Genomic DNA, 54431 nt, shown 5'->3' with positions numbered 1-54431 from the left:
ACATGGAACAGGCCCTGGGCGCGGTCGTAGCCATAGCTGTACTGCAGCTTGCGGCCATCGGCCCAGCGGACTTCCTTGACGCTGTCCTTCTTGCCCAGCACGTAGGTGGTGCGCTGGCCCAAGGGGTCGGTGTAGCCGGCCAGGCCGTTGCCGTCGTAGTGGTACTCCCAGCGCTGGCCAAGCACGTCGGTCACCGCGGCGAGGCGATCGCCGCTGTATTCGTATTTGACTTCGCGGCCGCTGTAGTCACGGATACCGCTGAGTTGGTCGCCAACGTACGTCAGGTCCAGCACACGCTCGCCGTGGTGATCCTCGACGCCGACGATCCGGCCCTGGGCATCGCGCACCAGGCGGGTCTGCAGTCCGTTGCGGTCCTGGTAGCCGGTCATGCGGCCCTGGGCGTCGTAGTCGATACGGTTGCCCTGCACGTCCTGCCAGCGGTAGCCGGCCAGGCCGCGTTGCAGGGCTGTCAGGGTGCGCCGGGGCAGGTTGTGGAAGCTCACGTCCTGGCCCTGCACCGTGCTGGTCGCGCGCAGGTAGCTCTGCCCACCACGGATCACCGCGTAGGGGCGGTCGGCATTGACCGGGTCGGCCGCGCCCTGCGGCGCGTCGGCCTTGGCCGGGCCGAGCACGGTAAGGTCCGCCCAGCGCTCGTTCCACTCCCAGCGGCCGTTCTTCCAGCTGCGCAGCAGGCGGATGGGCCCGCCCAGGGCCTGCACCTGCAGGTCCAGCACGTCCAGCTGCAACGCCTCGGTGTTGTAGTGCGGACCGCGGTACTGATGGTCCAGCCCCGGTGCCGCCTGTACCCAACCCGCCACCCAGGCGAGCAGGCCCACCCCCAGACTCCGGCCGATCCTGGCCACGACCTTGCGCTTCAATCCTTTCTCCTTGCTGGCTCACGCCCAAACGAAGGGCGCAGTCAAACAAGGCGCAGGGACCGAAAACGTTAACGCCTAGGCACTCTGGAACTCAGAAAAAAATCCCGCCAACTACAGGGAAATAACTGCTCGGGCCGCAAGATCTTTCAAGGAAATCCCTTCAGAAAAGGCAGCCACCCGGCATTTGGCGGGAAGGCCGGACGCTCGCCAAAAACTGGAGCGGGACCATCTGCCCAGGCCACTCGGGAGAAGGGAAGAAACGCCCGAGTAGCCTGAACCAACAGACGGATCAGACCAGCGCCGCCTTGCGCGCCGGCGCCTGCGCGGCGTCCTCGCCTTCACCCTTGCCGGCGTCGGTCAGCGTCAGGTACTTGGTCTCCGGCGCCCAGGCCATGGAGATCAGCGCGCCGAACAGGAGGATGCCGGCGAGGATGGCCATGGTCGGGTTGAGGCCGATGCCGGCCACGCTGACCGGCAGCAGGAAGGTGCTCAGCGCCGAGCCCAGGCGGCTGGCGGCGGTGGCCAGGCCGATGCCGCCGGCGCGCACTTCGGTGGGGAAGCTTTCCGCCGGGTAGACGCCGACCAGGTTGCTCACCGCCGAGAGCACCAGGGTGAACAGGCCGAAGGTCGCCACCATCAGCCAGGCCAGGCTGCCGGGCAGCAGCACCAGCAGGAAGAGCGCGGCGGAGAGGATCAGGAAGGAGCCGATGAGGAAGCCGCGGCGGGTGAATTTCACCGTGCACCAGATGCCCAGCAGTGCGCCCACCACCAGCAGCGCGTTGAGCAGCATCTCGGTGCCGAAGCCCTCGGCCAGGCCCATCTTCTGCAGGATCGACGGCAGGAAGGTGTAGATGGCGAAGTACGGCATGACGATGCAGATGAAGAACAGGCAGTTGAACGCGGTGCGCTTGCGGTACTGCGCGCTGAACAGCTGGCGGAAGCCACCCTTGTGCTCCTCGGCGATCTCGTCGTCGAGCACCACGTGCGCGCCCAGGTGCTTGCGCACTATGGCCCGCGCTTCTTCCACACGGCCCTTGTGCACCAGCCAGCGCGGCGATTCCGGGGTGCCGATGCGGGCGATCAGGATCATGGCCGCGGGGATCGCCGAGGATGCCAGCATCCAGCGCCAGGCGTCGTCGCCCAGGCCGAGCATGGCGGTGCCGACGAAGGTGGCGGCGACGTAGCCGAAGGTCCAGATCACGCTGAAGGAACCCAGCAGCACGCCGCGGTGCTTCTTCGGCGAGAACTCGGCGAGCATGGCGTGGCCGACGCTGAAGTCGCCGCCCAGACCGATGCCGATCAGCACCCGGCAGAGGAACAGTTGCAGCGCCGTCTCGGCGAAGAACTGCAGCAGCGAGGCCAGGGTGATCAGCACGAAGCTGATGAGGAAGATTTTCTGCCGCCCCAGGTGGTCGGAAATCCAGCCGAAGAACAGGCTGCCGAAGAACAGCCCGAGCAGCGCCGAGCTGCCGATCAGGCCCTGCCAGAAGGGGTCGAGGTTCAGTTGCGGGTTGATCAGGGTGAAGGCGATGCCGATCAGCCCGAGGATGTAGCCGTCGGTGAAGTGGGCGCCGAAGGTGAGGCCGGCGATCTTGATGTGGAACCTGCCGATGGGCAGGTCATCGATTCTGACTGTGTTACCCGACATGATCGTCTCCGAGTTTTTTTCTTGTTGTCTGAACGGAAGGATGACCGCCACACCGGTCGGGGCGGCGGCGGTTGGCGGAACTCCTTAGCGGCGTGGCCGCGGCTGCATGCGGGGCGGCGTCAGTCGGACAGGCCGCCGAGCAGCAGGTACTTGATCTCCAGGTAGTCGTCGAGGCCGTACTTGGAGCCCTCGCGGCCCAGGCCGGATTCCTTGATGCCGCCGAAGGGCGCCACCTCGGTGGAGATGATCCCTTCGTTGATGCCGACCATGCCCGCCTCCAGGCCCTCTGCCATGCGCCAGACGCGGCCGATGTCGCGGCTGTAGAAGTAGGCGGACAGGCCGTAGGGCGTGTCGTTGGCCAGGCGCAGCGCCTCGGCCTCGTCGCGGAAGCGGAAGCAGGCGGCCACCGGGCCGAAGGTTTCCTCGCCGGCGATCAGCATCCCGGCGTTCGCCTCGGCCAGCACCGTGGGCTCGTAGAAGGTGCCGCCCAGGGCGTGGCGCTGGCCGCCGCAGAGTAGCCGGGCGCCCTTCTCCAGGGCATCGCCGACGTGCTGCTCGACCTTGGCCAGGGCCGCTTCGTTGATCAGCGGGCCCTGCTCGGTGTCGCCTTCCAGGGCATTGCCCACGCGCAGCGCGCGCACCGCTTCGGCGAGCTTGGCGGTGAAGGCTTCGTACACCTCGTCCTGCACGTAGAAGCGGTTGACGCACACGCAGGTCTGCCCGGTGTTGCGGAACTTCGAGGCCATGGCGCCGCGCACCGCGGCGTCCAGGTCGGCGTCGGCGAAGACGATGAAGGGCGCGTTGCCGCCCAGTTCCAGGGAGACCTTCTTCAGGGTGTCCGCGGCCTGGCGCATCAGCAGCTTGCCGGTGCGGGTGGAGCCGGTGAACGACAGCTTGCGCACTACGCCGGAGGCCTGCAGCGCGCCGCCGATGGCCGGGGCATCGCCGGAGACGATGTTGAACACCCCGGCGGGAATGCCCGCCTGCTCGGCCAGCACGGCCAGGGCGAAGGCCGACAGCGGCGTCTCTTCCGAGGGCTTGAGGATCAGCGTGCAGCCCGCCGCCAGGGCCGGGCCGACCTTGCGGGTGACCATGGCCAGGGGGAAGTTCCACGGGGTGATGGCGGCCACCACGCCGATCGGCTGCTTGGTGACGACGATGCGCGCGTCGGTCTTGGGCGAGGGGATCACGTCGCCGTACACGCGCTTGGCTTCCTCGGCGAACCATTCGAGGAAGCTGGCGGCGTAGGCCACCTCGCCTTTCGCCTCGGCCAGGGGCTTGCCCTGTTCGCGGCTGAGCAGGCGCGCCAGTTCGTCCTGGCTGGCCAGCATCAGTTCGGCCCAGCGGCGCAGGCGCGCCGCGCGCTCCTTGGCCAGCAGCCCGCGCCAGGCCGGCAGGGCGCGCTCGGCGGCGGCGATGGCGGCGTTGGTTTCCTCGGCGCCGCCGCGCGGCACTTCGGCGACCACCTCGCCGGTGGCCGGGTTGCGTACCGCGTAGGTCGGGCCGCCGCTGTGCCACTGTCCGTCGATGTAGTGGCCGGCTTTCAGCAGTGCGCTCATGCCACGGCCTCCGTCAGCGAAAAGGTCTCGCGCATCGGCCGGGCCACGCGGAGGATGCGCTTGCCGGCGGTGTAGTCGTTGATGACGTCGCAAGGCGTGTAGTTGCGCTCCAGCTCGTAGAGTTCTTCCTCGTCCAGGCGCGTCTCCAGAGCGGCCAGGGCGCTGTCGAACTGCGCCGTGGTGTCGGCGCCGACCAGCATGCAGTCCACGCCGGGGTGGTTGAGCACCCAGGCCTGGGCGACCTGCGCGTTGCTCACGCCGCGGCGCCGGGCCACGCGCTGCACCGAGCGGGCGATCTCGAAGGAGGTCTCGTCGGCGTACATCTGCTGGGTGAAGAAATCGGTCTGGTTGCGCGTGGATTGCGCATCGCCGGTCAGCAGGCCGCGGGCCAGCGGGCTGAACACCGAGACACCGAGGCCCTGGTCGCGGCAGAAGGGGATCATCTCGCGCTCTTCCTCGCGGTAGGCGCAGTTGAGCTGCAGCTGCATGTTGATCGGCTTGACCCAGCCGTTGCGCTCGCAGGCCATGAGGATTTTCGCCAGTTGCCCGGTGAGCATGGTGGATACGCCTATATAGCGGGCCTTGCCGGCGCGGACGATGTCGTTCAGCGCGCCCATCGCCTCTTCCACGGGGGTGTTCACGTCATAGAAATGCAGCATGTAGATATCGACGTAGTCCATGCCCAGGCGGGCCAGGGAGGCGTCGATGCTGTCCATGATGTGCTTGCGCGAATGGCCGCTGGCGTTGATGCCCTGGCGGGTACCGTAGCCGACCTTGGTGGTGACCACGATGTCCTCGCGGCGCACCAGGCGCTTGAGGATGCGCCCCACCACTTCCTCGCCGACGCCGGCGGAGTAGAAGTCGGCCAGGTCGATGAAGTTGACCCCGGCGTCCAGTGCGTGCTTCACGATCGGTTCGCTGCGCTGTTCGTCGAAGATCCACGGCTTCCAGTCCGGGGTACCCATGTTCATGGTGCCCAGGCACAGCTTGGAGACCTGCAGGCCGGAGTTGCCGAGACGGATGTATTGCATGGCGGCGACCTCAGGCTTTGGGGGTGTAGAAGGGGTTGGCGATCTGCCCGACCACGTCGGCCAGCTGCGCGCGCTCGGGCTTGCAGGCCAGCGCCGCGCGGATGGCGGTGCGGCAGGCGTTGTAGTTGTTCAGGTAGACGGCATCCAGGTCGTCGCAGGCCGGGTTGACCCAGTTGGCGGTGACGATGGCCCACTCGTCCTCGGCTTCGGCCGGCAGGGTGCCGTCCAGCAGGGCCTCGGTGACGGCCTTGGCGATGCCGGCCTGGGACGCGCCCCAGGTGGCGTTGGCGTGCAGGTCGCCGCCGATCGGGGCCTTGTTCACGTAGAGGGTCATCGGCTTGACCGGGAGGTTCGGCTGGGCGATCACCATGAACGGGCAGTGGCCCTGGCTGGGCGAGGCCAGGCTGCCGGCGAAGGCCTGGCCGGCGGGGCCGTTGCGCGGGCCGAGCAGGATGTTGATGTGCGCGGCGTTGACGCCGGGGCCTTCGAAGCCTTCACCGATGTAGAGATCGAGCTGTTTCATGGGTACCTCGTGGGATCGTCAGGGCGAGCGGAAGCGCGGGCCGCGAAGGTCCGTGCGCAGGGCTGCGGGGCAGCCGGGTTCAGTGATCGGTTCGCGACGGGGTTGGAGGAGGAACGAGCGGGAAGCGGGAAAGCAGCGGGAGGAATGAAGGCATGGCGCAATCGCTCGTTGTTGTTGTCGGGAGCCGTTGCGCGATTTTTTAGCACCGGCCCGTTGCGGGCCGGTAAGCATAAAAACTCAAGGAGCTATGAGTTCAACTCATAACCTGGAGGGGTTCAGATGCCGACCTTGTCCAGGGCCTTGCCGACACCTTCCCAGAAGCGCCGTTGGCGCCGCACCTCGTAGCCGCTGGCGGCGATATGCGCCGGTTCCTGGACCAGGCGGGTGCTGGCGATCTCGGGCTCGGCCAGGCGCGCTTCGATCAGTTGCAGCGGGCCGTCGCCCTCGCTGTGACTGCGCTTGGCGGGCACGCGGTCCTCGTCGTAGCGCAGGTAGTAGACGCCGCCGGCCTTGGCTTCGAGCATGAAGCTGGAAATACGGGTGAAGTCCAGCGGGCCGTCGGCGAAGAAGGTCCAGAAGCTGCCGAACAGCGGCCGGCGCATTTCCAGCTTGAAGCTGCCCGGTTCGAACTCCAGGGCCAGGTAGCCGTTGCTCGGCAGGCTGCCGATCAGCTCGTTGTTGAGGAACAGGCCGGGGGCTTCCAGTTCCTCGTCGGCCCACTGGTTCTGCGGGCGGTAGAGGTAGACCAGGGCATGCTGCGCGTCGCCGGGTCGCAGCGGCGCGAAGGCCTGGCCGTCGGTGGCGCCGAAGAAGGCGCCGGGGGAACTGCAACCGGCCAGCAGCAGGAGAACCAGGCCCAGCAGCGATCGCAACATGCGTCAGTCCCTTCTTGTGGTCATGCCGCGAGCATAACCAGCGCCGGCCGCCTGGCCACCCGCCGAAAGTCCGGGTGGCGGCGCCTCAGGGCAGCGTGGCCGGGCGCCTCTGCGCCGCCTGCGGTAACAGGTGACGCACCAGCCACTTGCGAGTGGGTACCACCAAGCGCTCCTGGAACAGCACACAGCTGACCACCATGAACAGCAGGAACAGCGGGTACAGCCACAGCGACAGCTGCTGCTCGGTGGCCGCGGTGATGCAGTAGGCCCAGTCGGCCAGGCAGTCGCCCGGCGCGCGGATCAGCTTCTCGGCGCGGGAGAACAGGGTGAACAGCGGCACGTGCAGGGCGAACAGCGACAGCGAGGCCGCCCCCAGGCGCGGCGACCAGTGGCGGATCGCCGGGCTGTGCGGGTCGCGCGGCAAGGCGCTGATGTACACCAGCACCAGCTGCGCCGGCAGCAGCAGGCCGTTGTGCAGCAGGAAGTACCAGTGCCGCGCGCCCTGGGTGTAGAGGTAGTCGGCGGCGAGGAAGTTGGCCACCACGAAGCCGCCCAGCGCCAGCACCGCGCCGGTGCCGGGCAGGCGGCCGCTGTCCTTGTGCTCGCGGAACAGGCCGTAGGCGAGGATGCCGCCGAGGAATTCCGGCAGGCGCAGGATGGGGTTGCGGTGCAACAGGCCAGTCCAGGGCATGCCGTACTGCTGGTGCAGCGCCAGCAGCAGCGGCGGCACCAGATACAGCAGCCAGAGCGCCAGCAGCGCCCGCCGCTTGTTGCCGATGCGCATCAGCCGCGGCGCCAGCGCCGGGAAGCAGAGGTAGAAGAAGAACAGCGTGGACAGCGACCAGAGCGGCGCGTTGAAGGTCAGGTACAGCGGGTTCCAGGCCTGCAGCATGGTCAGCTGGAGGATGCTGTTGAGCAGCAGCTCGCGGTCGCTCATCCAGTGGCGGAACAGCTCCGGGTGGCTCTGGCCGAGGCGCTCGTGGGTGTCGTAGACCACGAAGCGCGGGGTGGCCTGGTCCAGGTCCGGGCCGATGCCCAGCTGGCTGATCAGCAGCAGCACGCCGATGGTCAGCAGGATCGAGAAGATGTGGATCGGATAGAGGTTGGAGAAGCGCTTGGTGAGGAAGCTGCGTGGGCTCTCGCGCAACTGGCCGTCGGTGACGTAGACGTGGGCCAGGAGGAAGCCGGAGAGCACGAAGAAGGTGCTGGTGGCGAAGAAGCCCAGGCTGGTCAGCTCGTCCAGCCCGCGAAACTTCTGCTCCGCCGGGTAGGCATGGAGGGTGTGGTAGACCACCACGTATATCCCGAGCAGGAAGCGCAACCACTCCAGCCCGATGAACCTTTCCTTGCCGATCTTGTTCACGACCTTGCTCCCGTTCTCCCCGGGGTGCCTGCCCCGGCGGACTGCTCAACGGCGGCGGTCGAGGAAGTTGACCACCACCCGGTCGAGCCAGCCCCACAACCGCTGGTGCAGGCGCATCCAAAGGGAGCGGCCGTGCCACAGCGTGAAATCGATCTCCCGGCTGGCGGCGAAGTCGGCGATCAGGCAATCGGCCACCGCCGCCGTGAAGTCGGCGTCCAGTATCTCGATATTGGCATCCAGATTGAACCGCAAGTTCCAATGATCGAAGTTGCATGAGCCGACGCTCGCCCAATCGTCCACCAGCACCACCTTCATGTGCAGGAAGCGCGGCTGGTACTCGAAGATGCGGATGCCGGCGCGCAGCAGGCGCGGGTAATAGCGCTGCCCAGCATAGCGCACGGGGGCGTGGTCGGTGAGCCGGCCGGTCAGCAGCAGGCGCACTTCCACCCCGCGCCGCGCGGCCTTGCGCAGCGCCCGGCGGACCTTCCAGGTGGGCAGGAAATACGGCGTGGCCAGCCAGATGCGCTGCTGCGCGCCGTTCAGGCTGCGCACCAGCGACTGCAGGATGTCGCGGTGCTGGCGGGCGTCGGCGTAGGCCACCCGGCCCAGGCCGCTGCCGCCCACGGGCGTGGGCGGCAGGCGCGCCGGCGGCAGCATCTGCTGCGGGCGCCAGGCCTTGGCCTGCAGGCAGGCGTGCCACTGGCGCTCGAACAGCACCAGCCAGTCGGCCAGCACCGGGCCCTGCATTTCCACCATCACCTCGTGCCAGGCGCTGGCGTTCTCCGGCACCGACCAGAACTCGTCGGTGGCGCCGGCGCCGCCGACGTAGCCCAGGTCCTGGTCCACCAGCAGCAGCTTGCGGTGGTCGCGGAACAGGTTGCGCCAGCCGCCGCGCCAGCGCAGCGGGTTGTACAGGCGCAGCTCGCCGCCGGCCTCGCGCAGGCGGCGGCCCCAGGCGCTGCCCAGGCGCAGGGCGCCGAAGCCGTCGAACAGGCAGCGCACCGCCACGCCGCGGCGCAGGGCGTCGATCAGGGTTTCCAGCAGCAGTTCGGAACAGGTGCCGCCCTCCACCAGGTACAGCTCCAGGTCCACCTGGCGCTGCGCCCGGGCGATGGCCGTGAGCATGCTCGGGAAGAAGTCCTCCCCGTCCACCAGCAGGGCGAAGCGGTTGCCGCTGCGCCAGGGGAAGACCGGCCCGCTCACCGCTGGGCGAAGATCAGCACGGCGCCCACCGGCACCGCCAGGTTGATGGTCTGCAGGCCGGCGAGCTTGCGCAGTTTCTCCACCCCCGGCGCCAGGCCGAAGTCGGCGGCGTCGAGGATCAGCGGCGACAGCGTCACCACCTGGAAGCGCCGTTCGTCCAGGCGCGTCACCAGCACCTCGGCGCGGTAGGCGCGGCTGGCGCCGTGCAGGTCCAGGCGCAGCGGTAGTGGCATCTCCAGCTGCGCGCCGTTGGCCAGGCCGAGGATCGGCCCCAGGTCCAGCTGCGCGTCCACGCTGGCCTCGGGGTAGCGTTCGGTCTCGAACAGCAGCTCGCGGATGCGCTCGTCGCGCAGCGGCACGCCGCTAAGCACCGAGTCCAGCTCGATGCGCAGGCTGGCCTTGCCGTGGTCGTCGACGCTGCCGTGCATGACCAGGAAGCGGTTGTTGTCGGCGCCGGCGGCGCCGCGGCCGGTGACGAAGTTCAGCCGCGAGGACTCGTAGTCGAGATACCAGGCCGCCTGGGCGGAAGCGGCGAAGCAGGCCGCGAAGAGGAAGGCGAACAGCGAGCGCATGAAATCCCTTACATGGAAAACGGCTGGATCAACGGCCAACGATAGCCGCCCGCCGTCGGCTTGCAAACCGGCCGGCGAGCCCGTTGGGCAGGCGGCAGCGCCATTGGTTCAGACGTAGGGCGTATAACCGTTCGCGGTTATCCGCCGATACACCCAGGCCACAGCCAACGCCCAGGTCAACCCAGACGCCGCCGGGAACCAAGGCCAAGCGGCGGATAACGCCGTAGGCGTTATCCGCCCTACGGCTGCGGCAGCAGCCGGCAGCCCTCGCGCGGGCCGAGCCAGGCGGCGGTCTGGGTGCTGCCCAGGCCGCGGGCGGTCACGCGCTTGTGCTCGGCGTCGTCGAGGAAGGCGCTGGTGGGCACGTACTGCTTGGTGTAGTCCTGGCAGTACTCGGCGCTGTTGCCCATGACGTAGCGGCAGGAGCAGTACTCCTTGGCCGTGTAGGCGCCGATGATCGGCGGGAAGGATTCCAGGTGCACGCGGTTGGCCCAGGCCCAGCCGGCCAGGGCGACCAGCGCCAGGAGCAGCAGGCTGAGCAGCGGGTGGCGGCGGATCATGGCTTGGCCTCCGGCTGGGCGAAGGCCGCGAGGGCCCGCTTGAGGAAGTCGTCGTGGCGGTAGCTGCCGTCGCGGTCGTCGGCGTAGCGCACTATCACCAGCTTCTGGTCGGGCAGCACGTAGAGCGCCTGGCCCCAGTGGCCGAGGGCGGCGAAGGCGGTTTCCGGGGCGTTCGGCCAGGGCAGGCCGGCGCCGGCCGGGGCGCGGTTGAGCCACCACTGGCCGCCGGGCACGCCGTCGCTGGCGTCTTCCGCGCTCGGGCGGTAGTTGGCGAACGGCGTGAGGGCGAACTGCATCCAGGCCTGGGGCAGCAGCTGGCGCTCCTTCCAGCGCCCGCCGCGCTGCATCAGCAGGCCGATGCGCGCCAGGTCGCGGGCGGTCATGTAGGCGTAGGAGGAGCCGACGAAGGTGCCGCTGGCGTCGCGCTCCCACACCGCCGAGCGGATGCCCAGGGGCTCGAACAGCGCGGTCCAGGGGTAGTCCGCATAAGCCTCGCCGACCATCTGCCTGAGGCTGGCGGCGAGCACGTTGCTGTCGCCGCTGGAGTAGCGGAAGCGCTGCCCCGGCTCGGCGTCGGCGGGGAAGCCGGCGACGAAGCCGGCCATGTCGTCGCGGCCGCGGGTGTAGAGCATGGCCACCACCGAGGATTTCAGCGGGGCGTATTCGTAGTCTTCTTCCCAGGCCAGGCCCGAGGCCCAGTTGAGCAGGTGGCGCATCTTCACCTGCGGGTGCGCGGCGAAGGGCGCGAAGTGCTGCGCCACCGCGTCGTCCAGCTGGAAGCGGCCCTCGCCGTAGGCCACGCCGAGCACGCAGGCCATGATGCTCTTGCTCATCGACCAGGCCAGGTGCGGGGTCTGCGCCCGTGTCGGCCCGGCATAACGTTCGTAGACCAGCTGACCGTCGCGGATCACCACCACGGCGTCGCTGCGCACGCCCTGGCGGGTGGCGTCGTCGCGCGCCGGGAAGGCATAGGCTTCGAAGGCCTGCAACGCCGGGCCACTGGGCGCAGGGCCGGACTGCCAGTCGGCGTCCGGCCAGGTTTCCGCGTGGGCCGGCGCCAGCAGGCACAGGCCGGCGGCCAGGGTGAGGCCACGCAGCAGCGGGCGCAGGGAGGGCATGGGCATCGGCGGGCCTCTTGTCGTCAGCTCCGGCGGAACCCTAGCACGCTGCCATGACGGCTATAAGCGCCGATCACGCCGGAATGGCGGACGGATTCAGCGCGGCACCTGGTAGTCGGCCGGGCCGAGCAGGTCCATGCCGCATTCCAGGCCGCTGATCCAGTCCAGGAAGGCGTCGATCATCGGCCGCCCGACGAAGGGCCGGCCGTGCTGCGGCACCATCATCTGCACGTCCAGGCCGCGCACCATGTCCGCCCACAGCCGGCACACCTTGTTGCTGGCCATGTAGCGGCGGTGGAAGCCGAGCATGTGCGGCAGGTGCTCGGTGAAGTCCTGCACCGGGCTGGCGTCGTCCACCAGGGAGGCGCCCATGTCGCCGGAGAAGAGGATGCGGCTGACCGGGTCGTAGACCTGGAAGTTGCCCACCGAGTGCAGGAAGTGCGCCGGCAGCACCTTCAGCTGGCAGCGCCCGAGGTTTAGCGACTGGCCGCGGTCGGGCACGGCGATGACGCGGTCGTAGGTGGAGATGCCGTGGCTGACCGCCAGGTAGCTGGCCGTCAGGTGCGGCAGGAAGCGCGCCCAGAGCTTGGAGCAGACGACCTTGGCGCGGGTGTGCAGCAGCCACTTGTCCAGCGCGGCGATGATGTCCGGGTCCTGGTGCGAGGCGAAGATGTAGTCCAGGTCCTGCAACGGCATCAGCTTCGACAGTTCCAGCGACAGCGGCGTGTAGGTCAGGTCGCCGCCCGGGTCGAGCAGCAGGTACTGGCCGTGGTCGACGATGAGGAACTGGTTGGACTGCACCCCGTCTCCACTGACGAGGTCGTCGAAGCACAGGCATTGGTGGGTGCCGTTGTCGAACAGCACTATGGGTTCGCGACGCATGGAGCTTCCTGCGGGTCATGCCGGTGGGGCGGCGGAATGTCGCGCAGGGTACCCAGGCGCGCGCGCCGGCCTCACTGACCTGGGTCAAGCCCCAGGGCCGCCCAGGCCTTGTCCAGGCGCCTGGCGCGGGCGCTGCCGCCCAGGGCGAGCACCGCGCGGTCGCGCTTCCACAGCTGCGCCCAATGCTCCGGGCCCTGGCCGATGGCGGCGTCCAGCGCCGGGGTCAGGGCGTCGAACTGGGCGAACAGGCCGCCCAGCAGCAGGTGCGTCGCCGTGTCGCCCACCGGGTGCCGCGCCACTTCGGCGCAGCCGGCCAGCAGCCCGGCCAGGCGCAGGGGCAATTCCCGCGGCCAGCGGCTGGCCAGGCCCACGCCGTACAGCCAGGCCAGCAGCGCGGCCATCACGTGCAGGTCTTCCAGGCCGCGGAACGGCTTGCTGTAGGCGTCCCAGCCGTCGCCCGGCAGGCGCTCGCAGTGGGCGCCCTCGAGGATCAGCCGGGCGTGGGGGATGTCGGGGATCAGCGGCATGGCCGGCATCGGCTCCAGGCGCGCGCCGGGGGCGCCGGCCAGCACCACGGTCATGGCCAGGCGCGGGGCCTCGCCGTCCGGCTCGTCGCGCGCGGCCACCAGGTACCAGGCGGCGCTGTCGGCGGCGGTGGCGAAGTCCTTGCGGCCGTGCAGGGTCAGGCCGTCCAGGCGGGTGGCCAGGTCCGCCGGGCGCAGGCTCTTGCCCTCGCTGACGCAGAGCGCGCCCAGCCCGGCCGGAGCCGCCGGCCACAGGGCGCGCAGGGCCGCCTGGTAGCCGCCGAGGAAGGCCAGGCCGGGGGTGGCCGCCAGGCGCCCGGCGAGCACCGCCAGCTCCAGCGGCCCGGCGCCTGCGGCGCAGGCCAGCAGTTCGGCGTACCAGTCCTCCAGGGCCAGGCCGGCGGGCAGTGGCTCCAGGGGGCCGAGCAGGCGGTTCCAGGGCATGGGGCGATCCTCATCGGGGGGTGGTGTTGTCATACAAGCATCACGCCAGGGTCACAAGCGTGACACCGCCGCTTCCTAGCCTGAGCTTGCACAACAAAGGCGACCGGCCGCAACCCGCCTGGCCGGCCCATGGAGGCCTCCGCATGAGTCAGACCGCCCACGCCTGCGACACCCCGCGCGAAGAACGCCGCCTGAAGGCCGTGCGCCTGCGCGGCGCCCGCGCCCTGCGCGAAGCCCAGGCCCTGCGTTTCAGCGTGTTCAGCACCGAATTCGAGGCGCGCCTCAAAGGCGCCGAGCTCGGCCTGGACCTGGACGACTACGACAGCCACTGCCAGCACATCGGCGTGCGCGACCTGGCCAGCGGCGCCCTGGTGGCCACCACCCGCCTGCTCGACCACCGCGCCGCCGAGCGCCTGGGGCGCTTCTACAGCGAAGAGGAATTCCACCTCGACGGCCTGGCCGAGCTGCAGGGCCCGGTGCTGGAGATCGGCCGCACCTGCGTCGACCCGGCCTACCGCAACGGCGCCACCATCGCCGTGCTCTGGGGCGAGCTGGCCGAGGTGCTCAACGAGGGCGGCTACCGCTACCTGATGGGCTGCGCCAGCATCCCCATGCGCGACGGCGGCATCCAGGCCCTGGCGGTGATGCAGCGCCTGCGCGAGCGCTACCTGTGCCGCGAGAACCTGCGCGCCGAACCGAAGACGCCGCTGCCGGCGCAGGAACTGCCGGACAACCTCACCGCCGAGCTGCCGCCGCTGCTCAAGGCCTACATGCGCCTGGGCGCGAAGATCTGCGGCGAGCCCTGCTGGGACCCGGACTTCCAGGTCGCCGACGTGTTCATCCTGCTCAAGCGCGACGAGCTGTGCCCACGCTACGCCCGCCACTTCAAGGCGGCCGTGTGATGCGCGGCGCCTGGCGAAGCGCCCGCCTGCTGGCGGTGATCGGCCTGGGCCTGGCGCTGGCCGCCGGGGTGGCGCTGCTCGAACGCCTGCCCGGCTACGATTGGACCGCCCTGCGCCAGGGCTTGACGCGCTGGTGGCTGGCGCGCCTGAGCCGCGCCCTGCCGCTGCGGGTGAAGGTCTACGGCGAGCTGCCCCGGCAACCGGCGCTGTGGGTCAGCAACCACGTGTCCTGGCTCGACATCCCGCTGCTCGGCGCCCTGGCCCCGCTGACCTTCCTGTCCAAGGCCGAGGTGCGCCAGTGGCCGCTGGCCGGCTGGCTGGCGGAAAAGGCCGGCACCCTGTTCATCCGCCGCGGCTCGGGCGACGGCAGCCGCCTCGGCGAGCAGATCGCCGGGGCCCTGCAGCTGGGCCGCTCGACGCTGATCTTCCCGGAAGGCACCACCACCGACGGCCGCGGCCTGCGCAACTTCCACGGGCGCCTGCTGGCCGGCGCCATCCAGGCCGGGGTGCCGCTGCAGCCGGTGGCCCTGCGCTACCTGCGCGACGGCGAGCCGGACCATTTGGCCCCCTTCATCGGCGACGACGACCTGCTCAGCCACCTGCTGCGGCTGCTGCGCAACGACCGCGGCTGCGTGGAGATCCACCTGCTCGCGCCGCTGCCCAGCCAGGGCCGCGACCGCGCCCAGCTGGCGCAGCAGGCCCACGCCGCCATCGGCACGGTGATCTACGGGGAAGTCGCTCGGGACCAGGCGCTGGCCGCCTGAAAGAGCCTGAAAGAGAAAGTCGAACCTGCCGGGCGCCACGGCTGGCAGGTTCCGCCCCGGACGGCGGCGCAGGCTTGGGCGCCAGCCGGAAAGACCGGCGCCCGCCATTGGCGGGCGCCGTCGTTCCCTTGGCGCGCGGGCCTGCGCCGCGCCGTCCTACACGCCGGTTTCCGGCGGCACGACCAGGATGTCGCAATCCAGTTCGCGCAGGGCGTAGTCGGCGACACTGCCGATCAGGGCACGCTTGATCCCTCCCATGCCCCGGGTACCCATCACCAGCAGGTCCGGCCGATGCTTCTCGGACATGCGCTCCAGCACGTTGCCCGGCAGGCCGACGGCGACCAGCTGTTCGTCGATCCAGGGTTCCAGCTGCTGATCGCGGAGGAACGCCTTGAACTCGTCCACCGCCTGGCGCGTCTCGGTGCCGACGAACTCGTCGATGCGTTCCTCGCTGACCCCGGAGTACTGCATCATGCCCTTGGCCAGCGGGCTGAAGGCATAGATGGCGCGGCGCACCGCGCCCTGCAGCAGGCCCAGGCGCTCGGCGACGCGCACCGCGTTGGCCGAGGCCGGCGAGGTGTCCAGCGCCAGCAGCAGGTCGCGGTATTCGCCGACCGCCGGCTGGTTGACCATCAGCACCGGCAGCTTGCCGGCGCGCACCACGCGTTCCACCGTGGTGCCGACGAAGATGTCGCGCAGCACGCTCTTGCGGTGCGAGCCCATCACCAGCAGGTCGACGTCCTCTTCCAGCGCGCAACTGACGATCTTCTGGTTCGGGTCGCCGACCTCGACGCGGATGCGCGGGCAACCGCCGCCCAGGGCGGTGAGTTCGACAAGGCGCGCCTCCAGCAGCAGCCGGACCTGCGTCGCCTCCTGCTCGACCAGCGCCACCGGCTGGTCCTCGTCCACCACGCAGAGCACCGTCCACGGGCAGCCGAAGCGCTTGGCCAGGGCACCGGCGCGTTGCAGGGCCTTCTCCGAGCGCGAAGACAAATCCGTGGCGATCATCAATGATTTGAGCATGCTGCACCTCCCTCTCCGTCGTGGGTTCTATTGCATCCTTTCATGGCTTTCCTACGTTTGATGCATATCAAGCCGGGGGCGATCCCCAGGCAGATTGTCGCGCCGCCCGGCCAGCGCCAGCAGTTGCGGGTAGAACGCGCGGAAGTCGTCGCTCAGCGGCTGGTAGCGCTCGGCCAGTTCCTCCCAGGCGCCGTCCAGCAGGCCCGGGCGCGACAGCCGGCGGGCCATGCCGGCGAGCACGTCCTGCAGCACCGTGAACTCGCGGTAGCTGCCCAGCCAGTCCTGCGCCGCCATGCGCGGGGCGATGCGCGCCAGGCGCTCGGGCAACTGCGGGGTGGTGTTCAGTACACCATAGACGCGGCGGGTGAATTCGCTGAGCGGCTCGTTGCTGAATGTGTCCCAGTCCCGCGCCAGGCAATGGTCGAAGAACACGTCCAGCAGCACGCCCGCCAGGCGCCGCCGCTCGGCGGGAAAGCGCAGCTTCGCCGCATGCACCAGCGGATGGCTGTCGGTGAAGGCATCGATGCGCCGGTGCAGGCGGATGGCCGCCTCAATGTCCGCCGGCCAGCGTCCGGCCAGCGGCCCCTTGACGAAATCGCCGTAGAGGCTGCCGAGCAACTGCGCCGGCTGCGAACCGCCGAGGTGGAGATGGGCGAGGTAGTTCATGGCCCAAGCTTAGCGCGAAACCTCGGCCGCCGGGATGCCGGGCAAGGCCCGCGGATTTGCCCGCAAGGCCCGTCTCTGCTAGTGTCGCCGGGTTCCGAATACCCCGCCGAGATGTCCCCATGGCCCGCAAGAAAGCCGTCGATTTCGAACAGTCCCTCGCCGAACTGCAAACCCTGGTGGAACGCCTGGAGAGCGGTGAACTGTCCCTGGAGGACTCGCTCGGCGCCTTCGAGCAGGGCATCCGCCTGACCCGCGAATGCCAGGCGGCGCTGAGCCAGGCCGAGCAGAAGGTGCAGGTGCTGCTGGAGCGCGACGGCGAGCTGAGCGAGGCGCCGTTCGACAGCGAAGGCGAAGACGCATGATCGCCGCCTACCAGGCGCGCTGCCAGGCGCGCGTAGACGCCGCCCTGGAAACCCTGTTCACCCCGCCCCGCGAAGACCTCCAGCGCCTCTACCGGGCCATGCGCTACAGCGTGGTCAACGGCGGCAAGCGCGTGCGCCCGCTGCTGGCCTACGCCGCCTGCGAAGCCCTCGGCGGCGACCCCGCCCGGGCCGACGGCGCGGCCTGCGCGGTGGAGCTGATCCACGCCTACTCGCTGGTCCACGACGACCTGCCGGCGATGGACGACGACGACCTGCGCCGCGGCCAGCCGACCACCCACATCGCCTTCGACGAGGCCTGCGCCATCCTCGCCGGCGACGGCCTGCAGGCGCTGGCCTTCGAAGTGCTGGCCGAGGCCCGGCTGAACCCGCAGGACGCCGAGACGCGCCTGGCCATGGTCACCGCCCTGGCCCGCGCCGCCGGTTCCGCCGGCATGGTCGGCGGCCAGGCCATCGACCTCGAGGCGGTGGGCCGCAGGATCGACCAGGCGGCCCTGGAAACCATGCACCGGCACAAGACCGGCGCGCTGATCGAAGCCAGCGTGCGCCTCGGCGCCCTGGCCAGCGGCCAGGCCGACGCCGAGCGCCTGGATGCCCTGGCCCGCTACGCCGGGGCCATCGGCCTGGCGTTCCAGGTGCAGGACGACATCCTCGACGTGGAAAGCGACACGGCCACCCTGGGCAAGACCCAGGGCAAGGATCAGGCCCACGACAAACCCACCTACCCCGCCCTGCTCGGTCTGGAAGCCGCCAAGACCTACGCCCTGGCCCTGCGCGACCAGGCCCTGGCGGCCCTGGAAGGCTTTGGCGAGGGCGCCGAGCCGCTGCGGGAGCTGGCTCGCTATATCGTCGAGCGGCGTAGCTGAGGAGTCGGCGGTACGGGCCAGGCGGCGAGGTGTCGGCGAAGTCCGCAACCCTCACCCCAGCCCTCTCCCAGAGGGAGAAGGGGCCGCTCGGCGTGGGTGGATAACACAGCGTCAGCCGGCAGGTTCCGCGGTTATGCGCCGTAGGCCAATTGTACCGGGACGCCCGGTGTGGCCGGTGAGTCCGCTCCTATGGTTCCAGGAAGCACGGCTTTTCGTAGGATGGCGTTGAGCGAAGCGATACCCATCAGCGCAACCGCATGGGTTTCGCAAGCTCAACCCATCCTACGAAGAGCACCTCGGCGCAAGACAGTTGCTCCTACGGTTCAGGGAAGCACGAACGTAGGAGCGGACTCCGTCCGCGATTCGGCGCATAACGCCGCACGGATTTCCAGAGAAACATCCGCGTGCATAGAAGGCCAAGCGCTCTGGCCCAAGGCCCACAGGCAAAACCAGCCCCGCCCCACAGGAACGACCGCAAGAAAACCACCCCCTCCCCCAACCAAACAGCACCCCCACCTTGCTTGGGCCTGTCAGAAGCATCAGGTAAACTGCCGCATCTTTGCCTCTCATAACGATCAGCCTGATGCCCACGACGTTCCACGAGATCCCCCGCGAGCGCCCCGCCACCCCCCTGCTCGACCGCGCCAACACGCCGGTCGAGCTGCGCCGGCTGGGCGAGGCGGAGCTCGTCAGCCTCGCCGACGAACTGCGCCAGTACCTGCTCTACAGCGTCGGCCAGACCGGCGGCCACTTCGGTGCCGGCCTGGGGGTGATCGAGCTGACCATCGCCCTGCACTACGTCTTCGACACCCCGGACGACCGCCTGGTGTGGGACGTCGGCCACCAGGCCTACCCGCACAAGATCCTCACCGGCCGCCGCGAGCGCATGGGCACCCTGCGCCAGAAGGACGGCCTGGCCGCCTTCCCGCGGCGCTCGGAGAGCGAGTACGACACCTTCGGCGTCGGCCACTCCAGCACTTCCATCAGCGCCGCGCTGGGCATGGCCATCGCCGCGCGCATGCAGGGCTCGGGGCGCAAGTCGGTGGCGGTGATCGGCGATGGCGCGCTGACCGCCGGCATGGCCTTCGAGGCGCTGAACCACGCCTCCGACGTGCAGGCCGACATGCTGGTGATCCTCAACGACAACGACATGTCGATCTCGCACAACGTCGGCGGCCTGTCCAACTACCTGGCCAAGATCCTCTCCAGCCGCACCTACAGCAGCATGCGCGAAGGCAGCAAGAAGGTGCTCTCGCGCCTGCCCGGCGCCTGGGAGATCGCCCGCCGCACCGAGGAATACGCCAAGGGCATGCTGGTGCCCGGCACCCTGTTCGAGGAACTGGGCTGGAACTACATCGGCCCCATCGACGGCCACGACCTGCCCACGCTGATCGCCACCCTGCGCAACATGCGCGACCTCAAGGGCCCGCAGTTCCTCCACGTGGTGACCAAGAAGGGCAAGGGCTTCGCCCCGGCCGAGGCCGACCCCATCGGCTACCACGCCATCACCAAGCTGGAGCCGGCCGGCGCCGCGCCGAAGAAGGCCGGCGGGCCGAAGTACTCCAACGTCTTCGGCCAGTGGCTGTGCGACATGGCGTCGCAGGACCCGCGCCTGGTCGGCATCACCCCGGCGATGAAGGAAGGCTCCGATCTGGTGGCCTTCGCCGAGCGCTTCCCGGAGCGCTACTTCGACGTCGCCATCGCCGAGCAACACGCCGTGACCCTCGCCGCCGGCATGGCCTGCGACGGCATCAAGCCGGTGGTGGCGATCTACTCCACCTTCCTGCAGCGCGGCTACGACCAACTGATCCACGACGTCGCGGTGCAGAACCTCGACGTGCTCTTCGCCATCGACCGCGCCGGTCTGGTCGGCGAGGACGGCCCGACCCACGCCGGCAGCTTCGACCTTTCCTACCTGCGCTGCATCCCCGGCATGCTGGTGATGACCCCCAGCGACGAGGACGAACTGCGCAAGCTGCTGACCACCGGCTACCTGTTCCAGGGCCCGGCGGCGGTGCGCTACCCGCGCGGCAGCGGGCCGAACACCCCGATCGACCCGACGCTTGCACCGGTGGAGATCGGCAAGGGCGTGCTGCGCCGCCAGGGCAAGGCCGGCAAGGTCGCCATCCTGGCCTTCGGCGTGCAGCTGGCCGAGGCCCTGCAGGTGGCCGAGCGCTTCGACGCCACGGTGGCCGACATGCGCTTCGTCAAGCCGCTGGACGAGGCCCTGGTGCGTGAGCTGGCCGACAGCCACGAACTGCTGGTGACAATCGAAGAAAACGCCGTGATGGGCGGCGCCGGCGCCGCGGTCGGCGAGTTCCTCGCCCGCGAGAACCGCCAGCAGCCGCTGCTGCACCTGGGCCTGCCGGACTACTACGTGGAGCACGCCAAGCCGGCGCAGATGCTCGCCGAGTGCGGCCTGGACGCCACCGGCATCGAGCGCGCCATCGCCGAGCGCCTGGCCCTGCTGGCCAACCCCGCACCCGGGGCCTGAGCCCCGGCGCGCGGCGTCAGCCCAGCAGCGCCAGCGTGTCCAGGGCGATCATCCGCTCTTCCGCGGTGGGCACCACCAGCACCCGCGGCGAGCCGGGCTGGTGGATTTCCCGGCAGCGGCCGCCCACGCAGGCCGCGTTGGCCGCCTCGTCGACGGCGAAGCCGAGGAACCCCAGGTGGGCCAGGGTCCTGGCACGCACCAACACCGAGTTCTCGCCGATCCCGCCGGTGAACACCAGGCCGTCGATGCGCGGCATGGCGCAGCCCATCGCCGCCAGGGACTTGGCCAGGCGGTAGCAGAACACCTCGATGGCCAGGGCCGCGCCCGCGTGGCCCCGGGCGCGCGCCTGCTCCAGGGTGCGCATGTCGTTGGACAAACCCGACAGGCCGAGCAGGCCGCTGTCTTCGTTGAGCATCCTGTCGACCTCCTCGATGGTCCAGCCCAGGCTGCGGATCAGGTGGCCGTGCAGGTTGGGGTCGACGTCGCCGCTGCGCGTGCCCATCACCAGGCCCTCCAGCGGCGTCATGCCCATGCTGGTGTCGCGGCTGCGGCCGTTGACGATGGCGCAGGTGGAGCAGCCGTTGCCCAGGTGCGCCGACAGCCAGCAGCTGTCTTCCGGCGGCAGGCCGCACAGGGCGGCGGCGCACTGGCTGACGTAACGGTGGCTGGTGCCGTGGAAGCCGTAGCGGCGCACGCCGAAATGCCGGTACAGCCTTTCCGGCAGGGCGTAGCGGTAGGCATGCTCGGGCAGGCTCTGGTGGAAGGCGGTATCGAATACCGCCACCTGCGGCAGTTGCGGGTACAGCGCCAGGGCCGCCTCGATGCCGGCCAGGGCACCGGGGTTGTGCAGCGGCGCCAGGGCGACGGTGTCGCGGATGTTCTGCATGACCTGCGGGTCGATGCGGCAGGCCTGGCTGAAGTGCTCGCCGCCATGCACCACGCGGTGTCCAATGCCTTGCAGGCGCCCTTCGGCGGCTACCTGCACCAGCGGCAGCAGGCGCGCCAGGGCCTGGCGGTGGTCGGCGTTCGGCAGGGCGAGGTCGACGCGGCCGCCGGCGTCGACGATGCGCAGGCTGGCCTGGGGCGTGCCCAGGCATTCGACGATGCCGCTGGCGCGGAACTCGGGGGCGCTTTCGTCGACCAGGGCGAACTTGATCGACGAACTGCCGCAGTTGATGACGAGGATGCTTCGGTCGGACATGGAAGGGTTTCCTGCAAAACAAGGGAGAGCCCGGCGCGCCACGCCGCCCCGGACCGCGAAGGGCCGGGCGCGGGCGCGCCGGGGAGAAGAGGTGCGGCCTACCAGGCCGCGCTCAGGCGTTCGCGGTTGGCCAGGGTGGCCGAGGGCCGCTCGCCGAAGAGCCGCTGGTAGTCGCGCCCGAACTGCCCCATGTGCCAGAAGCCCCAGGCCATGGCGGCGTCCTGCACGGTCGCGTAGGGCGAGTGGGGGCTGCCCAGCTCGCGGTGCACGGCGTTCAGGCGCACGGCCTTGAGGTAGTGGATGGGGCTGCGCCCGAGCACGTCCAGGAAGCAGTTGCGCAGCGTGCGCTGGCTGACGTGCAGGAGCCGGCAGAGCTCCAGCGCGCTCACCGGCCGGCTGGGGTTGTCCAGCACGTATTCGCGCGCCCGGGCGACCACCCAGTGCTTGCGCAGCAGGGTGCGGGAGCAGGCGTGGCGCGCAGGTTCGGCGCCCTGCAGCAGGTCCAGCAGGCAGAGCAGCAGGTCGTGGTTCAGTTGCCGCGCCACCGCGGGCTCGCGCAGGCTCAGCGGCTCGACCTGGGCCAGCGCCAGCGCGGCGCGCATGAAGTCGCACAGGCGCCGCCGGGCGCCGGGCTCGACCTGCAGCAGGCGCGACTCATCCAGCAGCAGGCCGAGGTGGCACAGTTCCTCCAGTTCCAGGTGCTCCAGCAGCGCCTCGCGCTCCACCACCAGGCCGAGGATGTTGTAGTCGTCCGGGGTGCTCAGCTCGAACTCGCGGCCGCCCGGGCGCACGGCGATGGCCTGGGCGTCGATGCAGTCGCGGCCGATGTAGCCGACGTCCTTGTCGCCGTAGGGGATGCCGAACCAGAAGGCGCCGGGCCAGACCATGCAGGACTGGTGCAACGCGTGGCTGGTGTATTCGCGGAAGAACTGCAGGCCGTCGAGCCAGACCTCGGTCAGCTCGCCGCGGAAGGGCCCGGGGTCGAGCTGGTCGTAGAGTTGCTGCCAGGCGGTGATGTTGCAGGCGTGGGCGTAGACGTCGCGGGTCTGCCGCCGACGCACGCCGTCGCAGTGGCCCAGGGGTTCGTCCAGCCTGCCCGGCGTGTCGTCGCACGCCCAGAGGTGATGCAGATCGATTGCTCTTTTCTTGTCCGACATGACGTCTTGCCCGATAACTTCAGGGACCCGCGCGAGCGGGTCGGGTTTCGTCATGCAAGGCACGGTCAAGTGGGTGCTCTATGGCTACCTCACACTGTGGAGAATTGCTCAGAGCAGGTGTTGCCACAGGTCAAGGTGCGGCCTGGGCACGGTCATGCCGTGGACCAGCAGTCCCTTTTCCCCGGCGCTGGCGCAGGCCACCCGCACCGCCGCCTCCACGTCGGCGACCTCGCCGGTCAGCACCAGGTAGCACTTGCCGCCGATGCCGAAGGCCATGTGCACGCGCACCAGGGTGACGTTGGCCGCCTTCACCGCGGCGTCGGCGGCCTCGATGCAGGCCGCCACGCTGAAAGTTTCCACCACCCCCAGCGCGCGCGGCCGCTCCACCGGGTTGACGCCGCTGATGGCCGGCAGCACCGACTCGTGGATGTTCGCCAGGACGAACTGGTCCACCAGCATCTGCCCACCCTCGGCCGCGCCGGCCTGCACCGCCTGGCGCACCGCGGCGACCTCGCCGCCGACCATGGCGATGTATTTGCCGGGGCAGATGGTCTTGGCCGCCAGCAGCTGCACGTCGGCGCTCTTCAGCATCAGGTCGGCGAGCTGCACGCCGCGGGCGATGCTGGTCAGTTCGATCAAACCTATGGCGTGGTGCATCAGGCTTCTCCTGGCGGGTTGGCGACGAGGCGGATGTGGCTGTCGCCGACCTCCGCCACGCGGCCGGCGATGCTGGCGTGCAGCGGCACGCCGAGTTGTCCTTCGGGCGCTTCGGCGATGCATTCGCCCAGCGCCACCTGCTGGCCCACGGCGACGCAGGGCCGGGCGGCCACGCCGATGTGCTGGCGCAGCGCCAGGCGCACTTCGGCGGGGTGATGTTCCTGCGCCAGCAACGGCGCCTTGTGGTTGTAGGCCTGCAATTCCAGGCGCGAGACCAGGCGGCTGACCGGCAGCAGGCGGTATTCGGCCATGGGGTCGGCGCCGCGCAGTTCGCCCTGGTAGCGGGCGCCCTCTTCGCGCAGGCGGGCCTTGAGCGCCTGGTTCAGGCGCATCGGCGAAATCTCCACCGGGCAGGCGTAGGCCTCGCAGATGCCGCATTCGGAACAGGTCAGCGCCGACAGCAGCACGCTGGGCTGGGCGACGTGCTGGTAGTTGGTGGCGCGCACGATCAGGTGCGGCGGCAGCTCGTGGCCGATCATGTGCCGCGGGCACAGCTCGGTACACAGCGTGCACTGCTCGCACACCGAGCGGGCCATGGCCAGTACCGAGTCCATGCTCTGCCGGCGGCGGCGCACCAGCAGGTGATCCTGCGGCAGCACCAGCAGGCCGCCGGTGGTCTTGCTGACCGGTTCGTCGAGGTCGTCCAGCAGGCGCCCCATCATCGGCCCGCCATTGATGAAGGCCGGGCGCTCCAGGGTGCTGCCGCCGGCCAGGGCCAGGGCCTCGCGCAGCGGCGTGCCCAGCGGCAGGCTGAGGGTCAGCGGCTGGCGCACCGCGCCGTTCACGGTCAGGGTGCGGTGGGTCACCGGTTGCTGCCGTTCCACCGCGCGGCCGACGTTGATCAACGTCTGCACGTTGCTCACCACCACGCCGATGGCCAGCGGCAGCGCCGCCGGCGGCACGCGCCGGCCGGTGGCCAGCCAGATGGTGATGACCTCGTCGCCGGCCGGGTAGACGTCCGGCAGTATGTGCAGGCGCACGCGCTCGGGCAGCAGCGGCTGCAGGCGCTCGATGGCCGCGCGGTACTTGGCCTTGAGGGCGATGATGCCCTCCTTCGCGCCGGTGGCGGCCATGCCGTGGAGCAGGCCCTTGAGCAGCCATTCGGCCTGTTCCACGGCGAGCTGCTGGTCGACCTTGAGCAGAGGCTCGCACTCGGCGCCGTTGACCAGGTAGATCTCCGCCTCGGCCTTAAGCTTGACGTGGGTCGGGAAGCCCGCGCCGCCCGCCCCCACCACGCCGGCGGCGAACACCCGGCGGCGGATTTCCCCGGCGTCCAGGGCCTCGACGGCGATCATCGCGGCGCCCCTCCCGGCAGGCGGTAACGGCTACTGCGGCGGCGCAGCCGGCCCTGGGCGAAGAGGCCTTCCAGCCAGGCCCGGGCCTGCGCCACCGGGATGTCGAAGGCAGCCGCCACCTCGCTGGCGCTGTAGCCGTGCTTGCGCCGGGCAAGCAGGCCGAGCAGCGCCTCCTGCGGGGCCGCCGCCGGGGCCGGGCCTTGCCCGGCGTCCAGCAGGCTGCCCAGCAGGTAGGCGGTGTCGTCTTCCGGGCGGCCGATCTCCTTGCGGCTGACCAGGCAGCCGCGCCGGGTGGCCAGCGCCGCGCCGGCGTCCAGCGCGGCGCGGCAGGCGGCCAGGTCGCCCTCCACCACCAGGGTGACCAGCGCCGGGTTGGTCACGGCCTGGCGCAGCAGGCGCACCGACGCCGCCTTGAGCATGGCGTCGGCGGCCTCTATGCCGCAGGCCAGGCCCCTGACTTCCAGCAGGCCCAGGGCATCGATCATGGCGCTCACCTCCTCAGGCCCGCTGGATGGGGTTGCGGGCGATCTCCAGCACCGCCTCGGAGAAGGCGTTGCAGGCGGCGCGGCAGGCCGCCTGGCTGCCGGCGAGGAAGGCCGCCGAGTAGTTGGTTTCCGAGGGCGGCGGGACGTAGGTCACCAGTTGCACGTCGGCGGCCTTGAGCGCGGCGTCGATGCCGTAGGTGGCCTCCAGCGGCGGCGCCACCAGGTAGGCGATGGGGTCGCCCAGGGCGATGCCGGCGCCAGCCGACAGGTAGCTGCCGGTGCGCGATACCACGTGGGCGAGGAAGGCCACGCTGTGGGCGTCGTCGGCCCAGCGGAAGCTCGGGCCGGCCTCGATCACCTCGTTCATGGCGTCGAGCCCGGCGCGCACCTCGGCGGGGTTGGGGCCGCCGAGCATGATCAGCACCTCGCCAGCGGTGGACGAAGGCCCGTTGGCCGCCCCGGCGTACAGCGAACGGCCGTACACCACTTCCACCTGGGCCTGCTTGGTGGCCTCGTCGGCGGCGATGTAGGCGACGTCGTCGGAGTCGACGCTGATCAGCCCGAGGCTGCGGATGTGCTCGCCCACCTTCAGCTCGCGGCGGAAGTCTTCCTGCAACGAGGCGATCAGGCGCATGGCCGTGACGCTCGGTTTGATCGGATCGAGAATGCTCATGTCGGGTTGCTCCTCAGCAATGGGCTCAGCGGTTCAGGGCGATGCCGGAGGCCTGCTTTTCCAGCATCCGCCGGGCCAGGTCGACGATCACCGCCGCCGCTTCCACCGGCGGCGTGCCGCCGCGGTGGATGTTCGAGATGCAGGTGCGGTCGGCTTCCACTGTGCCGGCCAGGGTCGGCTTGTACACGGCGTAGCAGGACAGGCTCTCGGACTGGCCCAGGCCGGGGCGCTCGCCCACCAGCAGGATCACCACCTGGGCGCCGAGCAACTCGCCGATCTGGTCCTCGACCTTGACCCGCCCGTAGCGCACGAAGAACGGCGTGCCGACGTCCAGCCCGGCGTTCTTCAGGCCCTCCAGCAGCGGCGGGAGGATTTCCTGGAAGTTCACCGTCACCGCGTCGGTGGACAGGCCGTCGGAGATCACCACCTGCACCTGCGGGTTCTTCCTGCACTCGGCGAGCAGGGTCGCCACCGCCTTTTCGCTGAGGCGGCGGCCCATGTCCGGGCGGGTCAGGTACTGGTCCTTGGTGTCGATTTCCGACTGCACTTCCAGCAGGCCCTGCTGGGCCACCCACTCGGCGGGCACCTCCTTGAGCACGGTGTCCTTGGAGCGCGAGTGGTCGGCGAGGAAGCGCAGCAACGCCTGGGTGCGCGGGCGCACGCCGGCGCGGCCCAGGCACACCCGCGCGGCGGTGGCCTTGCGGAATTCCTCCAGCACCTCGGGGCGCTGCGGGGCCTGGACGCCGATCCACTGGCGGGCCTGCTCCGAGCCCAGGTCCCAGGCGCACAGGCCCTCTTCCACGGCGCTCGGCGCCGCTGCCGGAACGTCAGGCGCCGCCGGCGCGGGGCGGGCCTGGAGTTCATTCAATACCGAACGGACGATGTCCTCGATCTGCTGCTGATGCATGTCGCTTCCCTCAGAAGAAAATGGATGGATCGCCGGCGCGGGCGGTCAGCCGGCCGTCGCTCATCAGGCCCATGCGTTCGAGCCAGCGCTCGAACTCCGGCGCCGGGCGCAGGCCCAGCAGCTGGCGGATGGTGGCGGTGTCGTGGAAGGCGTTGGTCTGGTAATTGAGCATGATGTCGTCGCCCATCGGCATGCCGATGATGAAGTTGCAGCCGGCGGTGGCGAGCAGGATCATCAGGTTCTCGTTGGAGTTCTGGTCGGCGTCGGCGTGGTTGGTGTAGCAGCAGTCGCAGCCCATGGAGATGCCGCTGAGCTTGCCCATGAAGTGGTCTTCCAGGCCGGCGCGGATGATCTGGCGGTCGTTGTACAGGTACTCCGGGCCGATGAAGCCGACCACGGTGTTGACCATGAAGGGGTCGAAGTGGCGGGCCAGGCCGTAGTTGCGCGCTTCCATGGTCAGTTGGTCGGCGCCGTAGTGGGCGCCGGCGGACAGCGCCGAGCCCTGGCCGGTCTCGAAGTACAGGCAGTTGGGCCCGGCGATGCGGTTGTACTCGGCGCCCACCGCGCGCGCCTCCTCGAGCATCTCCAGCTCCACGCCGAACTCGCGCAGGCCCTTCTCGCTGCCGCAGATGCTCTGGAAGATCAGCCCGCCCGGCGCGCCGCGGCGGATCGCCTCCATCTGCGTGGTGACGTGGGCCAGCACGCAGCCCTGGGTGGGAATGGCGAACTTGTCGATGGCCTCGTAGACGGTGTGCAGCACGCGGGTGAGGTTCTCGACGTTGTCGGTCACCGGGTTGACGCCGATCACCGCGTCGCCGATGCCGTAGGACAGGCCCTCGTACATCTGCGCGGCAATGCTCTGCACGTCGTCGCGGGTGTCGTTGGGCTGCAGCCGCGCGCTGAAGCGCCCGGGCAGGCCCATGGTGTTGTTGGCCTTCTTCACCACCGGCATGCGCTTGGCGGCGTAGATCAGGTCGGCGTTGGAGCAGATCTTCGCCACCGCCGCCACCACCTCGGAACTCAGGCCCTTGCGCAGGAAGGCGATGTCGTCGGCGCCGGTGTCGTCGGCGAGGATGTATTCGCGCAGCTCGCCGATGCGCCACTGGGCGATGCGCCCGTAGGCGCTCTCGTTGATGCCGTCCTGGATCAGCCGGGTGACGCTGTCCTCCTCGTAGGGGATCACCGGGTTCATGCGCACGTCGGCCACCGTCAGCTCCGACAGCACCTGCTTGGCCGCCACCCGCTCCTGGGCGGTGCCCGCCGCCACGCCGGCGAGCACGTCGCCCGAGCGCGGCTCGTTGGCCTTGGCCAGGACCTCCTTGACGTCCTTGAACTGATAGGTCTTGCCGAACAACTGGGTCTTGAGTTTCATCACACCACCTCAGGAAGGGAAAGCCAGTGACTTGACGGTGACCGGAAGGATCTCGCCGTCGAACAACGGGCTGCCGATATCGATGTAGTCGCCATCGCTGGTCGCCACCTCGTCGATGACCGCCAGGGCGCGGCCGGCCAGGCGCGGCTGCAGGAGCATGCCGAGGACCTTGCCGAGGTCCTGGGCGGCCACTACCAGCAACGGATGGGCTTGGGATTCATGGCGCTGGAAGCCGGCGAGTTCTTCCACGCAGCGCTGGATGGCCTGGTAGGCCACCGGCAGGTCCGCCGGCAGGGCCAGGGCGTAGAGGTCTTCGTCGGCGCGCAGGTCCATGCGCAGCAGGTTCTGCCGCCAGCCGTCGGCGAGGCCCGCGCCCTGGCCGGCGGCCCAGTCGGTCGCGCTGGGCACCACCGGCACGTTGCGCATCGGCAGCTGCATTTCGCGCAGCCAGATGGTGCTGCCGGACAGCGACAGGCTGTGGGCGCCGGCGCCGATCACCGTGGCGCGCACGGTCTGCTTCGGCTCGGCCAGCGGCAGGCGCTGGAAGCCGGGGTCCTCGTGCAGCGCCGCGGCCAGCAGCGGGCCGATGTCGCCGAAGCGGAACGGCGCCTGCTCCGCGCCGTGGTAGAAGCATTCGCCGACGCCGCCGGAGAGGGTCAGCGCCTGCAGCCGGCCCACCGCCGGCAGCGGCTCGGTCATCAGCAGTTCCCGGGCCAGCGGCGAAAGCGCGCCGTCGATCACTTCGTAGAGCAGCGCCGCCATGCGCCGCGCCACCGTGCGCAGTTGCTCGCTGGACAGCGCCTGCGGCTCGCCACCGAACAGCTCGCGGCAGATCGCCCGCGCCGGCCCGTGCAGGCGCAGCAGCGCGCCGCGGCTGTCGGTTTCCACCAGGCGCCCGCCGACGTTCAGGCAGGCCGAGCCGATCACCCGGCCGGCCTCGAACAGCACGTAGTTGGCGGTGCCGCCGCCGATGTCGATGTTCAGCACCCGCCCGGCGCAGGCGGCGGACAGCTCCGCCGCGCCGGCGCCGCGCCCGGCGATCACCGATTCCAGGTGCGGCCCGGCGCTGGCGACCACGAAGTCGCCCAGCCGCTCGGCCAGGCGCAGCACCGCCGGGCGGGCGTTGCGCGCCTTGGAGGTCTCGCCGGTGATGATGATGGCGCCGGACTCCACCTGCGCGGGCTCCAGGCCCGCGGCGCGGTACTGTTCGAGGATGAAGGCGAGCAGCTCGTCCTCGCGCAGGCGGCCCTCGAAGTCGATTGGGGTGAAGGCCACCGGGCTGACGTAGGTGACCTCCCGCGCGGCGAACTCGTAGTGCGGCACCTGGGACAGCGAGGCACGGTTGACCAGCACCAGGCGCGAGAAGATCACCTGGGTGGTGGTGGTGCCGACGTCGATGCCGACGCTGCGCAGTTCGCGCCTGCTCATGGCCGCGCCCTACTCGGCCCGCTGCAGGTCGGCGTCGGGCAACGCCACCGGCTCGGGCTGGGCTTCGGACTTGGGCGCGATGAGCATGGCCACGGCCACCGCGGTGATGCCGCCGAACAGCTTGCCCACCAGCATCGGGAAGATCATCGCGGACATGTTCGCCGCGGTGAAGCCGAGGTGGTCGCCCAGGGCGAAGCCGGCGGACACGGCGAAGGCGCAGTTGATGATCTTGCCGCGCGCATCCATCTTGCCGAACATGCCGAACATCGGGATCACGTTGGCCAGGGTCGCCACCATGCCGGCGGCGGCGTCCTTGTTCATGCCCAGCAGGCCGCCGACCTTCATCAGCGGGGTGCCGAACCAGCGCGTCAGCAGCAGCACCATGGGGTAGGCGCCGAGCAGCACGCAGGCGATCGAGCCGATCACCTCCATGGCGCGCATCACCGCGCCGGGCTCGTCGCCTTCGCTCATGAATATCGGGTCCAGCCCCGGGATCAGCGTCCAGCCCACGGTGAACTGCACCACCGCGGCGGCCAGGCCGAGGGTGATCAGCCCCACCAGCAGTTTGGCGAACACCTCGAAGCCGGCGATGATCTTCTCCGGGCAGAACTTCAGGCCCAGGGCGATCAGCGCCGCGACCACCAGCACCGGGATCATGTTGATGAGGATCATCGCCAGCGAGAAGCTCACCGGCTCGCCGTTGACCTCGATGCCCGAGTACATCGCCACCAGCCCGCCGGCGATGCAGCCCAGGGGCACGGTGACGATCCCGGCCAGGGTGCCCAGGGCCAGGTAGCGGCGGTCGGCGGGGTCGATGATGCCCAGCGCCACCGGGATGATGAACACCAGGGTCGGGCCCATCATGGCGCCGAGGATCAGCCCCGAGTACAGCCAGGCGGCGGTGTCGCCGCCGGCCAGCTCCTTGGCCAGGGAAAAGGCGCCCATGTCGTTGGCCAGCAGGGTGCCGGCGAACATCGCCGGGCTCGCCCCGACGCTCTCGTACAGGGGGATCACCAGCGGCCCCAGCAGGTTGGCCAGCACCGGCGCCAGGGCGGTGATGCCGACCATGGCCAGGCCCAGCGCGCCCATGGCCATGAAGCCTTCCTCGAACTGCCCGCCGGAGCCGCCGATGCCGCGCCCGAGCCAGCCCAGGCCGAGATGCCCGAGGACCTTCTCGGAGCCGCCGAACTGGCTGAATACCCGGTCCACCGCCCCGATCAGCAGGAAGACCATCATCACGTACAGGATGATTTCGTTGATGCTCATGACAACTGCTCCTGAACAGAATTGTTTCCTTGCTGGCAGGCGCCTCGGCGCTGCCAGGCGTCCTGGTAGATCGCGACGATCTGTTGCGCGCAGGCGCTGCGCGGGTTGCCGGCCAGGCAGATGTCCTGCAGGGCCGCCTCGGCCAGCGCGGCGAAGTCCTCGCGGCGCACGCCGTGGGCCTGCAGGTCGCGGCCGGCGGCACCGACTTCGTCGATCAGGCGCTGCACCGCGGCGATGCTGCGTTCGGCATCCAGGCTTTCGCGGCTGAGGGCATGGCCGATGTCGGCGTAGGCGCGCTTGCACACCAGTTGGTTGAAGCGCATCACCGCCGGCAGCATCAGGGCGTTGGCCTGGCCGTGGGGGATGCCGTAGCGCGCGCCGAGGGGGTGCGCGGTGGCGTGGCACAGGCCCAGCCCGGAATTGGAAAAGGCCATGCCGGCCATGTACGAGGCGAGCATCATCGACTCGCGGGCGCCGACGTTGCCGCCCTGCCCCACCGCCAGCGGCAGGGCCTCGCCGATCAGCGCCACGGCGCGCAGGGCCAGGCCCTGGGTCAGCGGCGTGGCGCTCGGCGCGACGTAGGCTTCGATGGCGTGGGTCAGCGCGTCTATGCCGGTGGCGGCGGTCACCGCCGGCGGCACGCCGAGGGTCAGGCAGGCGTCGATGATCGCCAGGTCGGGAATCAGGTCAGTGTGCACCAGCACCTGCTTCAGGTGCCGCTGGCTGTCGGTGATCACCGCCACGTTGGTGGCCTCGGAGCCGGTGCCGGCGGTGGTCGGCACAGCGATCAGCGGCATGCGCCGGCGCAGCGCCGGGCCGTCGCCAAGCTCGCTCACCCGGCGTTCCGGGTTGGCCGCCAGCAGCGCGGTGGCCTTGGCCGCGTCGAGCACCGAGCCGCCGCCGAAGGCCAGCACGCCGTCGCAGTCGGCGGCCAGCAGTTGCCGGCCGGCGGCCTCCACCACTTCGCTGTGCGGCTCGCCGCCAGCGTAGACCAGGCATTCGCAGCCCAGCCCGGCATCGTCCAGCGAGCGCAGCAGGCCCTGGTCCAGCGCCTGCTCGTGCAGGCGGCCGTCGACCATCACGAACAGCCGGCGGATGCCCAGCGCCGCGCAGGCCTCGCCGGCGCGCACGGTGGCGCCGGGGCCGATGTAGGTGCTGGGCGGCACGCGGAATTCGCGCACCGCGCGGGCATTGAGCATATCCAGGGCGCGATAGATCACCCGGCCGACGTCCTGCTCGTGCATGTCAGCGTTCCTCCTCGGCTTGCAGGCCGCAGGCGGCGATGGCCAGCGGCGTGGTGAACAGCGGCGGCGCGGGCAGGATCACCCGCTGCGCGGGGAAGGCCGCGGCGAACAGCGGCTGTACGCCGGGCAGGGTGCAGGAGCCGCCGGACAGGTAGATGGCGTCCACGTCCTGGCCTTGCAGGTGCGTGTGGACGATGTCGGCCATCTTTTCGAACACCGGGCGCACCAGCGGCCACAGGATCTGGCCCTCCTCGCGCTTGCGCCGTTCGGCCATCTCCAGCGACACGCCGAGGTGGCCGGCCAGCACCAGGCTGACGTGATGCCCGCCGGTGGGTTCGTCGGCGGAATAGGTCACTTCGCCGTCGTGCACCACGGCGACGCCGGTGGTGCCGCCACCGATGTCCACCACCGCGGCGCGGTCCAGGCGCAGCATCCGCGCCACCGCCGAGGGCTCGTCGATCACGTGGGAAACCTCCAGGTCGACGGCCTCCAGCACGTGAGTGGAAATGCCCGGTTCGGTGCCCGGCGGGTACGAGGTCGCGGCGCGCTGGAAGCACACGCCCAGTTGCCGCTCCAGGCTTTCCACCTGGCTGCGCACCAGCTTCACCGCGCCGAAGAAGTCCCAGACCACGCCGTCGCGCACCACGTCGGCCCAGTCCAGGCGCACCGCCACCGGCAGCGCCTGGGCGTCGAGCACCACCGAGACCACGGCGCTGGTGCCCAGGTCGATGCCCAGGCTCAGCGGCCCGCGGTCGCCCGGTTGCGCGACGGGGTGCGCCAGGCAGTAGGCGGCGCGTTCCAGGCGCGGCAACAGCCAGTTTTCGAGATCGCGTTGCATGGCCGCCTCAGACGATCCGCAGGTGGTCGACCATGACGCAGCGGCGCAGGCGCACGAAGGTGCGCGCCGAGGTCACGCCCTCGCCGGTCGGCGTGGTGATGGTCATGGTGGTCCAGCCCTCGCCGCCGAAGCCCAGGCCGGCCAGGCACGGCCCGTTCTTGACGAAGATGCTGGTGTCCATGGCATTGGCCATGCGGTCCAGGTGGTCGAGGTTGCGCGAGTGCATGGCCGCCGTGTGGTGGCAGCCGCCCTCCAGCTTCACGGCCAGGGCGATGGCCTGGTCGACGTTGGCCACGCGCACCATCGGCAGCACCGGCATCATCATTTCGGTGATGGCGAAGGGGTGGTCGGCGGCGGTTTCCAGCAGCAGCAGGCGCGTCTGCTCCGGCACCTGCAGGCCGATGGCGGCGGCGATCTTCGCCGCGTCGCGGCCGACCCAGTCGCGCGAGACGCTGCCGCGCCCCTGCTCGTCGACCTTCGGCAAAAGCAAGGGCAGCAGTTGCTGGCCCTGGGCGGCGCTCAGCTCCACGGCCTGGTGCTTGAGCATCTCGGCCTTGAGGGCGTCGGCGACGCTGTCGACCACGATCAGCACCTTCTCGTCGGCGCAGATGATGTTGTTGTCGAACGAGGCGCCGAACACGATGTCGCGCGCGGCGCGGGCCAGGTCGGCGGTCTCGTCCACCACCACCGGCGGGTTGCCGGCGCCGGCGGCGATCAGGCGCTTGTCGGTGTGCTTGCGCGCGGCTTCCACCACCGCCTCGCCGCCGGTCACCACCAGCAGGCCGATGCCCGGGTAGCGGAACAGCCGCTGGGCGGTCTCGATGTCCGGGCGCTGCACGGTGGTGATCAGGTTGGCCGGCGCACCGGCTTCGACCATGGCCTCGTTGAGCAGGCTGACGGTGCGCTGCGACACCCGCTTGGCCGCCGGGTGCGGGGCGAACACCACGCTGTTGCCGGCGGCGATCATGCTGATGGCGTTGTTGATGACGGTGGCTGCCGGGTTGGTCGAGGGCGTCACCGAGGCGATCACGCCCCAGGCCGCGTTCTCGATCAGCGTCAGCCCGCGGTCGCCGCTGAGCACCTGCGCCTGCAGGCATTCGCTGCCGGGGGTGTGGCGGGCCTGGGCGATGTTCTTGGCGGTCTTGTCGGCCACCCGGCCCATGCCGGTTTCCTCCACCGCCAGCTCCGCCAGTTCCTGCGCGTGGCGCTCGCCGGCGGCGCGGATGGCGGCGATGGCCCGGTCGCGCATGGCCACCGAGCGCAATGCCTTCTGCGCCTGCGCGGCGGCGGCCACGGCGGCGTCCAGTTCGACGAACACGCCGGGGGCGCAGGTCGCGCCCGGCGATGCGACAGCGGCCGTGGAGGTCGCCCCTATCGAGGCGAGCACCGCCTTGACCACCTGTTCGATTTCCTTCGGGTTGATGTCCACGTCGTGCCTCACAGAATTCAGGGATGAGCCGGGCCACTCCACCTGGCGCGGGCCGGTGGAGGACGCTTGTCGTGAATGACCGCCGGGGGCGGGCCTATTTGCGGTAGAGCAGGCTGCCGTCGAGCACCGCTTCGTCGACGATGCCGACCACGCACAGGTCGATCGGCGCACGCACCTCGGCCAGGGCCTGGCGCGCGGCGCTGCCGCCGGCCAGCATCACCCACTCGCCGTTGCCGGCGCCGAGGCTGTCGCTGGCCACGTGCCGTTCACCGTCGGGGCGGCCGGCGCGGTCGAGCATCTCGACCAGCAGCAGCCGGTCCAGGCCCACGCCCGGATGCTTCACGGTGCACACCACCTGCCCCACGACAATCGCCAGTTTCATCGCCTGTTACCTCGTCGGGCCGCGTCCTTCGCGGCATACGCATGGATCCTCGGTGGCGGCGCCCGGAACCCGCAGGGCGAGTTCAGGCACCGCTCGGACGGTCGCGGCGGGCCGCTCAATCCACCGGGCGATCCGCCGCCAGCTTGATCGGAAAGACCTCTTCCAGGTCCGAATGTGGACGCGGGATCACCTGCACCGAGACCACTTCGCCGACGCGCTGCGCGGCGGCCGCGCCGGCATCGGTGGCCGCCTTGCAGGCTGCTACGTCGCCACGGACCATCGCGGTGACCAGGCCACCGCCGATCTGCTTGACGCCCACCAGCTTCACCCGGGCGGCCTTGACCATGGCGTCGGAGGCCTCGATCAGCGCCACCAGGCCCTTGGTTTCGATCATGCCTAATGCTTCCATCTCACTCTCCTCGAACAATCGATCGCCCTTCGCAGGGCCTCTTCGGAGTGGCTAGCCACTCGCGTTACCCCCGGACGGCGGGGGCCGCCGTCCGGCTCAGGCGACTCGCCCGACAGCCTCGGCGCCGCCGGCCATCTTGTTGGCCAGCAGCACCGTCTGGATCATTTCCTCGCTCGTGCAGCCGCGCGACAGGTCGTGCAGCGGCGCGTTCATGCCCTGCAGCATCGGGCCGATGGCGTTCATGCCGCCGAGCCGCTGGGCGATCTTGTAGCCGATGTTCCCGGCCTCGAGACTGGGGAACACGAACACGTTGGCCGCCCCGCCCAGCGGGCTGCCGGGAACCTTCGCCGCGGCCACCTCGGGGACAAAGGCGGCGTCGAACTGGATCTCGCCGTCGACGCACAGCTCCGGCCGGCGCTCGCGCACCCGCTCGCAGGCCTGGCGCACCGCCTCGGCGTCGGCGTGCCTGGCGCTGCCGTGGCTGGAGAACGAGAGCATCGCCACCCGCGCCGGCTCGCCGGTCACCTGCTCGAAGCTGGCCGCCGAGGCCAGGGCGATGTCCGCCAGTTGCTCCACCGTCGGCCGCGGCACCACGCCGCAATCGGCGAAGGCCAAGGGGACGCCGCCGTCCGCTGGCAGCATGAAGAACACCGAGGACAGCGTGCGGTTGCCCGGCGCCAGGCCGACCACCCGCAGGCCGGCGCGCAGCACGTCGGCGGTGGCGCTGAGGTTGCCGGCGATGCACAGGTCGACCTGGCCGGCCGCCAGCAGCGCCGCGCCGAACCACAGCGGGTCGTGCAGTTGTTCCAGGGCCTGCTCGGGGCTGAGCTTGTCCTGGCGCCGGGCCAGGTCCTGGGCGAAGCCGTGCAGCCAGGGCGAGCGCGCGGGGTCGATCAGCCCGAGGTCGCCCAGGCGGATGTGCCGCTCCAGGCAGTAGCCGCGCAGGGCGAAGGGGTTGCCCAGCAGCAGCGGCTCGGCCAGGCCCTCGGCCTTGAGGTATTGCGCCGCCTCGATGGCGCGGCGGTCCAGGGCGTCGGGGAAGACCACCCGCGGCGGGTTCTGCCGGGCGGCCCGGCGGCAGTCGTCGAACAGTTTCACGGGGCCTCTCCCTGCACGCGCCGGCTCAGTTCCGCGGCGCTCGGCCAGGGTTGCCCGCGCAGGTGCAGCAGGCTCAGCAGCATGGCCACGTAGAGCGCGCTGGACAGCCGGTTGAGGGCGTGCAGCAGGTCCGCGCGGCGCAGCTTGAAGCCGGCCTCCATGAACACCTGGGCGGCGCAGATTTCCACCTCGCGGACCTTGGCCCGCAGCAGGTTGAGCAGCGCCGGCGCGCGGCCGTGGCCGCACTCGGGCACCAGGTGGTCGTGGCCCAGGTATTTCAGCGGCGCGTGGGACAGGCGGTGCAGCACGGCCTCGTCGAGCCCGCCGACGGCGAACCCGGCCAGCTCCTCGTCCAGCACGTCGGCGCGCATCAGCTGACCGAGCAGCGAACGGATGTCGGCCAGCCAGGCGGCCAGCTCGGCCGGCTCCGGCAGTTCCACCTGCAGCCACACCGCCAGGGCGATGGCCGCGTCCAGTTGGGCGCGGAACTGCAGGCGCGGGTCGTTCTTGGCCACCAGTTCGTGGGCGTTCAGATGGGTCATCCCGGCAGGCTTGTCGGCCGGCGCCGAGCCGCACAGCTGGCAGGTCGCGGCGACGCGCCGGGCGCTGCCGGTCAGCCCGTGCACCGCCTGCAGGCACGGCGCGCCGTCCGCGTCCGGCTCTTCGGTCGCCCGGTACAGGCGGCCCTGTTCGTCGTGGAACTTCAGCGACAGGTGGCGCTCGTCGATCAGCGCGCGGGCGGCGGGGGTCAACCGCGCGTCGGCGGGCAGCCGCAGCTCGGTGCCTTCGCTCAGGCCGTGGCGCTCGCGCAGCCAGCTTTCGGTGATGAAAGTGCTCATGGCCGCCTCACTGTTCCTGCCAGTTGGCCGGCCAGGCCACGTAGAGGAAGCGCACCCGGCTCGGGGTGCCGAACTCGATGGCGCTGCCCTTGGGAATGAACAGCAGGTCGCCAGGCTGGCCCACCAGGGTCTCGCCGTTCTGGCGGATGTGCAGCTCGCCCTCCAGCACCAGGTCCACTTCGTCGTAGTTCAGCGTCCAGGGGAAGAAGGCGTTCTCCCACTGCATGAAGCCGGCGCCCATGCTGCTGCCGTCCTCGGCGCCGACCACGTCGGTGATGCCGATCTGGTATTCGCCCGGCACGCCTTCCAGGCGGCCGAAGCGCACGCTGCCGCCCTTCACCAGCTTGATCCCGCCGGCGCCGGTGCGCGCCTCGAAGGCCGCCCGGGCCACGCAGGCGCCGCCCTGTTGCGCGGCCTTGCGCACCAGTTGGTCGACCAGTTGCGCGTCCACTTCGGCGGGCAGCCGGGCCAGCACCTCGGCGCGAATCCGCGCCAGCTCGTCCTCGCTCGGCCCGGCCGCGGCCGGTTCACTCGCGGCCGCCGCCGGCTCGCCGGCCACCCGCTCGACCAGCGCCAGACCCGCCTGCTCGGCGACCGTGCGCGCCTCCGGGGTGACGATGCAGCGCGGCAGCTCCACGGCCAGGGAACTCTGCCCGGCGGCGATGGCTTCACGGATGTCGTTGGCGGTAATCAGCTTCTTCATCTCAACAGGTCCTCGATCGGATTCCGTGCGTTCAGCAGCGCGCGCAGGCGCTCGATGCTGGCGGGGTCGTCGCTGGCGGTGTGGACGATCGCGCCGTCGATGCCGTGGGCACGCAGCAGGCGCTCGATGGCGGGCAGGTCGACGCCGGGCAGGTCGCACTTGCTGATCACCCCGATCAGCCGCTTGCCGGCGTGGATGTCCAGCAGCCCGGGCGGCAGCCGGCACTCCGTCGAATCGGCGGGGTGCACGTAGACCAGGGTGTCGACGTCGTCGGTGCTGGTGATCAGCGCGCGGTACAGGCGCGGGTGGCTGACGAACTCGCCGGGGGTGTCCAGCGCGCCGCCGGGGCCGTAGTCCAGCGCCTGGGTCTTGCGCGCCGCTTCGGGGTTGCCGCACAGGGCGTTGAACAGGGTGGTCTTGCCGGCTCCGACGCCACCGATCAGGGCATAACGCGGCGCGTCCATGGTCAGCTCCTGGTCACCGGGCAGACGCTGTAGTCCAGCAGCCGGCCGAGGGCGGCGCAGGTCTGCGCCAGCGCCTCTTCCACCGCGCCGACGCTGCCGTGCAGCACCAGCGCGCCGCTGAAGCGGTCGAGGAAGCCGATGCGCACGTCGGCGGCCTTGGTGGCGAAGTCGCCGGCGATCATCGCGGTCTCGCCCGGGGTGAGGGTCATGATGCCGATGGCCTGCGCCCCGGGAACGCCGATCTTGCTCGACAGCTCCTCCTGGGGATGCGCGATCAGGTGCGCCAGGGTCACCTGCTTGCCCGGGACGAATTCCTGGATGATGCGCTCTTTGGACACGTGCTCCCCTCCTCTACTGCTTAGGAAGCTAACAAGTGCCCGGACGGCGGCCCTATCAAAATCCGGCAAAGTTTTCCGCCGCCCCGAAAGACCAGAAAACTCCTACAAAAACCGGCTGGAACGCCCGCGCGGCGCCGCATTGGCGACTGCTGGCCGGAGCTTTCCGGCCGCGGTTCGCACCGTGCTGAGTGACTTTGTCGCAGCCGCCGGAAAGCCTCCGGGCACAGGCGGGGCGCCGCCATGGACGTGACGGGCCGCAGAGGAAAGGGGCGTCTGACGGACAGGTTCCGCGTCGGCCCGACTTGCCCGGCCGCCGCGTTGTTCGTAAGGTGCGCACGTTTTCGTTCGAGGTAACGGGAAGCAGGTGAAAGGCCTGCGCTGCCCCCGCAACGGTAACCGACCGCAGGCCTTGCGCCTGCCGCGCTCCAACCCGCCACTGTGCGCCACGCATGGGAAGGCCGGGAGCGTGCGAGTCGGCAGCCCGGAGACCGCCCTCGACACGCATGACAGGTGTTGCGGAGGGCCGCACCTTCAAGCGCGGCCACTCCCGCCCTTGCCCAGCCCTCCTCGAAAGTCCACTTTTGAGGAACCCCAGCGATGAAACTTTCCCGTCTTGCCCTGGCCGTCGCCGTGCTGCCCGCGGCGGCCTTCGCCGGCGACGATGCCGAACAGGCCTACCAGCTGCCGTCGATGGTCATCACCTCGGCGCGCCAGGCCGAACCCCGCGGCCAGGCCACCGCGGCCAACACCGTCTTCACCCACGACGACATCGAGCGCCTGCAGGCGCGCAGCGTGCCCGAGCTGCTGCAGCGCGTGCCCGGCGTGCAGCTGAGCAACGCCGGCGGCCTGACCAGCTACTTCCTGCGCGGCACCAACCCCGGCCAGACCCTGGTGCTGGTGGACGGCCAGCGCATCGCCTCGGCCAGCAGCGGCATCGCCCGCCTGGACTACCTGAGCATCGACAACATCGAGCGCGTGGAAGTGACCCGCGGCCCGCGTTCGGCGCTGTACGGCGCCGACGCCATCGGCGGAGTGATCCAGATCTTCACCCGCCGCGGCGAAGCCGGCCTGCACCCGCAAGTGCGCCTGGCCGCCGGCAGCAACGGCACCTTCCAGCGCAGCGCCTCCCTCGCCGGCGGCGACGAGCGCACCCGCTTCGACCTCGGCGCCAGCCTCGACGAGAGCCGCGGCTACGACTACACCCGCGACAACGTCGGCGCCGACAGCGACCACGACGGCCAGCGCAACAAGGCCGTGCACCTGAACCTGGACCACCGCCTGAACGACGACTGGAAGGCCGGCTTCAGCCTAAACGACCAGCGCGGCGACAGCGAATACGACGACGCCTACAGCTACGCCCCCGCCGAGCCCCACGACGAGTTCCGCGTCAGCAGCTACAGCGGCTACCTCGAAGGCCAACTGACCTCGATGTGGAACAGCCGCGTGGAGCTGGGCCGCAGCTTCGACCGCAACAAGGCCGTCGGCGCCGCCGAGGTATGGAACAACGGCACCCTGGAAACCACCCGGCATTCGGCCAGCTGGCTCAACCGCCTGCAGCTGGATACCCGCAACCAACTAGCCCTGGGCGCGGACTGGTACGAGGACAAGGTCGAGGGCAGCACCGCCTTCGCCGAGGACAGCCGCACCAACCACGCCTTCTTCGCCCAGCACAGCTTCAAGGGCGAGGCCTTCTCCACCGAGCTGGGCCTGCGCCACGACGACAACGAGCGCTACGGCTCGCAGAACAGCTGGAACGCCGCCGTCACCCTGCCGGTAGGTGACAACCAGAGCTGGATCGCCAGCTACGGCGAAGGCTTCCGCGCGCCGACCTTCAGCGACCTCTACTACCCCGGCGCCAGCAACCCGGACCTGAAGGCCGAGACCTCGAAGACCTACGAGCTGCAATGGCGCGGCGACTTCGCCGGCACGCATCTGGAGGCCGCGCTGTACCGCACCGAGGTGGACGACCTGATCGCCTGGGACAGCGCCAGCAACATGCCGCAGAACATCGCCAAGGCGCGCATCGACGGCTTCGAGGCCAGCCTGGCCCGCGAGGTCCTCGGCTGGCAGGCCAACCTCGGCCTGAGCATCATCGACCCGCGCGACCGCGACACCGGCCACACCCTGCCACGCCGCGCCCGGCGCACCCTGAGCCTGGACCTGGACCGCCAGTTCGGCGCCTTCGGCGTCGGCGGCACCTGGCGCGCGCTGAGCAACAGCTACGCCGACGCGGCCAACCAGGACCGCCTGGGCGGCTACGGCGTGCTCGATGTGCGCGGCAGTTGGCAGTTCAGCGAAACCCTGCGCTGGGACCTGAAACTGCAGAACCTGCTGGACCGCGACTACGCCCGCGCCAGCTACCAGCGCCCGACCGATCCCATGGGCTTCCCCAGCGAAACCCTGCACTATAAGGAAGCCGGCCGCACCGCGCTGCTGGCGCTGACCTGGACGCCGGAGTTGTAGCCATCGCGGGCAGGGCCCTCTCCTACGAAGAGCACCTCGTCACGGCCCAGTAGGGACAACTGTCTTGCTGACCGCGCCGAGGCGCTCTTCGTAGGATGGGTTGAGCCTGCGAAACCCATGCTGCCGTGGTGATGGGTATCGCTTCGCTCAACCCATCCTACGACGGCGTTTCTCCGCACTTCGAGCGGACCTTGTCCGCGATAGCCAGAACCACCGGCGCCATTCCAATGTAGGAGCGCGCCCTGCGCGCGATTTCGCGGGCAGGGCCCGCTCCTACAGGTTGCCGTGAAGCATGGCATTCTCACCCGTAGGAGCGGATTCATCCGCGATTCCGCCGGCAAGGCGGACGACGCCCAGGCCGACCTCGGCGCCACCGGGAATCGCCGTTAAACGGCGGATAACGCGGAGCGTTATTCGCCCTACGCCAACACCCCGGCCAGGCGCCCCAGGGCTGCGCAATCCGCGGCGTGCCAGTCGCTCAGTTCCGGCCAGGGGTTTTCCGCCAGGTTGACCAGCGCCGTGTAGCTGCCCGCCGCGCGGCCGCATTCCAGGTCGAAGCGGTAGTCGCCGACCATCAGCATGTCTTTGGGCTGCACGCCCCAGCGCTCGGCCAGGTGCAGCAGGCCGTCGGGGTTGGGCTTGGGCCGGGCTTCGCCGCGGCCGAGGATGTCGCCGCTGGCGAAGCAGTCGCCCAGGCCGATGGCCTGCAGGGTCACCAGCGCCAGCTCGTGGGCGTTGCGGGTGAGGATGCCGAGGCGGTAGCCGGCCTCGTGCAGCGCGCGCACCAGGTCCACCGCGCCGGGCGCGGCGGTGGAGGCCAGCGCCAGCTCGCGTTCGTGCTCCAGCAGCCAGGCGTGCTTGGCCGCCGCCTCGGCCGCGGGCAGCGCCGCCAGGTGGGTGAGGATGTCGTCTTCCTGGGGAATGCCCAGGGCCCGCTTGATCGCCGGGAAGTCGTGCACCGCCAGGGTCAGGGTGCCGTCCATGTCGAACACCCAGTGGCGGATCAGGCCCGGTTTCATGCCCAGTCCTCGCGGCGGCGGATCAGGCCTTCCTGGGTCGACGAGGCCACCAGTTGGCCGTCGCGGTTGAAGATGCTGCCGCGCACGAAGCCGCGGCCGTTGCCGGCCCAGGGGCTGTCGATGGCGTACAGCAGCCACTCGTCCGCGCGCAGGTCGCGGTGGAACCACACGGAGTGGTCGATGGTGGCCACCTGCATGTCCTTCTGCCACACCGAGCGGCCGTGGGGCAGCAGCGAGGTGGTGAGGAAACCGAAGTCCGAGGCGTAGGCGAGGATGTACTTGTGCAGCGCCGGCACGTCCGGCAGCTTGCCGTCGGCGCGCAGCCAGAGGTACTTGATCGGCTCGCCGACCTGCGGGTCGTAGGGGTCGTTCTGGGTGACCGGGCGGATCTCGATGGGCTTGGGGTACAGCAGCTTGTCGCGGATGCGCTCGGGGAACTGGGCGATGCTGCGCTGCTTGAGCTCCAGGTCCGTCGGCAGGTTCTCCGGGCCGACCACGTCGGGCATCGGGATCTGGTGCTGGAAGCCCTCCTCGTCGTACTGGAAGGAGGTGCTCAGGGCGAAGATCGGCTGGCCCTTCTGGATCGCCGTGACGCGGCGGGTGCTGAAGGTGCCGCCGTCGCGCACGCGGTCGACCTGGTAGACCACCGGCATGCTGGCGTCGCCCGGGCGCAGGAAGTAGCCGTGCATGGAGTGCACGTGGCGCGCCGGCTCCACCGTCTGGCTGGCCGCCGACAGCGCCTGGCCGAGCACCTGGCCGCCGTACAGCTGGCGGAAGCCGAGGTCCTGGCTGATGCCCCTGAACAGGTTTTCCTCGATGGGTTCCAGGCTCAGCAAAGCCACCAGGTTGTCCAGGATCTGGGTCATGACGTTTCCTCGGAATCGGTACTGCGAATGGGATGCGGGCGGCGCGGCTGGGGGTACGCGGGCGAACTGCTCAGGCGAGTGTCCCATACCGCGCGGCCGATGGTGAAATGATAGAGGCTGACCGGGCGGTCCGGTCCTTCGCCGAGCAATTCCCGCAGCGCCTCGTCGAAGTAGCAGCCGATGCCGGTGCCCGAGAGCCCGGCGGCCTCGGCCTCCAGGTAGAGCAGCTGGCCGATCTGCCCGGCCTCCCAGTACAGCCGCGGGTAGGTCCAGGGGCCTTCGGCCAGGGCGGCGTCCAGGTCGGCGAGCATGGCGAAGGCCACGCAGCCGTCGCTGGCGATGTCCTGGCCGCAGGAGAGGAAGGCCGAGAGCTGGCGGGCGTCGCCTTCCAGCAGGCGGTACAGAGGCAGGTCGTCGGCGGCGCGTTGCCACTGGAAGTCCCCGCGCAACCCGCCCGGCGCGCGGCCGCTGCGGCCCAGCCAGTAGAGCCCCGGCGCCAGGCCCTGGACGCGGTGGACGAACAGCAGCAGGTCGATGCGCGGCGGCTCGCCCGAGCAGGCGAAGGGCACCGGCGAGTTTTCCGGCAGCAGGCGGCGCAGCCAGGCCAGCAGCAGCTCGGCGTGGATGCCGCTGCGGCCGTCCAGGCTCTGCGCGCTGCGCCGGCGGTGGAGGATCGGGCGCAATGGCAAGCCGGGGTTGTCCGTGGTCGCCTCGGCACGCGGCAGGCACCAATCGGCGGGAGCCAGCGCCGGCGCGCGGCACAGCGCGTGGACGCGCTCCAGCTCCGGCCAGTGCCGGTAGCTGCGCGAGAGGCGATTCGGAGCGCCTTGCAACTCCAGCGCCGCCAGCCCTCGCAGCAGCGCCTCGGGCACGCGGGGCTCGCCGTCCCGGGGCGGACCTATCCACAGCAACGCATCCACCGCTTCGCGCTCGTGGAAACCTTCGCGGTCGAGGCCGAACGCGGCATCCAGACTGCGCTCGTCCAGCGCGCGCAGCAGCCGCACTTCCCAGCCCTGGATGGCCGCGGCGATGGCCAGGGCCGCCAGCGCGTGGCCGAAGTCGTGCTGGCAGTAGCGGTAGGCGCGCTCGCCGTACTTCCAGGCCTCGCGCCAGGGAATGCTGGCCAGCGCCAGCAGCAGGCCGGCGCCTGGCAGTTGCTGCGCCACGGCGGGCGGCAGCTCGGCGCGCACTTCCAGCAGGTGTTCGTCGGCAGTGTAGTGGGCCAGCACGGCGGACTTGTCCACAGCCCCGGCCGGCAGCAGCAGGTAGGCCTCGGTGGGGTGCAGGTTGCCGCTGGAGGGGTTGACGCGCAGCGCCCAGCGGCTGCCGCCGGCTTGCTTCCAGGCGGAGATCGCCAGGCTGTCGTAGAGCAGTTGCGAGACGCTTTCCAGGCCCAGCGGCGCGGGCTCGCCAAGGGGGCCGGCGAACACGCCGTCGTAGCCCGGCGATTCCTCCTGCGGGCGGTGCAGCAATTCGATCGGCCGCGCCCCGGCGTAGCGGCGGAAGGGCGCCGGCTGGGTCGCCCAGTCCAGTTGGCCGGGCCCAGGGGCGAAGCGCTCCGGGGCGTGGCAGCTCAGCGCGTGGTAGGCGCGCACATCGTCGGCGGCGCTCATGTCTGCGCCTCCAGCCATTGCTCGCGGCTGATGCGGAACAGCACGTGCGGGCGCAGCGCGTGGCCCTGGGGCAGGCGCGGAGTGCTCAGGCTGGGCAGGTGCATGGTTCGCCTCGGCAAGATTCGTCAGCTGCCTATTGTGCCCCATGCACGGCCCTGGCGCCCGGCCGCGGGGCCGGCTTACCCTTGCCGCTGAACAGCCCGAGCCCCGCCCCATGCCGCTGCCCCTGGTCTACCACGACGACTACAGCCCGCCCTTCCCCGCCGGCCACCGCTTCCCCATGGAGAAGTTCCGCCTGCTCAAGGAACACCTGGTGGACAGCGGCCTGACCAGCGACGCGGCGCTGCTGCGCCCCGAACCCTGCCCGGCGGACATCCTCGCCCTGGCCCACGACCGCGGCTACATCGAGCGCTATTGCAGCGGCGACATGAGCCGCGAGGAACTGCGCCGCCTCGGCCTGCCCTGGAGCGAGGCCCTGGCCCGGCGCACGGTGCGCGCGGTGGGCGGCTCGCTGCTGGGCGCCGACCTGGCGCTGCGGCACGGCCTGGCCTGCCACCTCGCCGGCGGCACCCACCATGCGCACCACGACCACGCCTCGGGCTTCTGCATCTTCAACGACCTGGCGGTGATCGCCCTGCACCTGCTGGCAAGCGGCCGCGCCGGGCGCGTGCTGATCTTCGACTGCGACGTGCACCAGGGCGACGGCACCGCGCGCATCCTGGAGCAGGTGCCGGACGCCATCACCGTCTCGCTGCACTGCGAGAAGAACTTCCCCGCGCGCAAGGCGCACAGCGACTGGGACATTCCCCTGCCGCTGCACATGGGCGACGCCGACTACCTGCGGGTGGTGGACGAGGCGCTGGACTACCTGCTGCCGCTGTACCAGCCGGACCTGGTGCTCTACGACGCCGGGGTGGACGTGCACAAGGACGACGCCCTGGGCTACCTGAACCTCACCGACGCCGGCCTGGCCGCCCGCGACGAGCGCGTGATCGAACGCTGCCTGGCCCGCGACATCCCGGTGCTGGGGGTGATCGGCGGCGGCTACGACAAGGACCGCGCGGCCCTGGCCCGGCGCCACGGCATTCTCCACCACAGCGCGCAGCGCGTCTGGCAGCGCCTGGGCCTGGGCTGAGTTGTCCACGGCAACTGTGGAGCAACCTGTGGAAAACCTGCGGGGAGTCTGCCCTGGCCCACGCCGGGCCTGGGCCGCAGCCGGATGTACGAAAGATGACCAGACAGCGTTCGGAGGAAAAGGTGCGACTTTTCCACGGATGCTGTGGAACCTCCTGTGGAAAAACTGCGGGGCATTCGCTGCAGCCCAATATTCACGGGGCCTCCAGCCCAACGAACAAAATATGACCAGCACACCCGTAGGATGGGTTGAGCTTGCGAAACCCATGCTGCATTCGATGGGTATCGCTACGCTCCACCCATCCTACGTGGGGCAACGTTGTCCCCGAAAGCTGTGGAGCCGCCTGTGGATATCCTGGGTACAAACCTGTGATTAGCCCACGCGCCGGGCCCCCCGAGCGGCCGCCGGCGAATTGACCAGCCCCGGCCGCCAGCGGCTAGGCTAGAATGCGCGCCCTTTCCACCGACCATGCCCAGCCCATGACCGAGCACAGCTCCCTGCCCTCCCCCAGCGCCATCGTCATCGGCGGCGGCCCCGCCGGCCTGATGGCCGCCGAAGTGCTGGCCGGCGCCGGCGTGCGCGTGGCGCTGTACGACGCCATGCCCTCGGTGGGGCGCAAGTTCCTGCTGGCCGGCGTGGGTGGCATGAACATCACCCACTCCGAAGATCAGGCGGCCTTCGTCGGCCGCTACGGCGAACGCCGCGCGGAAATCGGCGCGCTGCTCGCGGATTTCGACAGCCAGGCCCTGCGCGAGTGGATTCACGGCCTGGGGATAAGTACCTTCGTCGGCACGTCCGGCCGCGTCTTCCCCACCGACATGAAGGCCGCGCCCTTGCTGCGTGCCTGGCTCAAGCGTATGCGCGACAGCGGCGTGGTTATCCACACCCGCAGCCGCTGGCAGGGCTGGGACGAACAGGGCCGCCTGCTGATCGACGGCCCCGAAGGGCGCCAGGCCCTGCAGGCCGACGTGACCGTGCTGGCCCTGGGCGGCGGCAGCTGGCAACGCCTGGGCTCCGACGGCGCCTGGGTACCGACGCTGCAGGCGCGCGGTGTGGCGGTCGCGCCCCTGCGGCCGTCGAACTGCGGCTTCGAAGTCGCAGGTTGGAGCGAGTTCTTCCGCGACAAGTTCGCCGGCGCGCCGGTCAAGCCGGTGGCCCTGAGCCTGGAAGGCGAGGCGCCGCGCCAGGGCGAATTCGTGGTCACCGCCGGCGGCATCGAGGGCAGCCTGGTCTATGCGCTGTCCGCCGGCATCCGCGAACGCATCGCCCGCGACGGCTCGGCCAGCGTGCGGCTCGACCTGCTGCCCAACCGCAGCATCGAGCAGGTGGAGAAAGCCCTGGCCCAGCCGCGCGGCGCCAAGTCCATGGCCAACCACCTGCGCGGCCGCCTGGGCCTGGACGGCGTGCGCGCCGGCCTGCTGCGCGAGTTGTCCACAGCCGCCGACTACGTCGAGCCGCGGCGCCTGGCCGCGCTGATCAAGGCCCTGCCGCTGACGGTGGTGCGCCCGCGCCCGCTGGACGAAGCCATCAGCAGCGCCGGCGGCGTCACCTTCGAGGCTGTGGATAAGCAGCTGATGCTGGACGCCCTGCCCGGTGTGTTCTGCGCCGGCGAGATGCTCGACTGGGAAGCGCCAACTGGCGGCTACCTGCTCACCGCCTGCTTCGCCAGCGGCCGCGCCGCCGGCCTGGGCGCCTTGCGCTGGCTGAAACTGGAACCATAGTGCTAGATTGCGGATTCCCCCCAGCAGAGTCCGCGCCATGTCCCTGAGCTTCCGCCCGGCCCGCCCCGAGGACGTCGACGCCGCCGTCCCGCTGATCTACAGCTCCGGCCCCGATGCCTTCGACTACGCCTTCGCCCGCCCGGGGCGCAACAGCGCCCAGGACTTCCTGCGCCATGCCTTCGTCCAGGGCGGCGGCCAGTTCGGCTGGCGCCAGCACACGGTGGGCGAACGGGATGGGCAGGTGGTGGCGGTGGGCACCGTGTTCGGCGGCGAGGCCAACCTCGGCTACCTGCTCGCCGCCAGCCGGCAGATATTCGGCTTCTTCGGCCTGGGCGCAGCAATGGTGATCCGCCATGGCCTGCAATTGGAGCGGATCATCTGCCCGCCGCCGAAGCGGACGCTGTACCTCGCCCATCTCGGCGTGGCGCCGGAGCTGCGCGGCGAAGGCCTGGGCAGCCGGTTGATCGACCACTTCCTCGACCGCGGCCGCCGCGCCGGCCTGCCCATGGCCGCCCTCGACGTGTCGATGGCCAACCCGCGCGCCCAGGCGCTGTACGAGCGCCTGGGCTTCACGGTGCAGGCCGAGCGCCACTCCAACCTGCCGGGCGTGGCCAGCCACCGCTACATGCAGCGAGCCCTCTGAGCCTGCGCTAGACTGCGCGCCAGCCGCCCGGCAGAGGCGGCGTCCCACCGTGCAGGCCAGTGCCACGACAAGGAAGCGCCATGAGCAAGCTGAACAGCGTCGAACTGAAAGTCTTCGTCCCGGCCCGCGACTACGCCCAGTCCCAGGTCTTCTACCGCGACCTGGGCTTCGCCAATCCGTGGAGCTCGGAAGAGTTGAGCTACTTCCACCACGGCGACCACTGCGCCTTCCTGCTGCAGAACTACTACGTGAAGGAATTCGCCGAGAACCTGATGCTGCACCTTCTGGTGGAAGACGCCGACGCCTGGTGGCAGCGCCTGCGCGAGATCGATATCGCCGGGCGCCATGGGGTGCAGTTGGGGGAGCCGGAGGATCGGGCTTGGCGGATGCGGGATTTCACGCTGCATGATCCGAGCGGGGTGCTGTGGCGTATCGGCCACAACCTCGATTGAGCGGGGGCACGGCTTTTCGTACCCCCTCGCGCCCTCAGCGGCCCTTGGGCTTGCCCTTGCCGCCCGGCGCCTTGGCGAAGCCCGGCGCCTTGCGCACCGCCTTCACCTGCGGCTTGTCGGCCAGCAGCTCGCCCAGGTGGATATTGCCCGGCTTGGCCGGCACCTTGGGCTGCTTGGGTTTCTTCGGCTTCTTCAGCACCTGGCCGCCCAGGGTCGTCTGCGGCACCCTGTGCTCGGCCTCGAAGCCGTCTTCTTCGGAGCGCGGCAGCAGTTGCCCGATCAGCGTCTCGATGGCCGCCAGCTGCTGCACCTCGTCGGCGCACACCAGCGACAGCGCCTGCCCGCTGGCGCCCGCGCGGCCGGTGCGGCCGATGCGATGCACGTAGTCCTCGGCGACGATGGGCAGGTCGAAGTTGACCACCAGCGGCATCTGCTCGATGTCCAGGCCGCGGGCGGCGACGTCGGTGGCCACCAGGAAGTCCACCTCGCCGTCCTTGAACCGCTGCAGGGCGCGCAGGCGCGCCGGCTGCGGCTTGTCGCCGTGGATGGAGTCGGCGGCGATGCCTTCGGCCTGGAGCACGCCGACCAGTTCGTCGACGCCCTTGCGCGTCTTGGCGAACACCAGGGCCTGGCGCCAACGGCGGGCCTGCAGCAGGTGCAGGAACAGCTCGGCCTTGCGCTTCTTGTCCACGGTGATCAGTTGCTGCTTCACCGTCTTCGCCGCGGTGTTGCGCGGCGCCACCTCGATGGACAGCGGGTCGCGCAGCAGGCCGCCGGCCATCTGGCGGATCGCCTCGGAGAAGGTGGCGGAGAACAGCAATGTCTGGCGCCGCTTCGGCAGCGCGGCGAACACTTCTTCCAGCTCGCGGGCGAAGCCCAGGTCGAGCATGCGGTCGGCCTCGTCCAGCACCAGCACCTGCAACTGGGTGAATTTCAGGGCGTTCTGCCGGTACAGGTCGAGCAGCCGCCCGGGGGTGGCCACCAGCACGTCGACGCCCTTGCGCAGCTTCATCATCTGCGGGTTGATGCTCACCCCGCCATAGGCCACCGCCGTGCGCAGCGGCACGTGCTGGCCATAGGCGCGGAAGCTGTCGTGCACCTGCTCGGCCAGCTCGCGGGTGGGCACCAGCACCAGGGCGCGCACCGAGTTGGCGGCCACCTGCGGGCCCTCCTGCAGCAACTTCTGCAGCAGCGGCAGGGCGAAGCCGGCGGTCTTGCCGGTGCCGGTCTGCGCCGCGGCCAGCAGGTCGCGGCCCTTGAGCACGGCGGGGATGGCCTGGGCCTGCACGGGCGTCGGGTTCTGGTAGCCGAGGCCGTCGAGGGCGCGCAGCAGGGGTTCGATCAGGCCGAGGGCGGCGAAGGTCATGGAGCACTCACGCAACGGAAGGGGAATGGGCGGCATTGTAGCCGCTAGTGGCGCAGCAGCAGCTCGCCCTCGATGGGCACGTAGCGCGTCGCCGAGCGGATCAGCGCCTGTGCCGTCAGGCCCGGCACGCCATAGGCGGCGGCCGTCTTGCCCTGGGCGCGGACGCGTTGCAGCAGCAGGTCGAAGTCGCCGTCGCCGGAGCACAGCACAATCTCGTCCACCCGCGCCACGGCGTCGAGCACGTCGATGGTAATGCCCACGTCCCAGTCGCCCTTGGCCGAGCCGTCGCTGCGCTGGATGTAGGGCTTGAGCTTCACCTCGAAGCCGAGGTTGCGGAGGATCTGCTGGAACTGCTGCTGGCGCGGGTCGCCACGATCGATGGCGTAGGCGTAGGCCTCGACGATGCGGCCTTCGCGGCTCAACTCGCCCCACAGGGCGGCGTAGTTGAAGTGGCAGCCGTAGGCCTGGCGAACCGTGTAGTAGAGGTTCTGCACATCGGCGAACAGGGCGAGGGTTTTCAACGGCGGCTCCGGATCAGGCGGTGGACGCGCATTATCGCAGCCCACCGCCGCGCCGCCAGCCCCGCGTCGTCGGCGCGGGGCTATCGATCAGCTGAACATGTCGCCGTCGTCGTCGAAGAAGCTGGAGTCGTCGGCGAAGCCGCCATCGTCGTAGCCGGTGTCGGTGAAGCCGTTGTCGGCGTAGCGATCGCCATCGAGGAAGGACGGGCTGGAATCGTCCAGCCCGGAGGATTGCGGGTCGAAATGCTCGGCCGGCACTTGTTCCTGGATCACCTCGACGATTTCCTGCGGTTGCGAGTGGTGGAACATGTTGGTCAGCAGGTCCGCCACCATCATGCCGCCGGCCACGCCCGCGGCGGTCTGCAAGGCGCCACGCAGGAAGCCGCCGCCCTGGGCCGGCGCGGCCTGGGGCGCCGCGGCGGGGCGGAAGTCGTTGGGGTTGCTGGCGTAGCTGGCATTGGCGCCGGGCTGGGAGAAGCGCGTCTGGCCCCAGCCGTCCGGGCGCTGTTGCGCTTGCTGGGGTTGCGTCGCCGCTTCGCGCTGGCCGCCGCCGAACAGGCCAGCGAGGAAGCCGCCGCTGCTGGGGCGGTTCTGCTGCAGGCTGGCGACCTGGGCTTCGAGTTCCTTGACGCGCTGGTCCAGGCGCTTGATCGCCGCCTCCTGGATCAGCATCGCCTGCGCCATGTAGTAGGGCGCGGCCGGCTGGCGCACGAGGTGCTGGTTGATCTGCGCCTCGGCCTGGGCGTCGCGCGGCGCGGTTTGCCGCTCGGCTTCCTGCAGGCGAGTGAACAGGCCATCGATCAGGGTTTGCTCTTCGGAATTCATCTGGGGCCTCGAGTGAGCACCGGGGGAGGGAACGCATCACTAGATTGGATCGGCCGGCGAAAAAACAAGTTCCGGTCGATGAAAACTTCTTCATCCACGCTGGCGGGGACTCTGGTCTGCGCCGCCGGGCATGGGTTAGAGTCGATTGCCAACTGGTCCCCTAGACGAGCCGATGAATCCCATCTCCATCCTGCGCGATACCTGGTACTTCTTCAGCCGCCACATCGGCACGCTGCTGCCGCTCTGCCTGCCCTGGATCGTCCTGGAGACGCTCACCCAGCAACAGCTGAGCATGGCCGCCAATTCCCAGCAGTTCGCGCCCTGGGGCATGGCCGCCGGGTTGATCTTCTACCCCATCTACACCGCCAGCCTGCTGCTGTACCTGGTCGACTTCGGCGAGGGCCGCCAGCGCGGCGTCGGCGAGCTGTGGCGCGCGGCGCTGCGCCTGTGGCCGGCCTTCGCCCTGCTCTCGGCGCTGAGTTCGCTGCTGATCGTCATCGGCCTGTCGCTGATGGTGCTGCCGGGCATCTACGTGATGATCAAGCTGGCCTTCGCCGAGGTGCTGCTGGTCAAGCGCGGCCTGCGCCCGATCGATGCCATGCGCGAGAGCTTCCGCCTCACCGGCGGGCACTTCTTCCTGCTGCTCACCACCGTGCTGGTGATCCTCGCCCCCACCTGGGCCCTGCAGGGCTGGATCGAGCAACTGAGCGAGAACGCCCTCGGCTACAGCCTGGCGCTCAGCGCCCTCAGCGGCTTCTTCCAGCTGCTGCTGACCGTCGCCGCCTACCGCATCTACATCCTCGGCCCGGAACGCGAGGAAGCCTGAGGTCTGCTCCGCGCAGCGCAGGAGCGCTCAGCGCCGGCTCGGCTTCAACCCGGACATGCGCGGCACCAGCAGGCGCTCGAACAGCCAGGGGCAGTAACGGGCCAGGATGCGCGCGCGCCAGTTGACGTTGGACAGCACCAGCAGGCGCTTGCGCTGCAGGGCGCCCTGGTAGATCGCCTCGGCCACGTCGCGCGGGGAAGCCACTTCGCTGCCCAGCACCACGGCCGGCTGGCGGATAACCGAGCCGTCGCCGACCAAGGCGTTCTTGCGCAGGTCGGTGGCGGTGAAGCCGGGGCAGGCCAGGGTCACCGAGACGCCGGTGCCCTCCAGTTCCATGCGCAGGGTGTCGAACAGGCCATGCAGGGCATGCTTGCTGGCGTTGTAGGCGCTGCGATAGAGCAAGGGGGCGAAGCCGGTCAGCGAACTGAGCACGACTATCTGCCCCTGGCGGGCGATCAGGCTGGGCAAGGCCGCCCGGGTGCAATGCAGGGCGCCGTAGAAGTTCACCGCCATCACCCGCTGGAACACCTTCAGGTCGGTCTCGGCGAACAGGCTGCGGTGGGTGATGCCGGCGTTGTTGATCAGCACGTCGATGCCGCCGAAGCGTTCGATGGCGACGGCCACGGCCTGCTCCACCGCGGCGGGCTCGGTGATGTCGCAGCGCAGCCCCAGGGCCTCGACGTTGAGGTGCTGCTGCAGGTGCTGCACCAGGCTGTCGAGCGCGGCCTGGTCCAGGTCGAGGATCACCGGCCTGGCGCCCGCCTGGGCGAAGCGCAAGACCAGCGCACGGCCGATGCCCGAGCAGCCGCCGGTCACCAGGACCGTCTTGTGCAGGTAGACCTTGCTGGAGAAGACCTTGCGTGGCATGTGCGCAGCCCTCGGCCTGGCCCGGGTGCGGCCGGTTGCTCCTCAAGCATAGCCCCGTGGCGGTCACGCTCCGGCAGCCTCATGTGCCGCCGGTCGCAGCCCTTGAATGTCGCCGCCGCTTTGCCGGCCGCGGACTGGACAAGCCCCGGTTGGCGACTCATGCTCAATGCAGACACCAACACAAGAACGATAAAGGTGCGGCGCAGCAATGCTCAAGAAACTCCTGTTCCCATTGGCCTCGTCGCTGCTTCCAGCGTCGCTGGCCCATGCCCTGCCAGGCCCGGCCGGTGGCCCCCAGTCGCTGGCGGTCGGCTATTACGAGTTCCCGCCGTACATCTATACCGACGATGACGGCAGCACCCAGGGCGAAGGTGCCGAGCTGATCCGCAAGCTGCTGCGCCAGGCAGGCTACCGCGCCGAACTCCGCGCCTTACCCAGTGCCCGCCTCTACCAGGGCCTGCGCGATGGCAGCGTGCAACTGTGGGCCGGGGCGCCCGGCAAGCCCGAGTTGGCCGAAAGCACCCTGGAGTGCGAGCACGTGCTCGGCCAGGTCACCCTCAACCTCTATCGCCTGGCGTCCCAACCCGCCCCGCACCTGCCCCAGGGCCTGGCCGGCAGCCGGGTGATCCTGATCAGCGGCTACAGCTACTGGCGGCCTGCCACGCAGCTGCTGGACGACCCGCGGCTCAACCTGGAGGTCCACCGCACCAGCACCCACAGCGCGGCGCTGCAGATGCTTCTGCGCGAACGAGGCGACTACCTGCTGGACTACCAGGCCCCGGTGGAAGAAGCCCGCAACGCCGCCGGCCTGCCGCCGCTGGCCTACGACACCCTCTACCGTCTGCCGCTCAAGCTCATCGTCTCCCGTCGCACGCCCGATGCCGAACAACTCCGCCAGCGCCTGGACCAGGCGTTCGAGCAGTTGAGTGCGAAGGGGGAGAAGGTAGAGCTGAACTGAGGCCACCGGCCTGCCGGCCGGATCGCGGATGAATCCGCTCCTACGGGATGCAGCCCCGTAGGATGGCGTTGAGCGAAGCGATACCCATCAGCGCCATGGCTTTCACGGGCCCTGCCCGCGATTCGCGCGCAGGGCGCGCTCCTACAGGGGGAATGGCGCAGGGGGGGCGGCGTAGGAGCGGATCTTATCCGCGAAGTGCGCCGGGACCTCCGGTGATCGCGGACAAGGTCCGCTCCTACAGGGAGATGCGCCGGCTTTTCCGCGCGCAAAAGCAAAACCCCCGACCAGCCAGGCTGATCAGGGGTTTTGGGATAGGTGCTTGACGATGACCTACTCTCACATGGGGAAACCCCACACTACCATCGGCGATGCGTCGTTTCACTGCTGAGTTCGGGATGGGATCAGGTGGTTCCAACGCTCTATGGTCGTCAAGCAATTCTTTCGGATGCTCGTGACTTACGCACACGCTCACCCTGATTCGGGTATGTGACAGGTATTTGCGGTTCACACGAACTTTCGGTTCGTCGACTTCACCGTCTAACACACAAATTGTTTGGGTGTTATATGGTCAAGCCTCACGGGCAATTAGTATCGGTTAGCTCAACGCCTCACAGCGCTTACACACCCGACCTATCA

General features: G+C 70.0%; 54 protein-coding genes, 1 rRNA gene and 1 riboswitch (1 of these 56 running past the window's edge). Of the genes, 12 read left to right on the top strand and 43 right to left on the bottom strand.

The features are described from left to right. The 13 genes from QSJ95_RS06490 to QSJ95_RS06430 form a co-directional block, all read right to left on the bottom strand. Positions 1-878, bottom strand: partial view of an RHS repeat-associated core domain-containing protein gene (locus QSJ95_RS06490; RefSeq protein ID WP_285640965.1) — the beginning only. The gene continues 3292 nt to the left of window position 1, outside the view; the window shows 878 of its 4170 coding nt (coding positions 1-878); it begins with the start codon at positions 876-878; its stop codon lies beyond the left edge, outside the window. Positions 879-1167: 289 nt separating this feature from the next. Then, positions 1168-2526, bottom strand: a complete 1359-nt coding sequence (locus QSJ95_RS06485; RefSeq protein ID WP_285640963.1) for an MFS transporter — start codon at positions 2524-2526, stop codon at positions 1168-1170. 119 nt (positions 2527-2645) lie between these two features. Then, positions 2646-4085 (bottom strand): NAD-dependent succinate-semialdehyde dehydrogenase, encoded by a 1440-nt coding sequence (locus QSJ95_RS06480; protein ID WP_285640962.1) that lies wholly within the window; start codon positions 4083-4085, stop codon positions 2646-2648. Beyond that, entirely contained in the window at positions 4082-5116 is a 1035-nt protein-coding gene (locus tag QSJ95_RS06475) for an aldo/keto reductase (protein WP_285640960.1), read from the bottom strand. Before QSJ95_RS06475 ends, QSJ95_RS06480 begins: the two co-directional genes overlap by 4 nt. A 10-nt stretch (positions 5117-5126) precedes the next feature. Further along, entirely contained in the window at positions 5127-5639 is a 513-nt protein-coding gene (gene fae / locus QSJ95_RS06470; RefSeq protein WP_009615752.1) for a formaldehyde-activating enzyme, read from the bottom strand. Between the two features lie 275 nt (positions 5640-5914). Further along, the gene (locus QSJ95_RS06465) at positions 5915-6514 is read right to left on the bottom strand and encodes a DUF2846 domain-containing protein (protein ID WP_285640956.1); all 600 of its coding nucleotides are present in this window, start codon (positions 6512-6514) and stop codon (positions 5915-5917) included. A gap of 85 nt (positions 6515-6599) precedes the next feature. Then, positions 6600-7877 (bottom strand): acyltransferase family protein, encoded by a 1278-nt coding sequence (locus QSJ95_RS06460; RefSeq protein ID WP_285640954.1) that lies wholly within the window; start codon positions 7875-7877, stop codon positions 6600-6602. A gap of 45 nt (positions 7878-7922) precedes the next feature. After that, the gene (locus tag QSJ95_RS06455) at positions 7923-9002 is read right to left on the bottom strand and encodes a phospholipase D-like domain-containing protein (protein ID WP_285641329.1); all 1080 of its coding nucleotides are present in this window, start codon (positions 9000-9002) and stop codon (positions 7923-7925) included. Between the two features lie 74 nt (positions 9003-9076). Continuing rightward, the gene (locus QSJ95_RS06450) at positions 9077-9652 is read right to left on the bottom strand and encodes a YceI family protein (RefSeq protein ID WP_043314099.1); all 576 of its coding nucleotides are present in this window, start codon (positions 9650-9652) and stop codon (positions 9077-9079) included. A gap of 239 nt (positions 9653-9891) precedes the next feature. After that, a complete protein-coding gene (locus QSJ95_RS06445; RefSeq protein WP_285640951.1) occupies positions 9892-10212 on the bottom strand; it encodes an amidase in 321 nt (106 codons plus the stop codon). Further along, entirely contained in the window at positions 10209-11336 is a 1128-nt protein-coding gene (locus QSJ95_RS06440; RefSeq protein ID WP_472782965.1) for a serine hydrolase domain-containing protein, read from the bottom strand. The genes QSJ95_RS06445 and QSJ95_RS06440 overlap by 4 nt, the downstream gene beginning before the upstream one ends. 90 nt (positions 11337-11426) lie before the next feature. After that, positions 11427-12212, bottom strand: a complete 786-nt coding sequence (locus QSJ95_RS06435) for an oxygen-binding di-iron domain-containing protein (protein WP_285640949.1) — start codon at positions 12210-12212, stop codon at positions 11427-11429. 71 nt (positions 12213-12283) lie between these two features. Further along, positions 12284-13180, bottom strand: coding sequence for an acyl-CoA dehydrogenase middle domain-containing protein (locus tag QSJ95_RS06430; protein ID WP_009615738.1), 897 nt, complete (start codon positions 13178-13180; stop codon positions 12284-12286). A gap of 143 nt (positions 13181-13323) precedes the next feature. On the opposite strand from QSJ95_RS06430, the gene olsB reads away from it, so the two are divergent. Together olsB and QSJ95_RS06420 are read left to right on the top strand one after the other, a co-directional pair. Further along, positions 13324-14082, top strand: a complete 759-nt coding sequence (gene olsB, locus QSJ95_RS06425; RefSeq protein ID WP_285640947.1) for an L-ornithine N(alpha)-acyltransferase — start codon at positions 13324-13326, stop codon at positions 14080-14082. Next, on the top strand, positions 14082-14846 hold the full coding sequence (locus QSJ95_RS06420) for a lysophospholipid acyltransferase family protein (protein WP_285640945.1): 765 nt from the start codon (positions 14082-14084) through the stop codon (positions 14844-14846). Before olsB ends, QSJ95_RS06420 begins: the two co-directional genes overlap by 1 nt. A gap of 156 nt (positions 14847-15002) precedes the next feature. On the opposite strand, the gene QSJ95_RS06415 is transcribed toward QSJ95_RS06420, so the two are convergent. Both QSJ95_RS06415 and QSJ95_RS06410 read right to left on the bottom strand, forming a co-directional pair. Then, positions 15003-15869: a universal stress protein gene (locus tag QSJ95_RS06415; RefSeq protein WP_009615728.1), complete on the bottom strand. Its 867-nt coding sequence runs from the start codon at positions 15867-15869 to the stop codon at positions 15003-15005. A 51-nt stretch (positions 15870-15920) separates the two neighbouring features. Continuing rightward, a complete protein-coding gene (locus QSJ95_RS06410) occupies positions 15921-16535 on the bottom strand; it encodes an acyl carrier protein phosphodiesterase (protein ID WP_009615727.1) in 615 nt (204 codons plus the stop codon). 119 nt (positions 16536-16654) lie between these two features. On the opposite strand from QSJ95_RS06410, the gene QSJ95_RS06405 reads away from it, so the two are divergent. From QSJ95_RS06405 to dxs, 3 genes are all read left to right on the top strand, one after another. Next, positions 16655-16897, top strand: coding sequence for an exodeoxyribonuclease VII small subunit (locus tag QSJ95_RS06405; protein ID WP_009615726.1), 243 nt, complete (start codon positions 16655-16657; stop codon positions 16895-16897). Then, on the top strand, positions 16894-17781 hold the full coding sequence (gene ispA, locus QSJ95_RS06400) for a (2E,6E)-farnesyl diphosphate synthase (RefSeq protein WP_285640940.1): 888 nt from the start codon (positions 16894-16896) through the stop codon (positions 17779-17781). The genes QSJ95_RS06405 and ispA overlap by 4 nt, the downstream gene beginning before the upstream one ends. A gap of 583 nt (positions 17782-18364) precedes the next feature. Further along, on the top strand, positions 18365-20275 hold the full coding sequence (dxs, locus tag QSJ95_RS06395) for a 1-deoxy-D-xylulose-5-phosphate synthase (RefSeq protein WP_285640938.1): 1911 nt from the start codon (positions 18365-18367) through the stop codon (positions 20273-20275). Positions 20276-20291: 16 nt separating this feature from the next. Here dxs and QSJ95_RS06390 read toward each other — a convergent pair whose 3' ends face one another. From QSJ95_RS06390 to eutS, 20 genes are all read right to left on the bottom strand, one after another. Further along, positions 20292-21476, bottom strand: a complete 1185-nt coding sequence (locus QSJ95_RS06390) for an acetate/propionate family kinase (RefSeq protein ID WP_043316632.1) — start codon at positions 21474-21476, stop codon at positions 20292-20294. A 98-nt stretch (positions 21477-21574) separates the two neighbouring features. Continuing rightward, on the bottom strand, positions 21575-22633 hold the full coding sequence (gene eutR, locus QSJ95_RS06385; RefSeq protein WP_285640936.1) for an HTH-type transcriptional regulator EutR: 1059 nt from the start codon (positions 22631-22633) through the stop codon (positions 21575-21577). Positions 22634-22741: 108 nt separating this feature from the next. After that, positions 22742-23290, bottom strand: a complete 549-nt coding sequence (locus tag QSJ95_RS06380) for a BMC domain-containing protein (protein ID WP_009615720.1) — start codon at positions 23288-23290, stop codon at positions 22742-22744. Continuing rightward, positions 23290-24645: a 4Fe-4S dicluster domain-containing protein gene (locus tag QSJ95_RS06375; protein WP_285640934.1), complete on the bottom strand. Its 1356-nt coding sequence runs from the start codon at positions 24643-24645 to the stop codon at positions 23290-23292. Before QSJ95_RS06375 ends, QSJ95_RS06380 begins: the two co-directional genes overlap by 1 nt. Continuing rightward, on the bottom strand, positions 24642-25130 hold the full coding sequence (locus QSJ95_RS06370; RefSeq protein ID WP_285640932.1) for a BMC domain-containing protein: 489 nt from the start codon (positions 25128-25130) through the stop codon (positions 24642-24644). The genes QSJ95_RS06375 and QSJ95_RS06370 overlap by 4 nt, the downstream gene beginning before the upstream one ends. Positions 25131-25143: 13 nt before the next feature. Then, on the bottom strand, positions 25144-25803 hold the full coding sequence (gene eutL / locus QSJ95_RS06365; RefSeq protein WP_009615714.1) for an ethanolamine utilization microcompartment protein EutL: 660 nt from the start codon (positions 25801-25803) through the stop codon (positions 25144-25146). Positions 25804-25828: 25 nt separating this feature from the next. After that, positions 25829-26710, bottom strand: coding sequence for an ethanolamine ammonia-lyase subunit EutC (eutC, locus tag QSJ95_RS06360; RefSeq protein ID WP_043316640.1), 882 nt, complete (start codon positions 26708-26710; stop codon positions 25829-25831). 10 nt (positions 26711-26720) lie between these two features. Then, positions 26721-28082 carry an ethanolamine ammonia-lyase subunit EutB gene (locus QSJ95_RS06355; protein WP_009615710.1) on the bottom strand — a complete coding sequence of 454 codons (1362 nt, stop codon included), beginning with the start codon at positions 28080-28082 and terminating at the stop codon, positions 26721-26723. Between the two features lie 9 nt (positions 28083-28091). Further along, a complete protein-coding gene (locus QSJ95_RS06350) occupies positions 28092-29510 on the bottom strand; it encodes an ethanolamine ammonia-lyase reactivating factor EutA (RefSeq protein ID WP_285640927.1) in 1419 nt (472 codons plus the stop codon). A 9-nt stretch (positions 29511-29519) separates the two neighbouring features. Further along, positions 29520-30776, bottom strand: coding sequence for an ethanolamine utilization protein EutH (gene eutH, locus QSJ95_RS06345; RefSeq protein WP_285640926.1), 1257 nt, complete (start codon positions 30774-30776; stop codon positions 29520-29522). After that, the gene (locus QSJ95_RS06340) at positions 30773-32020 is read right to left on the bottom strand and encodes an iron-containing alcohol dehydrogenase family protein (RefSeq protein ID WP_009615706.1); all 1248 of its coding nucleotides are present in this window, start codon (positions 32018-32020) and stop codon (positions 30773-30775) included. The genes eutH and QSJ95_RS06340 overlap by 4 nt, the downstream gene beginning before the upstream one ends. 1 nt (position 32021) lies before the next feature. Beyond that, positions 32022-32858, bottom strand: a complete 837-nt coding sequence (gene eutJ, locus QSJ95_RS06335) for an ethanolamine utilization protein EutJ (protein ID WP_009615705.1) — start codon at positions 32856-32858, stop codon at positions 32022-32024. Between the two features lie 7 nt (positions 32859-32865). Further along, positions 32866-34287, bottom strand: coding sequence for an aldehyde dehydrogenase family protein (locus QSJ95_RS06330; protein ID WP_009615704.1), 1422 nt, complete (start codon positions 34285-34287; stop codon positions 32866-32868). A 94-nt stretch (positions 34288-34381) separates the two neighbouring features. Beyond that, positions 34382-34669 carry an ethanolamine utilization microcompartment protein EutN gene (eutN, locus tag QSJ95_RS06325; RefSeq protein ID WP_009615703.1) on the bottom strand — a complete coding sequence of 96 codons (288 nt, stop codon included), beginning with the start codon at positions 34667-34669 and terminating at the stop codon, positions 34382-34384. Positions 34670-34784: 115 nt separating this feature from the next. Next, positions 34785-35078 carry an ethanolamine utilization microcompartment protein EutM gene (eutM, locus tag QSJ95_RS06320; RefSeq protein ID WP_009615702.1) on the bottom strand — a complete coding sequence of 98 codons (294 nt, stop codon included), beginning with the start codon at positions 35076-35078 and terminating at the stop codon, positions 34785-34787. A gap of 96 nt (positions 35079-35174) precedes the next feature. Next, the gene (locus QSJ95_RS06315) at positions 35175-36176 is read right to left on the bottom strand and encodes a phosphate acetyltransferase (RefSeq protein ID WP_285640918.1); all 1002 of its coding nucleotides are present in this window, start codon (positions 36174-36176) and stop codon (positions 35175-35177) included. After that, the gene (gene eutT / locus QSJ95_RS06310; RefSeq protein WP_043316655.1) at positions 36173-37015 is read right to left on the bottom strand and encodes an ethanolamine utilization cob(I)yrinic acid a,c-diamide adenosyltransferase EutT; all 843 of its coding nucleotides are present in this window, start codon (positions 37013-37015) and stop codon (positions 36173-36175) included. The genes QSJ95_RS06315 and eutT overlap by 4 nt, the downstream gene beginning before the upstream one ends. Positions 37016-37022: 7 nt before the next feature. Next, positions 37023-37718, bottom strand: coding sequence for an ethanolamine utilization acetate kinase EutQ (gene eutQ / locus QSJ95_RS06305; protein ID WP_043273352.1), 696 nt, complete (start codon positions 37716-37718; stop codon positions 37023-37025). After that, positions 37715-38182: a EutP/PduV family microcompartment system protein gene (locus tag QSJ95_RS06300; RefSeq protein ID WP_009615695.1), complete on the bottom strand. Its 468-nt coding sequence runs from the start codon at positions 38180-38182 to the stop codon at positions 37715-37717. Before QSJ95_RS06300 ends, eutQ begins: the two co-directional genes overlap by 4 nt. A gap of 2 nt (positions 38183-38184) precedes the next feature. Further along, positions 38185-38520, bottom strand: a complete 336-nt coding sequence (eutS, locus tag QSJ95_RS06295; RefSeq protein WP_009615694.1) for an ethanolamine utilization microcompartment protein EutS — start codon at positions 38518-38520, stop codon at positions 38185-38187. 310 nt (positions 38521-38830) lie between these two features. Beyond that, a riboswitch (cobalamin riboswitch) is annotated at positions 38831-39030 on the top strand. 87 nt (positions 39031-39117) lie between these two features. Between eutS and QSJ95_RS06290 the strand changes: the two genes are divergently transcribed. Further along, positions 39118-40983: a TonB-dependent receptor domain-containing protein gene (locus QSJ95_RS06290; RefSeq protein ID WP_285640911.1), complete on the top strand. Its 1866-nt coding sequence runs from the start codon at positions 39118-39120 to the stop codon at positions 40981-40983. A gap of 419 nt (positions 40984-41402) precedes the next feature. Here the strand turns inward: QSJ95_RS06290 and QSJ95_RS06285 are convergent, their stop codons facing one another. Genes QSJ95_RS06285 through QSJ95_RS06275 form a run of 3 tightly spaced genes read right to left on the bottom strand, consistent with a single transcriptional unit; the run spans position 41403 to position 44481 of the window. After that, positions 41403-42002 carry an HAD family hydrolase gene (locus QSJ95_RS06285; RefSeq protein ID WP_043273354.1) on the bottom strand — a complete coding sequence of 200 codons (600 nt, stop codon included), beginning with the start codon at positions 42000-42002 and terminating at the stop codon, positions 41403-41405. Then, positions 41999-42868, bottom strand: coding sequence for an acyl-CoA thioesterase II (gene tesB, locus QSJ95_RS06280; protein WP_009615691.1), 870 nt, complete (start codon positions 42866-42868; stop codon positions 41999-42001). Before tesB ends, QSJ95_RS06285 begins: the two co-directional genes overlap by 4 nt. Further along, on the bottom strand, positions 42865-44481 hold the full coding sequence (locus QSJ95_RS06275) for a nitroreductase family protein (protein ID WP_058487582.1): 1617 nt from the start codon (positions 44479-44481) through the stop codon (positions 42865-42867). Before QSJ95_RS06275 ends, tesB begins: the two co-directional genes overlap by 4 nt. Positions 44482-44695: 214 nt before the next feature. Here QSJ95_RS06275 and QSJ95_RS06270 point away from each other — a divergent pair, with 214 nt between their 5' ends. From QSJ95_RS06270 to QSJ95_RS06255, 4 genes are all read left to right on the top strand, one after another. Continuing rightward, positions 44696-45616, top strand: a complete 921-nt coding sequence (locus tag QSJ95_RS06270; protein WP_043273357.1) for a histone deacetylase family protein — start codon at positions 44696-44698, stop codon at positions 45614-45616. Between the two features lie 479 nt (positions 45617-46095). Continuing rightward, entirely contained in the window at positions 46096-47337 is a 1242-nt protein-coding gene (locus QSJ95_RS06265) for a TIGR03862 family flavoprotein (protein ID WP_285641325.1), read from the top strand. 37 nt (positions 47338-47374) lie between these two features. Then, positions 47375-47980, top strand: coding sequence for a GNAT family N-acetyltransferase (locus QSJ95_RS06260; protein ID WP_285640906.1), 606 nt, complete (start codon positions 47375-47377; stop codon positions 47978-47980). Between the two features lie 80 nt (positions 47981-48060). Next, positions 48061-48432 (top strand): VOC family protein, encoded by a 372-nt coding sequence (locus QSJ95_RS06255; RefSeq protein ID WP_058487585.1) that lies wholly within the window; start codon positions 48061-48063, stop codon positions 48430-48432. A gap of 34 nt (positions 48433-48466) precedes the next feature. On the opposite strand, the gene rhlE1 is transcribed toward QSJ95_RS06255, so the two are convergent. The 3 genes from rhlE1 to QSJ95_RS06240 all read right to left on the bottom strand — a co-directional run bounded on the left by rhlE1 (position 48467) and on the right by QSJ95_RS06240 (position 51144). Beyond that, complete coding sequence (rhlE1, locus tag QSJ95_RS06250; RefSeq protein WP_281687771.1) at positions 48467-49798, bottom strand: RNA helicase RhlE1; 1332 nt, start codon at positions 49796-49798, stop codon at positions 48467-48469. Positions 49799-49842: 44 nt separating this feature from the next. Then, positions 49843-50319, bottom strand: a complete 477-nt coding sequence (locus QSJ95_RS06245; protein ID WP_267853444.1) for a LabA-like NYN domain-containing protein — start codon at positions 50317-50319, stop codon at positions 49843-49845. 87 nt (positions 50320-50406) lie between these two features. Further along, entirely contained in the window at positions 50407-51144 is a 738-nt protein-coding gene (locus QSJ95_RS06240) for a DUF2076 domain-containing protein (protein WP_285640902.1), read from the bottom strand. A gap of 172 nt (positions 51145-51316) precedes the next feature. Between QSJ95_RS06240 and QSJ95_RS06235 the strand changes: the two genes are divergently transcribed. Then, the gene (locus QSJ95_RS06235) at positions 51317-51970 is read left to right on the top strand and encodes a YciC family protein (protein WP_009615681.1); all 654 of its coding nucleotides are present in this window, start codon (positions 51317-51319) and stop codon (positions 51968-51970) included. Positions 51971-51997: 27 nt separating this feature from the next. Here QSJ95_RS06235 and QSJ95_RS06230 read toward each other — a convergent pair whose 3' ends face one another. Further along, positions 51998-52837, bottom strand: a complete 840-nt coding sequence (locus QSJ95_RS06230; protein WP_043315738.1) for an SDR family oxidoreductase — start codon at positions 52835-52837, stop codon at positions 51998-52000. A 208-nt stretch (positions 52838-53045) separates the two neighbouring features. Between QSJ95_RS06230 and QSJ95_RS06225 the strand changes: the two genes are divergently transcribed. Beyond that, positions 53046-53795, top strand: a complete 750-nt coding sequence (locus tag QSJ95_RS06225) for a substrate-binding periplasmic protein (RefSeq protein WP_285640895.1) — start codon at positions 53046-53048, stop codon at positions 53793-53795. Between the two features lie 317 nt (positions 53796-54112). Here QSJ95_RS06225 and rrf read toward each other — a convergent pair. Beyond that, a 5S ribosomal RNA gene (rrf, locus tag QSJ95_RS06220) occupies positions 54113-54228 on the bottom strand. Positions 54229-54431 lie beyond the last annotated feature (203 nt).

It is taken from the genome of Pseudomonas sp. NBRC 100443, assembly GCF_030268185.1.
In the GTDB taxonomy this organism is placed as follows: Bacteria; Pseudomonadota; Gammaproteobacteria; order Pseudomonadales; family Pseudomonadaceae; genus Pseudomonas; species Pseudomonas citronellolis.
Note: the sequence above shows the minus strand (reverse complement) of the source record. Positions and strands in the feature narration are given on the sequence as shown.

Bases quoted from the DNA above. Each gene is read 5' to 3' on its own strand.
- QSJ95_RS06485 (WP_285640963.1), bottom strand. From the start codon at position 2,526: ATGTCGGGTAACACAGTCAGAATCGATGACCTGCCCATCGGCAGGTTC.
- QSJ95_RS06480 (WP_285640962.1), bottom strand. From the start codon at position 4,085: ATGAGCGCACTGCTGAAAGCCGGCCACTACATCGACGGACAGTGGCAC.
- QSJ95_RS06475 (WP_285640960.1), bottom strand. From the start codon at position 5,116: ATGCAATACATCCGTCTCGGCAACTCCGGCCTGCAGGTCTCCAAGCTG.
- fae (WP_009615752.1), bottom strand. From the start codon at position 5,639: ATGAAACAGCTCGATCTCTACATCGGTGAAGGCTTCGAAGGCCCCGGC.
- QSJ95_RS06465 (WP_285640956.1), bottom strand. From the start codon at position 6,514: ATGTTGCGATCGCTGCTGGGCCTGGTTCTCCTGCTGCTGGCCGGTTGC.
- QSJ95_RS06455 (WP_285641329.1), bottom strand. From the start codon at position 9,002: ATGCTCACGGCCATCGCCCGGGCGCAGCGCCAGGTGGACCTGGAGCTG.
- QSJ95_RS06450 (WP_043314099.1), bottom strand. From the start codon at position 9,652: ATGCGCTCGCTGTTCGCCTTCCTCTTCGCGGCCTGCTTCGCCGCTTCC.
- QSJ95_RS06445 (WP_285640951.1), bottom strand. From the start codon at position 10,212: ATGATCCGCCGCCACCCGCTGCTCAGCCTGCTGCTCCTGGCGCTGGTC.
- QSJ95_RS06440 (WP_472782965.1), bottom strand. From the start codon at position 11,336: ATGCCCATGCCCTCCCTGCGCCCGCTGCTGCGTGGCCTCACCCTGGCC.
- QSJ95_RS06435 (WP_285640949.1), bottom strand. From the start codon at position 12,212: ATGCGTCGCGAACCCATAGTGCTGTTCGACAACGGCACCCACCAATGC.
- QSJ95_RS06430 (WP_009615738.1), bottom strand. From the start codon at position 13,180: ATGCCCTGGAACCGCCTGCTCGGCCCCCTGGAGCCACTGCCCGCCGGC.
- olsB (WP_285640947.1), top strand. From the start codon at position 13,324: ATGAGTCAGACCGCCCACGCCTGCGACACCCCGCGCGAAGAACGCCGC.
- QSJ95_RS06420 (WP_285640945.1), top strand. From the start codon at position 14,082: ATGCGCGGCGCCTGGCGAAGCGCCCGCCTGCTGGCGGTGATCGGCCTG.
- QSJ95_RS06415 (WP_009615728.1), bottom strand. From the start codon at position 15,869: ATGCTCAAATCATTGATGATCGCCACGGATTTGTCTTCGCGCTCGGAG.
- QSJ95_RS06410 (WP_009615727.1), bottom strand. From the start codon at position 16,535: ATGAACTACCTCGCCCATCTCCACCTCGGCGGTTCGCAGCCGGCGCAG.
- QSJ95_RS06405 (WP_009615726.1), top strand. From the start codon at position 16,655: ATGGCCCGCAAGAAAGCCGTCGATTTCGAACAGTCCCTCGCCGAACTG.
- ispA (WP_285640940.1), top strand. From the start codon at position 16,894: ATGATCGCCGCCTACCAGGCGCGCTGCCAGGCGCGCGTAGACGCCGCC.
- dxs (WP_285640938.1), top strand. From the start codon at position 18,365: ATGCCCACGACGTTCCACGAGATCCCCCGCGAGCGCCCCGCCACCCCC.
- QSJ95_RS06390 (WP_043316632.1), bottom strand. From the start codon at position 21,476: ATGTCCGACCGAAGCATCCTCGTCATCAACTGCGGCAGTTCGTCGATC.
- eutR (WP_285640936.1), bottom strand. From the start codon at position 22,633: ATGTCGGACAAGAAAAGAGCAATCGATCTGCATCACCTCTGGGCGTGC.
- QSJ95_RS06380 (WP_009615720.1), bottom strand. From the start codon at position 23,290: ATGCACCACGCCATAGGTTTGATCGAACTGACCAGCATCGCCCGCGGC.
- QSJ95_RS06375 (WP_285640934.1), bottom strand. From the start codon at position 24,645: ATGATCGCCGTCGAGGCCCTGGACGCCGGGGAAATCCGCCGCCGGGTG.
- QSJ95_RS06370 (WP_285640932.1), bottom strand. From the start codon at position 25,130: ATGATCGATGCCCTGGGCCTGCTGGAAGTCAGGGGCCTGGCCTGCGGC.
- eutL (WP_009615714.1), bottom strand. From the start codon at position 25,803: ATGAGCATTCTCGATCCGATCAAACCGAGCGTCACGGCCATGCGCCTG.
- eutC (WP_043316640.1), bottom strand. From the start codon at position 26,710: ATGCATCAGCAGCAGATCGAGGACATCGTCCGTTCGGTATTGAATGAA.
- QSJ95_RS06355 (WP_009615710.1), bottom strand. From the start codon at position 28,082: ATGAAACTCAAGACCCAGTTGTTCGGCAAGACCTATCAGTTCAAGGAC.
- QSJ95_RS06350 (WP_285640927.1), bottom strand. From the start codon at position 29,510: ATGAGCAGGCGCGAACTGCGCAGCGTCGGCATCGACGTCGGCACCACC.
- eutH (WP_285640926.1), bottom strand. From the start codon at position 30,776: ATGAGCATCAACGAAATCATCCTGTACGTGATGATGGTCTTCCTGCTG.
- QSJ95_RS06340 (WP_009615706.1), bottom strand. From the start codon at position 32,020: ATGCACGAGCAGGACGTCGGCCGGGTGATCTATCGCGCCCTGGATATG.
- eutJ (WP_009615705.1), bottom strand. From the start codon at position 32,858: ATGCAACGCGATCTCGAAAACTGGCTGTTGCCGCGCCTGGAACGCGCC.
- eutN (WP_009615703.1), bottom strand. From the start codon at position 34,669: ATGAAACTGGCGATTGTCGTGGGGCAGGTGGTGTGCACCGTGAAGCAT.
- eutM (WP_009615702.1), bottom strand. From the start codon at position 35,078: ATGGAAGCATTAGGCATGATCGAAACCAAGGGCCTGGTGGCGCTGATC.
- eutT (WP_043316655.1), bottom strand. From the start codon at position 37,015: ATGAGCACTTTCATCACCGAAAGCTGGCTGCGCGAGCGCCACGGCCTG.
- eutQ (WP_043273352.1), bottom strand. From the start codon at position 37,718: ATGAAGAAGCTGATTACCGCCAACGACATCCGTGAAGCCATCGCCGCC.
- QSJ95_RS06300 (WP_009615695.1), bottom strand. From the start codon at position 38,182: ATGGACGCGCCGCGTTATGCCCTGATCGGTGGCGTCGGAGCCGGCAAG.
- QSJ95_RS06290 (WP_285640911.1), top strand. From the start codon at position 39,118: ATGAAACTTTCCCGTCTTGCCCTGGCCGTCGCCGTGCTGCCCGCGGCG.
- QSJ95_RS06285 (WP_043273354.1), bottom strand. From the start codon at position 42,002: ATGAAACCGGGCCTGATCCGCCACTGGGTGTTCGACATGGACGGCACC.
- tesB (WP_009615691.1), bottom strand. From the start codon at position 42,868: ATGACCCAGATCCTGGACAACCTGGTGGCTTTGCTGAGCCTGGAACCC.
- QSJ95_RS06275 (WP_058487582.1), bottom strand. From the start codon at position 44,481: ATGAGCGCCGCCGACGATGTGCGCGCCTACCACGCGCTGAGCTGCCAC.
- QSJ95_RS06270 (WP_043273357.1), top strand. From the start codon at position 44,696: ATGCCGCTGCCCCTGGTCTACCACGACGACTACAGCCCGCCCTTCCCC.
- QSJ95_RS06265 (WP_285641325.1), top strand. From the start codon at position 46,096: ATGACCGAGCACAGCTCCCTGCCCTCCCCCAGCGCCATCGTCATCGGC.
- QSJ95_RS06260 (WP_285640906.1), top strand. From the start codon at position 47,375: ATGTCCCTGAGCTTCCGCCCGGCCCGCCCCGAGGACGTCGACGCCGCC.
- QSJ95_RS06255 (WP_058487585.1), top strand. From the start codon at position 48,061: ATGAGCAAGCTGAACAGCGTCGAACTGAAAGTCTTCGTCCCGGCCCGC.
- rhlE1 (WP_281687771.1), bottom strand. From the start codon at position 49,798: ATGACCTTCGCCGCCCTCGGCCTGATCGAACCCCTGCTGCGCGCCCTC.
- QSJ95_RS06240 (WP_285640902.1), bottom strand. From the start codon at position 51,144: ATGAATTCCGAAGAGCAAACCCTGATCGATGGCCTGTTCACTCGCCTG.
- QSJ95_RS06235 (WP_009615681.1), top strand. From the start codon at position 51,317: ATGAATCCCATCTCCATCCTGCGCGATACCTGGTACTTCTTCAGCCGC.
- QSJ95_RS06230 (WP_043315738.1), bottom strand. From the start codon at position 52,837: ATGCCACGCAAGGTCTTCTCCAGCAAGGTCTACCTGCACAAGACGGTC.
- QSJ95_RS06225 (WP_285640895.1), top strand. From the start codon at position 53,046: ATGCTCAAGAAACTCCTGTTCCCATTGGCCTCGTCGCTGCTTCCAGCG.